The sequence below is a fragment of the Caballeronia sp. INML3B genome (assembly GCF_023631305.1).
Classification (GTDB): Bacteria; Pseudomonadota; Gammaproteobacteria; order Burkholderiales; family Burkholderiaceae; genus Caballeronia; species Caballeronia turbans.
This window is the reverse complement of the sequence record NZ_JALQDI010000025.1, coordinates 1-48,495: the sequence shown is the minus strand read 5'-3', so window position 1 is coordinate 48,495 and position 48,495 is coordinate 1. Positions and strand designations below refer to the sequence as shown.

The 48,495-nt window shown below is 64.0% G+C and carries 44 protein-coding genes and 2 pseudogenes; 27 read left to right on the top strand and 19 right to left on the bottom strand.

All coding sequences use genetic code 11. The features are described 5' to 3' along the window. Positions 1-113: 113 nt before the first annotated feature. Positions 114-677, bottom strand: coding sequence for a CNP1-like family protein (locus NCS58_RS12540; protein WP_061121419.1), 564 nt, complete (start codon positions 675-677; stop codon positions 114-116). A 162-nt stretch (positions 678-839) separates the two neighbouring features. After that, positions 840-1,484, bottom strand: a complete 645-nt coding sequence (locus NCS58_RS12535) for an RNA pyrophosphohydrolase (RefSeq protein ID WP_061121378.1) — start codon at positions 1,482-1,484, stop codon at positions 840-842. 246 nt (positions 1,485-1,730) lie between these two features. On the opposite strand from NCS58_RS12535, the gene NCS58_RS12530 reads away from it, so the two are divergent. Beyond that, positions 1,731-3,467, top strand: coding sequence for a proline--tRNA ligase (locus NCS58_RS12530; RefSeq protein ID WP_250538538.1), 1,737 nt, complete (start codon positions 1,731-1,733; stop codon positions 3,465-3,467). Next, complete coding sequence (locus tag NCS58_RS12525; RefSeq protein ID WP_061121380.1) at positions 3,467-4,066, top strand: MarC family protein; 600 nt, start codon at positions 3,467-3,469, stop codon at positions 4,064-4,066. The genes NCS58_RS12530 and NCS58_RS12525 overlap by 1 nt, the downstream gene beginning before the upstream one ends. Positions 4,067-4,111: 45 nt before the next feature. On the opposite strand, the gene NCS58_RS12520 is transcribed toward NCS58_RS12525, so the two are convergent. Further along, positions 4,112-4,663 (bottom strand): hypoxanthine-guanine phosphoribosyltransferase, encoded by a 552-nt coding sequence (locus tag NCS58_RS12520; RefSeq protein WP_061121381.1) that lies wholly within the window; start codon positions 4,661-4,663, stop codon positions 4,112-4,114. Between the two features lie 119 nt (positions 4,664-4,782). Beyond that, entirely contained in the window at positions 4,783-6,150 is a 1,368-nt protein-coding gene (ffh, locus tag NCS58_RS12515; protein ID WP_250477096.1) for a signal recognition particle protein, read from the bottom strand. Positions 6,151-6,260: 110 nt separating this feature from the next. Between ffh and NCS58_RS12510 the strand changes: the two genes are divergently transcribed. From NCS58_RS12510 to NCS58_RS12495, 4 genes are all read left to right on the top strand, one after another. Then, positions 6,261-7,169 carry an inner membrane protein YpjD gene (locus NCS58_RS12510; RefSeq protein ID WP_061121383.1) on the top strand — a complete coding sequence of 303 codons (909 nt, stop codon included), beginning with the start codon at positions 6,261-6,263 and terminating at the stop codon, positions 7,167-7,169. A 46-nt stretch (positions 7,170-7,215) separates the two neighbouring features. Beyond that, positions 7,216-7,548 carry a PP0621 family protein gene (locus NCS58_RS12505; protein ID WP_250538537.1) on the top strand — a complete coding sequence of 111 codons (333 nt, stop codon included), beginning with the start codon at positions 7,216-7,218 and terminating at the stop codon, positions 7,546-7,548. Beyond that, positions 7,545-8,147, top strand: coding sequence for a 1,6-anhydro-N-acetylmuramyl-L-alanine amidase AmpD (gene ampD / locus NCS58_RS12500; protein WP_061121384.1), 603 nt, complete (start codon positions 7,545-7,547; stop codon positions 8,145-8,147). Before NCS58_RS12505 ends, ampD begins: the two co-directional genes overlap by 4 nt. 572 nt (positions 8,148-8,719) lie before the next feature. Next, positions 8,720-11,719, top strand: coding sequence for a ribonucleoside-diphosphate reductase subunit alpha (locus NCS58_RS12495; RefSeq protein WP_250538536.1), 3,000 nt, complete (start codon positions 8,720-8,722; stop codon positions 11,717-11,719). A gap of 165 nt (positions 11,720-11,884) precedes the next feature. Here NCS58_RS12495 and NCS58_RS12490 read toward each other — a convergent pair whose 3' ends face one another. Then, positions 11,885-13,282 (bottom strand): MFS transporter, encoded by a 1,398-nt coding sequence (locus NCS58_RS12490; protein WP_061121386.1) that lies wholly within the window; start codon positions 13,280-13,282, stop codon positions 11,885-11,887. Positions 13,283-13,405: 123 nt separating this feature from the next. Between NCS58_RS12490 and NCS58_RS12485 the strand changes: the two genes are divergently transcribed. The 4 genes and pseudogenes from NCS58_RS12485 to NCS58_RS12470 all read left to right on the top strand — a co-directional run bounded on the left by NCS58_RS12485 (position 13,406) and on the right by NCS58_RS12470 (position 16,643). Then, positions 13,406-13,618 carry a DUF3820 family protein gene (locus NCS58_RS12485; RefSeq protein ID WP_035507762.1) on the top strand — a complete coding sequence of 71 codons (213 nt, stop codon included), beginning with the start codon at positions 13,406-13,408 and terminating at the stop codon, positions 13,616-13,618. Positions 13,619-14,299: 681 nt separating this feature from the next. Next, positions 14,300-15,532, top strand: coding sequence for a ribonucleotide-diphosphate reductase subunit beta (locus NCS58_RS12480; protein WP_061121388.1), 1,233 nt, complete (start codon positions 14,300-14,302; stop codon positions 15,530-15,532). A gap of 103 nt (positions 15,533-15,635) precedes the next feature. Further along, positions 15,636-15,966, top strand: a pseudogene (locus tag NCS58_RS12475) (hypothetical protein). Positions 15,967-15,998: 32 nt separating this feature from the next. Next, entirely contained in the window at positions 15,999-16,643 is a 645-nt protein-coding gene (locus tag NCS58_RS12470) for a histone H1-like DNA-binding protein (protein ID WP_086961579.1), read from the top strand. Positions 16,644-16,880: 237 nt separating this feature from the next. Here the strand turns inward: NCS58_RS12470 and NCS58_RS12465 are convergent, their stop codons facing one another. The 10 genes from NCS58_RS12465 to NCS58_RS12420 all read right to left on the bottom strand — a co-directional run bounded on the left by NCS58_RS12465 (position 16,881) and on the right by NCS58_RS12420 (position 25,083). Continuing rightward, a complete protein-coding gene (locus NCS58_RS12465) occupies positions 16,881-17,360 on the bottom strand; it encodes a glycine zipper 2TM domain-containing protein (protein ID WP_061121390.1) in 480 nt (159 codons plus the stop codon). A gap of 17 nt (positions 17,361-17,377) precedes the next feature. Further along, entirely contained in the window at positions 17,378-18,316 is a 939-nt protein-coding gene (locus NCS58_RS12460) for a carbohydrate kinase family protein (protein ID WP_250538535.1), read from the bottom strand. A gap of 121 nt (positions 18,317-18,437) precedes the next feature. Then, the gene (tpx, locus tag NCS58_RS12455; RefSeq protein WP_250538534.1) at positions 18,438-18,938 is read right to left on the bottom strand and encodes a thiol peroxidase; all 501 of its coding nucleotides are present in this window, start codon (positions 18,936-18,938) and stop codon (positions 18,438-18,440) included. A 126-nt stretch (positions 18,939-19,064) separates the two neighbouring features. Further along, entirely contained in the window at positions 19,065-20,402 is a 1,338-nt protein-coding gene (locus tag NCS58_RS12450; protein ID WP_250477092.1) for a zinc-ribbon and DUF3426 domain-containing protein, read from the bottom strand. A 50-nt stretch (positions 20,403-20,452) separates the two neighbouring features. After that, entirely contained in the window at positions 20,453-21,355 is a 903-nt protein-coding gene (prmA, locus tag NCS58_RS12445; RefSeq protein ID WP_250490335.1) for a 50S ribosomal protein L11 methyltransferase, read from the bottom strand. A gap of 11 nt (positions 21,356-21,366) precedes the next feature. Next, the gene (gene accC / locus NCS58_RS12440) at positions 21,367-22,734 is read right to left on the bottom strand and encodes an acetyl-CoA carboxylase biotin carboxylase subunit (protein ID WP_061121395.1); all 1,368 of its coding nucleotides are present in this window, start codon (positions 22,732-22,734) and stop codon (positions 21,367-21,369) included. 150 nt (positions 22,735-22,884) lie between these two features. Beyond that, positions 22,885-23,358 carry an acetyl-CoA carboxylase biotin carboxyl carrier protein gene (gene accB / locus NCS58_RS12435; RefSeq protein ID WP_250477090.1) on the bottom strand — a complete coding sequence of 158 codons (474 nt, stop codon included), beginning with the start codon at positions 23,356-23,358 and terminating at the stop codon, positions 22,885-22,887. A gap of 74 nt (positions 23,359-23,432) precedes the next feature. Further along, on the bottom strand, positions 23,433-23,672 hold the full coding sequence (locus NCS58_RS12430) for a hypothetical protein (protein WP_250538533.1): 240 nt from the start codon (positions 23,670-23,672) through the stop codon (positions 23,433-23,435). 205 nt (positions 23,673-23,877) lie between these two features. Next, complete coding sequence (locus tag NCS58_RS12425; protein WP_250538532.1) at positions 23,878-24,417, bottom strand: TlpA disulfide reductase family protein; 540 nt, start codon at positions 24,415-24,417, stop codon at positions 23,878-23,880. Positions 24,418-24,435: 18 nt separating this feature from the next. Beyond that, positions 24,436-25,083 carry a UDP-N-acetylmuramate--alanine ligase gene (locus tag NCS58_RS12420; protein ID WP_250490333.1) on the bottom strand — a complete coding sequence of 216 codons (648 nt, stop codon included), beginning with the start codon at positions 25,081-25,083 and terminating at the stop codon, positions 24,436-24,438. 203 nt (positions 25,084-25,286) lie between these two features. On the opposite strand from NCS58_RS12420, the gene mpl reads away from it, so the two are divergent. The 16 genes from mpl to pyrF all read left to right on the top strand — a co-directional run bounded on the left by mpl (position 25,287) and on the right by pyrF (position 42,416). Next, on the top strand, positions 25,287-26,681 hold the full coding sequence (gene mpl / locus NCS58_RS12415) for a UDP-N-acetylmuramate:L-alanyl-gamma-D-glutamyl-meso-diaminopimelate ligase (RefSeq protein ID WP_250538531.1): 1,395 nt from the start codon (positions 25,287-25,289) through the stop codon (positions 26,679-26,681). Next, positions 26,678-27,277 (top strand): YqiA/YcfP family alpha/beta fold hydrolase, encoded by a 600-nt coding sequence (locus tag NCS58_RS12410; protein ID WP_061121401.1) that lies wholly within the window; start codon positions 26,678-26,680, stop codon positions 27,275-27,277. Before mpl ends, NCS58_RS12410 begins: the two co-directional genes overlap by 4 nt. 72 nt (positions 27,278-27,349) lie before the next feature. Continuing rightward, the gene (locus NCS58_RS12405; RefSeq protein WP_061121402.1) at positions 27,350-29,404 is read left to right on the top strand and encodes a ribonuclease catalytic domain-containing protein; all 2,055 of its coding nucleotides are present in this window, start codon (positions 27,350-27,352) and stop codon (positions 29,402-29,404) included. After that, on the top strand, positions 29,401-30,243 hold the full coding sequence (gene aroE, locus NCS58_RS12400) for a shikimate dehydrogenase (protein ID WP_061121403.1): 843 nt from the start codon (positions 29,401-29,403) through the stop codon (positions 30,241-30,243). The genes NCS58_RS12405 and aroE overlap by 4 nt, the downstream gene beginning before the upstream one ends. Continuing rightward, positions 30,243-30,992: a monofunctional biosynthetic peptidoglycan transglycosylase gene (mtgA, locus tag NCS58_RS12395; RefSeq protein ID WP_061121404.1), complete on the top strand. Its 750-nt coding sequence runs from the start codon at positions 30,243-30,245 to the stop codon at positions 30,990-30,992. The genes aroE and mtgA overlap by 1 nt, the downstream gene beginning before the upstream one ends. A 390-nt stretch (positions 30,993-31,382) precedes the next feature. Beyond that, positions 31,383-32,327 carry an IclR family transcriptional regulator gene (locus NCS58_RS12390; RefSeq protein ID WP_061121405.1) on the top strand — a complete coding sequence of 315 codons (945 nt, stop codon included), beginning with the start codon at positions 31,383-31,385 and terminating at the stop codon, positions 32,325-32,327. Continuing rightward, the gene (locus tag NCS58_RS12385; RefSeq protein ID WP_250538530.1) at positions 32,324-33,313 is read left to right on the top strand and encodes a 2-dehydro-3-deoxygalactonokinase; all 990 of its coding nucleotides are present in this window, start codon (positions 32,324-32,326) and stop codon (positions 33,311-33,313) included. Before NCS58_RS12390 ends, NCS58_RS12385 begins: the two co-directional genes overlap by 4 nt. A gap of 15 nt (positions 33,314-33,328) precedes the next feature. Continuing rightward, entirely contained in the window at positions 33,329-34,006 is a 678-nt protein-coding gene (locus tag NCS58_RS12380; protein WP_250538529.1) for a 2-dehydro-3-deoxy-6-phosphogalactonate aldolase, read from the top strand. Continuing rightward, on the top strand, positions 34,003-34,782 hold the full coding sequence (locus NCS58_RS12375) for an SDR family oxidoreductase (RefSeq protein ID WP_250538528.1): 780 nt from the start codon (positions 34,003-34,005) through the stop codon (positions 34,780-34,782). Before NCS58_RS12380 ends, NCS58_RS12375 begins: the two co-directional genes overlap by 4 nt. Before the next feature lie 131 nt (positions 34,783-34,913). After that, positions 34,914-35,921 carry an arabinose ABC transporter substrate-binding protein gene (locus NCS58_RS12370; RefSeq protein ID WP_061121409.1) on the top strand — a complete coding sequence of 336 codons (1,008 nt, stop codon included), beginning with the start codon at positions 34,914-34,916 and terminating at the stop codon, positions 35,919-35,921. Positions 35,922-35,983: 62 nt separating this feature from the next. Next, on the top strand, positions 35,984-37,498 hold the full coding sequence (gene araG / locus NCS58_RS12365; protein WP_250538527.1) for an L-arabinose ABC transporter ATP-binding protein AraG: 1,515 nt from the start codon (positions 35,984-35,986) through the stop codon (positions 37,496-37,498). An 18-nt stretch (positions 37,499-37,516) separates the two neighbouring features. Then, positions 37,517-38,533: an L-arabinose ABC transporter permease AraH gene (araH, locus tag NCS58_RS12360; RefSeq protein WP_250477084.1), complete on the top strand. Its 1,017-nt coding sequence runs from the start codon at positions 37,517-37,519 to the stop codon at positions 38,531-38,533. A gap of 142 nt (positions 38,534-38,675) precedes the next feature. Beyond that, a complete protein-coding gene (locus NCS58_RS12355; RefSeq protein WP_250490323.1) occupies positions 38,676-39,464 on the top strand; it encodes an SDR family NAD(P)-dependent oxidoreductase in 789 nt (262 codons plus the stop codon). Further along, on the top strand, positions 39,455-40,342 hold the full coding sequence (locus tag NCS58_RS12350; RefSeq protein ID WP_250538526.1) for an SMP-30/gluconolactonase/LRE family protein: 888 nt from the start codon (positions 39,455-39,457) through the stop codon (positions 40,340-40,342). Before NCS58_RS12355 ends, NCS58_RS12350 begins: the two co-directional genes overlap by 10 nt. An 89-nt stretch (positions 40,343-40,431) precedes the next feature. Further along, the gene (locus tag NCS58_RS12345; RefSeq protein ID WP_250538525.1) at positions 40,432-41,535 is read left to right on the top strand and encodes an aldose 1-epimerase; all 1,104 of its coding nucleotides are present in this window, start codon (positions 40,432-40,434) and stop codon (positions 41,533-41,535) included. A 68-nt stretch (positions 41,536-41,603) separates the two neighbouring features. After that, positions 41,604-42,416 (top strand): orotidine-5'-phosphate decarboxylase, encoded by an 813-nt coding sequence (pyrF, locus tag NCS58_RS12340; RefSeq protein ID WP_061121415.1) that lies wholly within the window; start codon positions 41,604-41,606, stop codon positions 42,414-42,416. Between the two features lie 7 nt (positions 42,417-42,423). Here the strand turns inward: pyrF and NCS58_RS12335 are convergent, their stop codons facing one another. Genes NCS58_RS12335 through thiL form a run of 4 tightly spaced genes read right to left on the bottom strand, consistent with a single transcriptional unit; the run spans position 42,424 to position 47,814 of the window. Then, on the bottom strand, positions 42,424-45,738 hold the full coding sequence (locus NCS58_RS12335) for a DEAD/DEAH box helicase (RefSeq protein WP_061121416.1): 3,315 nt from the start codon (positions 45,736-45,738) through the stop codon (positions 42,424-42,426). A 16-nt stretch (positions 45,739-45,754) separates the two neighbouring features. Further along, positions 45,755-46,255 carry a CinA family protein gene (locus NCS58_RS12330; RefSeq protein ID WP_061121417.1) on the bottom strand — a complete coding sequence of 167 codons (501 nt, stop codon included), beginning with the start codon at positions 46,253-46,255 and terminating at the stop codon, positions 45,755-45,757. Between the two features lie 25 nt (positions 46,256-46,280). Continuing rightward, positions 46,281-46,826 (bottom strand): phosphatidylglycerophosphatase A, encoded by a 546-nt coding sequence (locus NCS58_RS12325; RefSeq protein ID WP_250477082.1) that lies wholly within the window; start codon positions 46,824-46,826, stop codon positions 46,281-46,283. Beyond that, a complete protein-coding gene (thiL, locus tag NCS58_RS12320; protein ID WP_061121418.1) occupies positions 46,816-47,814 on the bottom strand; it encodes a thiamine-phosphate kinase in 999 nt (332 codons plus the stop codon). Before thiL ends, NCS58_RS12325 begins: the two co-directional genes overlap by 11 nt. A 253-nt stretch (positions 47,815-48,067) precedes the next feature. On the opposite strand from thiL, the pseudogene NCS58_RS12315 reads away from it, so the two are divergent. Beyond that, a pseudogene (locus NCS58_RS12315) lies at positions 48,068-48,495 on the top strand (NADP-dependent malic enzyme); the annotation flags it as partial.

Sequence of the window (48,495 nt, the reverse complement as noted above, 5' to 3'; positions counted from 1 at the left end):
GGCTGAGTCCTGTAATGTACAGAACTCAGCCCTCACGGCCTTAGCCCAAACCTGTCCAACTTTGCGGGGTCAGTTCATCCAGCGGGCTTTTTGCACTTTGGCGCACCGTGAAATCAGCGCAGATTGATCGAGCTCTGCGTGCGCTTGTACTGCATGTTGTTGACGATCTGCTTCGCCGTACCGACCGGCAGCTTGCTCGCGCAGAAGTAGTCCTGATACAGCGCCGCCTGATACGCGTTCAGCTCGCCGTTCTCGATACGCTTGAAGTCGAACGCGGAACCCTGATCCCAGCCGTTCTGATCGTCGTTGATGCTCGCGTAGCGGCGCCATTCGTAGGTGTCGCAACGAATGCCTTCATAGTTGACGTTTCGCGCGCCCGCCGGGCTCGTCGCGACGATCACGTAACGCACGACGCCATCCTGACCGACCGTGAGCGTCGTCTTGTCGACGGAAAACGTGAGCGGCGTGTTCTGCGATACGGTGAACGCGATCAGATTCGACGCCTGCGGCAGAGGCGGCATGGTGTCGATCTTCTCCTCGGCCCAGGTCGATTTGCGATCGAGCAGATAAGTGAAGACGCCGTCGTCCTGCGTGGACGGGCCTTTGTTGCTGGAGCAGCCGGCGAGCACGGCAAGCACTGCCGCGGATGCCGCGATTACCGCGAGTGAGGCATTCACTTTCAATTGAGTTTTCCCGGAAACATGCGCGCGGGACACGAAGCGCCCGCCCGGCGGAACAAAGCGAAATGGCACGGCGAGAAGTTCGCCGTGCCATCGATCGAAGTCGTGTCGAGTGTCAAAGTGTGCGAGGAACCGCTGCGATCAGTCGCACGCCCGGGTTCACGATGAGCGCTGCACGATCACATGCACTTCTTCGCTGACCGTGCATTCTGCCTGAACCGCCGCGCCGGAGGCAGTAACGGCAGGCGCTTCGATCGTCATTGTCTGGAGCACGCGTGGATAGCGCGGCCCATGATGCGCGGCTCGCTCGCCGCGTTCGCCGCGGGAGTTGGTTCGCCGCAGGAAGCGGGACAGCTCGGTGAGAGCCATTTGATAAACGTCGCGCTTGAACTCGATGACCGCATCCAGCGGTACCCAATACTCGTTCCAGCGCCAGGCATCGAACTCCGGATGGTCCGTCGCACGCAGGCAGATGTCGCAATCACGTCCCACCATGCGCAGCAGAAACCAGATCTGTTTCTGACCGCGATAATGTCCGCGCACCTCGCGCTTGATGAACTTGTCCGGCACCTCGTAACGCAGCCAGTCGCGCGTGCGACCAACAACTTTCACATGCTCCGGTAGCAGGCCGGTTTCTTCGTGTAACTCCCGATACATCGCTTGCACAGGGGTCTCACCGTATTTGATGCCCCCTTGCGGAAACTGCCAGGAATGTTCACGCAGCCGCTTGCCCCAAAACACTTCGTTGCGCGCGTTCAAGAGGATGATGCCGACGTTCGGGCGAAAGCCTTCACGATCCAGCATACAGCCACCTTCAAATCCTTTAAAATTGCTTTGATTATAAACAGTTAACGGACCCCGCGCACCGGCACGAACCCGAATTCGGGGCACGTTTCCCGTGCAGGGTGCAAGGCGCTTTGCCAGGCCACGCGGAAGACGGCAAAATCTTCTTCCTTGCAATGCCGTCGACCGTTTCCGTCGTTCACCCTCGTTTCGCTTGCTCCGGCGCCGCAACGGCTCCGAAGCGCGCGCCGCTTTTGGAAAATTTGAATGAAAGCATCCCGTTTCTTCATCGGCACCCTGAAAGAAGCTCCCGCCGACGCCGAGATCGTCAGCCACAAGCTCATGATGCGCGCCGGCATGATCCGTCGTGTCGCGGGCGGCATCTACGATTACATGCCGATCGGCCTGCGCTCGGTGCGCAAGGTCGAAGCCATCGTGCGTGAAGAGATGAACCGCGCGGGCGCGCTGGAGTTGCTGATGCCCGCCGTGCAGCCCGCCGAACTGTGGCAGGAGTCGGGCCGCTGGGAGCAATACGGTCCCGAACTGCTGCGCTTCAAGGATCGCCACGAGCGGGACTTCGTAATGGGACCGACGCACGAGGAAGTCGTCACGGACATCGCGCGCCGCGAGATCAAGAGCTATCGCCAGTTGCCGGTGAACTTCTACCAGATTCAAACGAAGTTCCGCGACGAGATCCGCCCGCGCTTCGGCGTGATGCGCGGCCGCGAATTCATCATGAAGGACGCCTATTCCTTCGATAAGGATCTCGACGGTCTCGCCGAGTCGTATCGCAAGATGTACGAAGCCTATGTGCGCATCTTCACGCGCATCGGGCTGGAGTTCCGGGCGGTCGCGGCGGACAACGGCTCGATCGGCGGCAGCGGCTCGCATGAATTCCATGTGATCGCGGACACGGGCGAGGACGACATCGCCTATTGCCCGAGCTCGGACTTCGCAGCGAACGTCGAAGCCGCGGATGCCTTGCCGCTCATCGCGCAGCGCGCCGCACCCACGGAAGAACTGAAGAAGACGCCGACGCCGGGCGCAGCGAAGTGCGAAGCGGTCGCGCAGCTTTTGAACATTCCGCTCGAACGCACGATCAAGTCGATCGTTCTCGCGACGGACAACGAAGGCGCCGAGCCCACGATCTGGCTGCTGATGCTGCGCGGCGATCATTCGCTCAACGACATCAAGACTGGCAAGCTGCCTGGCCTGAAGGGTTATCGCTTCGCCACGGAAGCCGAGATCATCGAATGGTTCGGCACGCCGCCGGGCTATCTCGGCCCGATCGGCACGAAGAAGCCGGTGCGCGTGATCGCGGATCGCACGGTCGCGAACATGAGCGACTTCGTTGTCGGCACGAACGAGGTCGATTACCACACGACCGGCGTGAACTGGGGCCGCGATCTGCCCGAGCCGGAAGTGGCGGACATCCGCAATGTCGTCGCGGGCGATCCCTCGCCGGATGGCAAAGGTACGCTCGAAATCTGCCGTGGCATCGAAGTGGGCCACGTGTTCCAGCTCGGCACGAAGTACTCCGATTCGATGGGCGCGACCTTCCTCGACGAAAACGGCAAACCCGCGCCGATGCAGATGGGCTGCTACGGCATCGGCGTGACGCGCGTGCTGGGCGCCGCGATCGAGCAGAACTTCGACGACAAGGGCATCATCTGGCCGGAAGCCATCGCGCCGTTCGAAGTCGTGATCTGCCCGATGGGTTACGACCGCAGCGACGCCGTGCGCGAGCAGTCCGACAAGCTCTACGCGACGCTGCAGCAAGCGGGCATCGACGTGATCCTGGACGATCGCGGCGAGCGTCCGGGCGTGATGTTCGCGGACTGGGAACTGATCGGCGTGCCGCATCGCATCGTGATCGGCGATCGCGGGCTGAAGGAAGGCAAGCTCGAGTATCAGGGCCGTCGCGATACAGAGGCCACGCTGCTGCCGGTCGATGAAGCGGCGGACGTCGTCACGGCAAAGGTGCGAGCCGCGCTCGGGAAGTAATGCAGTACAACTTTCTGTCGGCGACGATCCTGCTGCTGCTGATCACCGATCCGCTCGGCAACATTCCGATCTTCATCAACGCGCTGCGCGGTGTCGCCAAGGAGCGGCGCCGCGTCGTGATCCTGCGGGAAGTCGCGATCGCGTTCGTCATCCTGCTGATTTTCATGCTGGCTGGCGATCGGTTTCTGCGCGCGATGAACCTCACGGATCTGTCGTTGCGCATCGGCGGCGGGATCGTGCTGTTTCTCATCGCGCTGCGGATGATCTTCCCGCATCCGGACGGCCCCATGGGCGGCGATTCGCGCGGCGGCGAGCCGCTGATCGTGCCCCTCGCCATTCCCGCGCTGGCGGGCCCTTCCGCGCTCGCGACGGTGATGCTGCTGACTTCGCAGGCGCCCGGCAAGATGCTCGAATGGATCGGCGCGCTGTCGGTGACGATGATCGTCTGCGCGATCGTGCTGGTCCTCGCGGAAAAGATCCAGCAGTGGCTCGGTGAGCGGGCGGTCACGGCGTTCGAGCGTTTGATGGGGCTCGTGCTCGTGGCGATTTCCGTCGAGATGATGCTTACGGGTATACGCACTTTCGTGCATCAGCTATAAAAAAAGCGGCCTCGGCCGCTTTTTTTACGTCGTTTCGAAGAGCGGTTACGCGCCTTCGGTCAGTGCCCGAATCGTCGGCAAATTCCGCCAGTAGCCCTTCGCATCCATCCCGCATCCGAAGACGTAACGATCCGGCACCTCGAATCCACAAAAATCCGGACGCAGCGGCTTCGCCTTCGGAATGATCTTCTCGCACAACACGGCGGACAGGAACGTCTTCGCGCCCATTGCCATGATGCGGTCGCGGATCGCGGCCATCGTTTCGCCTTCGTCGAGGATGTCATCGAGCACGAGCACGACGCGATCCTTCACCGATTCCGCCGGCGCCACGCGCCATTGCATTTCGCTGCCGCCCTTGATGGCGTTGCGATAGCGCGTCAGGTGGATGTAATCGAATTCGAGCGGGAAGTCGAGATGCGGCAGCAGCATGCCGGTGAACACGGCCGCGCCCCCCATGACCGAGAGCACGAGCGGGAAGTCGTCTTGCGTCGCCGTCTTGATGGCCGCAGCCATCTTGCCGATCGATGCGTTGACTTCGTCAGCCGTCACGATCTCTTCGGAGTGGCTGAAAATATGGAGGGCTTCTTCGCGATTCATAGGGAAAGCGGGGGAGAGGCTGACTTCTTAGTGTGGAAAAAAACGGCGGCGTGCGCCATATGATAAACCCGCGCTCTGCGCCACGTCGGGCGAAAGAGCGCGGGCTCGGTGAGGGCGTTTCAGCGCATGCCGGGCAGCATGCCTTTCATGCCGCGCATCATCTTCTGCAGATTGCCGCCTTTCAGCTTCTTCATCATGCCGCGCATCTGTTCGTACTGATTGAGCATGCGGTTCACTTCCTGAACGTGCACGCCCGCGCCGGCGGCGATGCGGCGCTTGCGCGCGGCCTTGATGAGCTCGGGCTTCGCGCGCTCCTGCAGCGTCATCGAATTGATGATGCCTTCCATGCGGCGCATCTGCTTTTCCGCGTTGTTCATGTCCGCGCCTTGCGCGGCCTGCTGGAACTGCGCGGGTAATTTGTCCATGAGCGACGAGAGGCCACCCATCTTCTTCATCTGCGACAGTTGTGCCTTGAAGTCGTTCAGGTCGAAGTCGCCGCCTTTCTTGACCTTGTCGGCGAGCTTCTGCGCCGCTTGCTGATCGACGCCGCGTTGCGCTTCCTCGACGAGCGCGAGAATGTCGCCCATGCCGAGAATCCGGTTCGCCATGCGATCCGGATGGAAGACTTCGAGCCCGTCGAGTTTTTCCGCGACGCCGACGAACTTGATCGGCTTGCCGGTGACGTGCCGCACGGAGAGCGCCGCGCCGCCGCGCGAATCGCCGTCGAGCTTCGTGAGCACGACGCCGGTGAGCGGCAGCGCGTCGTTGAACGCCTTCGCGGTGTTGACCGCGTCCTGACCTAGCATGGCATCGACGACGAAGAGCGTTTCGGCGGGCTTGAGCAGCGCGTGCAGCTCGCTGATCTCGTTCATCATCGCTTCGTCGATACCGAGGCGACCGGCCGTATCGACGATCACAACGTCGTGATAGTGGCGCTTCGCCCAATCGATCGCCGCGCGCGCGATGTCGGCAGGCTTCTGATTCGCTTCCGACGGGAAAAAGTCCGCGCCGACCTGCTCGGTCACGGTCTGCAACTGGCGGATCGCGGCGGGGCGATACACGTCGACGGACACGGTGAGCACCTTCTTCTTGCTCTTCTCGCGCAGAAGCTTGGCGAGTTTGCCCGTCGTAGTCGTCTTGCCCGCGCCCTGCAAGCCTGCCATCAGGATGACGGCGGGCGGCGCGACGGCGAGATTCAGCTCGGCGGCCTTGCCTTCGTAATCGCCGCCGATCACCGCCGTCAGTTCCTTCTGAACGACGCCGACAAGCGCCTGACCCGGCGAGAGACTCGACACGACTTCTTCGCCGAGCGCCTTTTCCTTCACCTTCGCGATGAACTCCCGCACGACCGGCAGCGCCACGTCCGCTTCGAGCAGCGCGAGCCGCACCTCGCGCAGCATCTCCTGCGTGTTGGCCTCGGTGAGCCGGGCCTCGCCGCGTAGCGTCTTGACGACGCGCGCCATCCGTTGAGTGAGGTTATCGAGCATGGGGAAAAGGTAGAGAATGCGGCCCTTTTTCAGCGCGGGACGACTCGGCGCCCTGCGTTGCCGCAAGGGGGAAAACGTCGCGATTCAAGGGCCTAGTGTAAACTTCGAACATGGATATTGTACTGTATGCCCTCACTGCGCTTCTCTACGGCGGACTTGCCGTAGCGGGCTGGCGCGCGCATCGCCACACGGCCGTCGAGCCGGCGCTGGCCGGCGTGCCTGCGGGCATGGCGCCCACGGCGGCGCCGAAGATGTCGGCGGGCATGGGCGGATTGGGGCGCGCTCTATTATTAATAGCGTTGCTGGTCCACGGCCTCTTGCTGCACACGACCATCTTCCCCCAGAACGCAATGGTCTTCGGCTTCGCGTTCGCGCTCTCCGCGATGTTCTGGCTCGGTGCCGGCATCTACTGGATCGAAAGTTTCTTCTTTCCGCTCGACGGCCTGCGCCTGCTCGTGCTACCGCTTGCGTGCGTCGCGTCGCTGCTGCCGCTCATCTTCGGCGGCGTGCGCGTGCTGCCGTACTCCGCGGCGCCGATGTTCAAGCTGCACTTCCTGATCGCGAACATCGCATACGGACTCTTCGCGATCGCCGCGCTGCACGCCGTCCTCATGCTGATGCTCGAACGCCGTCTGCAGCGCATGCGCGGCATGGCGACGCGTCATACGGGCAACGGCTGGCTCGCGAGCTGGCTCGACACGCTGCCGCCGCTTCTGACGCTCGAAAAGCTGCTGTTCCGTCTGATCGCGGCGGGCTTCGTGCTGCTCACGCTCACGCTCGTGTCGGGTATCGCGTTCAACGAGCAACTGGTCGATCGCGCGCTGCGCTTCGATCACAAAACCGTGTTCGCCTTCGTCTCCTGGCTGATGTTCGGCGCATTGCTCACCGCGCGCCGCGTCTCGGGCTGGCGCGGACGCGCCGCATTGCGCTGGGTGCTGGCCTCGTTCGCCGCGCTGTTGCTCGCGTATGTGGGCAGCCGCTTCGTGTTCGAAGTGCTGCTGCATCGCGCGGTCGTCTGAACGCGTGAAGGCCCGAACGGGCGCACTCCTTACCGGCATTGAATCGATGCGAAATTTCCTCTTTCTGATCCTCCTCTTCTTTGTGAGCCAGTGGCTCCTGAAGAAGCTGCGCCGCGCGAACGAGCGCGCGCAGCAGGGCGAGGCCCAGGCAGGCGGCGCGGCCGCCGGCGGCGCCAACGGTGCGCATCGTGCGCGCAATGGCAGTGGCAACGGCGCCGCGGGTAGCACGCCGCAACTCGCCGATCCGCTGATCCGTTGCGCGCAATGCGGCGTGCACACGCCGCGCAGCGAGTCGGTCGTCGCCGCGGGCGAGCGCTTTTGTTGCGCCGATCACGCACGCCATTACGCGAGCCGCCCGACCGGCCGCGACGCGCGATGACCATGCATGTCGCCAGGCAAGGCGATCCGCACATCGACGCGCAAGGCTGGCTGAGCACCGCGACGCGCCTGCCGTCGCCGAACTTCGAGGCGCGTCCCGGCGACGCCGTGCCGACGCTCATCGTCGTGCACAACATCAGCCTGCCGCCGGACGATTTCACGACGAACTCGATCGCCGACTTTTTCCTCAACAAGCTCGATCACGATGCGCATCCGTACTTCGATCATCTGCGCGGCATGCGCGTGTCGGCGCACTTCGTGATTCGTCGCGACGGCGCGATCGAACAGTTCGTTTCCTGCGATGAACGCGCGTGGCACGCGGGCGTTTCGTCGTTCTGTGGACGCGAGCGCTGCAATGATTTTTCGATCGGCGTCGAACTCGAAGGCAGCGATCGCGTGCCGTTCGAAGACGCGCAGTACCGCGCGCTCGTCGCGCTCGTGCGCGTCGTCGTGAAGCGCTATCCGATCGACGCGGTGGCCGGGCATTCCGACATCGCGCCCGGCCGCAAGACGGATCCCGGCCCGCACTTCGACTGGCCGCGCCTGCGTCACGACAGCGCGCTGCCGCCTTCATTCTTTCCGTTTCAGTCCAACATCTGAGTGCTGCGTAAGGTCTTTCTCGTTGCGGCGCAGCAGGGTCGCGCGCGAGGCCTTGCCGTGCTTCGCGATAGCAAAAGTCAACCCCGCAACGGCGGACTCAGGGCAAATAAAACTTTTTGAGACTCGGCGGATGTCCACTATACTTGGTGCCGAAAGACGTACTTTGCACTAGATCTTGTGTTGTTGAGGCGGCGCCCGCTCCGATGAGCCGGCGCCGCCAGCTTTCCGGCGTAGAGAAGTTGGGCTGGCCCGGGGCGATGCGCGAGACCGCTTCTTCTTGCGAGGAGAGAGGTGTCGGGCGCATCGGGCGCCAGCGAGCAGCACCGTGAAGAAGGCATGCAAGCAAGCGCGAATTGCGTCGACCGACACCGCGCGCCAACGCGGGCACCGCATAGACGCCAAGAACAATGCGGGCCGTGAGCGCCGCGATTCGTGTTTCCAGCCTGCTGTATTCACAGCCTGGCTTTACCGTCAAAACACCGCGCGACTTTCATGACGATCTCATGACGCGCGCGGCATAAGTGATAAATCCGCGGATCATCCGCACCATTCGAACACCAGGAGTTTTGCACATGCAAACCACCGACAACGCCACGACTTCATTCGAAGGCGCATCCGCACAGCCGATGGCAGGTGCGCAGGCCACGGGCGCAGCACAAGCGCTTGCGCCGAACACGACGTTTGCCGACTACAAGGTCATCCGTCGCAACGGAAGCGTGGTGTCGTTCGAGCCGACGAAAATCGCGATCGCCGTGACGAAGGCGTTCATCGCCGTGAACGGCGGCCAGGGCGCGGCTTCGGCGCGCGTGCGCGAACTCGTCGAGCAACTGACGCAAGCCGTCGTGCGCGCGCTCGTGCGCAGCCGTCCGCATGGTGGCACGTTCCATATCGAAGACATTCAGGATCAGGTCGAGCTCGCGCTGATGCGCGGCGGCGAGCACAACGTTGCGCGCGCGTACGTGCTGTATCGCGAGAAGCGCACCCAGCAGCGCTCGCAAGAGCGCGCGCAGACGCAGAACACGCAGTCGCCCGAAGGCGCGATCAACGTGACGGACAACGGCGTCACGCGCCCGCTCGATCTCGACGCGCTGAAGGCGCTGATCGTGTCGGCGTGCGCGAACCTCGGAGACGCGGTGTCCGCCGAGCCGATCGTCGCTGAAACGGTGAAGAACCTGTACGACGGCGTGCCGATGAGCCAGGTCTACGACTCGGCCATCCTCGCCGCGCGCACGATGATCGAAAAGGACCCGGCGTACAGCCAGGTCACCGCACGCATCCTGCTGCACACGATCCGCCGCGAAATTCTCGTAGACGAAGTGACGCAAGCCGAAATGGGCGAGCGTTACGCCGAATACTTCCCGCTGTTCATCAAGCGCGGCGTCGAAGCCGGCCTGCTCGACGACAAGCTCCAGCAATTCGATCTGAAACGCCTCGGCGCCGCACTCGACGCGAACCGCGATCTGCAATTCGGCTATCTCGGCCTGCAGACGCTCTATGACCGCTACTTCCTGCACGTCGAAGGTACGCGCATCGAACTGCCGCAGGCATTCTTCATGCGTGTCGCGATGGGCCTGTCGCTGAACGAAATCGACCGCGAAGCGCGTGCGATCGAGTTTTACAACGTGCTCTCGTCGTTCGATTTCATGTCGTCGACGCCGACGCTCTTCAACTCGGGCACGCATCGCTCGCAATTGTCGTCGTGCTATCTGACGACCGTCGCCGACGATCTGGACGGCATCTACGAAGCGTTGAAGGAAAACGCGCTGCTCTCGAAGTTCGCGGGCGGTCTCGGCAACGACTGGACGCGCGTGCGCGCGCTCGGCTCGCATATCAAGGGCACGAACGGCAAGTCGCAAGGCGTCGTGCCGTTCCTGAAGGTGGTGAACGACACGGCCGTCGCGGTGAATCAGGGCGGCAAGCGCAAGGGCGCGGTGTGCGCGTATCTGGAGTCGTGGCACCTCGACATCGAAGAATTCCTGGAGCTGCGCAAGAACACGGGCGATGACCGTCGCCGCACGCACGACATGAACACGGCGAACTGGATTCCCGATCTGTTCATGAAGCGCGTCGTCGAAGGCGGCGATTGGACGCTGTTCTCGCCGTCGACCTGCCCGGACCTGCACGACCTGTTCGGCGCGGACTTCGAGAAGGCCTACGTCGCTTACGAAGAGAAAGCCGCGCGCGGCGAGATCAAGCTGTTCAAGAAGCTGCCGGCGGCGCAACTGTGGCGCAAGATGCTCGGCATGCTGTTCGAGACGGGCCATCCGTGGATCACGTTCAAGGATCCGTGCAACGTGCGCTCGCCGCAACAGCACGTCGGCGTCGTGCATTCGTCGAACCTGTGCACGGAAATCACGCTGAACACGAGCGAAACGGAAATCGCCGTCTGCAACTTGGGCTCCGTGAACCTCGTCGCGCACATGGTTAAGCAGGCCGACGGCAGCTACGCGCTGGATCACGCGAAGTTGAAGCGCACCATCAGCGTCGCGATGCGCATGCTCGACAACGTCATCGACATCAACTACTACGCGGTGCCGAAGGCGCGCAACTCGAACCTGAAGCATCGTCCGGTCGGCATGGGCATCATGGGCTTCCAGGACTGCCTGCATCTGCTGCGCACGCCGTATGCGTCGGGCGAAGCGGTCGAGTTCGCGGATCGTTCGATGGAAGCCGTGTGCTACTACGCGTACTACGCATCGACGGAACTCGCGGAAGAGCGCGGCCGTTACGCGACGTATCGCGGCTCGCTGTGGGATCGCGGCATTCTTCCGCAGGATTCGCTGAAGCTGCTGGAGCAAGCGCGCGGCGGCTACGTCGAAGTCGATACGTCGGAAACGATGGACTGGGCGCAACTGCGCTCGCGCATCTCGACGCACGGCATGCGCAACTCGAACTGCGTGGCGATTGCGCCGACGGCAACGATCTCGAACATCATCGGCGTGTCGGCGTGCATCGAGCCGACGTTCCAGAACCTGTACGTGAAGTCGAATCTGTCGGGCGAATTCACGGTTGTGAACGACTACCTCGTGCGTGACCTGAAGGCGCGCGGCCTGTGGGACGAAGTGATGGTGTCGGACCTGAAGTATTTCGACGGCACGCTCTCGCGCATCGACCGCATTCCGGCGGATCTCCGCGCGATCTACGCGACCGCGTTCGAAGTCGATCCGAAGTGGCTGGTCGAGGCGGCATCGCGCCGTCAGAAGTGGATCGATCAGGCGCAGTCGCTGAACATCTACATGGCGGGCGCGTCGGGCAAGAAGCTCGACGAGGTCTACAAGCTCGCGTGGATTCGCGGCCTCAAGACCACGTACTACCTCCGCACGATGGCCGCGACGCACGTCGAGAAGTCGACGGTCGCGCACGGCGCGCTGAACGCGGTGCCGTCGGGCGATGGTGGCTCGGGCGCATCAGGTGCGCAAGGCGGGTTCGGTGGCGTGTCGGGTGGTGCGTCGTCGGGCGTGGGCGGTTTCAATGCCGCGGCAGCGAGCGCGCCGGCAGTGGAAGCCGACGGCCCCGTCTGCATGATGCGTCCCGGCGATCCGGGCTTCGACGAGTGCGAGGCTTGCCAGTAAGCGTCGATTGAGCCGGTCGGGCGGGCCGGCATCGGAGCGGTGTAATGCTCCGGTGCTGGTCCGTTTTTTTTTTTGCTTTCGGCGGGTCCGTTTTCTTGTTGGTCTATTGGGGCGGTTGTTGAACAAACAGCGCGGTGACGGAAGAACCAACGCCGTACAAAGAACTCACCCCCGCGTGCCACGCGAAATCTCCGACCCGGCATCGTGCGCGAGCCGCGCGGTGATCGGCATCGAAAGAAAAGAGAACAGTCCAACGACGACGAACGCGGGCCAGAAGTCGGACCATTGCACGCTCGAATGACCGTTCAGATACTGCGATAGCTCGAGCGTAATGCCCGCAACCGTTACACCGAGACCGAGCGACACCTGCTGCACGAAGCTCGCGAGGCTGGTCGCGCGGCCGACGTCGCGCGTTTCGATCTCCGCGTACGCGAGCGAGTTGAGACTCGTGAACTGCAAGGCGGGGAAGAAGCCGCCGAGCAGCACGACTGCCCAGATCACCCAGGTCGGCGTGCCGGGGAAGAACGAGCCGCACGCCGCGATGGCGATGCCCGACAGCGCCGCGTTATAGAAGAGCGTCTGACGGAAGCCGAAGCGATGCAGCACGCGCGACGCAAGCGAGCGCATGAACATGCCGCCGAACGCGGACGCGCAGGTGATCGCGCCGGACTTGAACGCAGTCATGCCGAGCCCTTCCTGCAGCGCGAGCGGCAGAAGAAACGGCACGGCGCCGAGCCCGATGCGAAACATCGAACCGCCGAGGACGCTTGCCTGAAACGTCGGCACGCGGAAGAAGCGCAGATCGAGCAGCGGCTTCTCCGAGCGGCGCGCGTGGATGCAGTACAGCACGACCATCAGCGCGCCCGCTGCGCACATCGCAAAAGCGGTGCGTTGCGGGATCAGTTCGCCGCCGACGAGGGAGAGGCCGAGCAGCAGCAACACGCCAGCGCTCGCGGAGAGGAAGAAGCCGAACCAGTCGAGCCGTCCCGGATGATCTTCGTGCGAATTGGCGATGTAGCGGTTGGTCAGATAGATGCCGGCGATGCCGATCGGAATGTTGATGAAGAAGATCAGACGCCAGTGCAGGTAGGTCGTGATGAAGCCGCCGAGCAACGGACCGACTGCGGGTCCGAGCATTGCGGGCACGGAGAGGTAGTTCATCGCGCGAATGAACTCCGAGCGGCGCACCGAGCGAAAGATGATGATGCGGCCGACGGGCACCATCATCGCGCCGCCGACGCCCTGGATGAAGCGCGCGACGGTGAAGGGGCCGAGCGAAGTGGAGGCCGCGCACAGCAGCGAGCCGGCGACGAACACGCCGATGGCCGCGCGGAACACGGCGCGTGCGCCGAAGCGGTCAGCCACCCAGCCGCAGATCGGTATGAAGACGCCGAGCCCGAGCACGTAGCTCGTGACGGCGACCTTCAACGTGACTGGATCGCGTCCGAAGGCGCGCGCCATTTCGGGAATCGCGGTGACGATGACGTTGGCGTCGACGCTTTCCATGAACATCGCGCACGCGACGATGAGAGGGGCAATGAAAGCTTTGACGGCAAGCGGCATGGCGAATCGCGATCAACTCTCGGCGGCAAGAGCGGCGATTATGGCACCGATATGGAGCAGTCGCTGAGCGATCGAAGCGCGTTGCGTGGTGCGATGAACATTGAAACGAGGAGTGAAGAAACGATGGACCCGCAGGACCTGCAACGTCTCGTGACGCAGACGATGCCCTATGGCAAGTACAAGGATCGGCTCATCGCGGATCTGCCAGGACACTACCTCGCGTGGTTCGCGCGTGAGGGTTTTCCAGAGGGCAAGCTCGGCAAGCTGCTCGCGTTGATGCATGAGATCGACCACAACAACCTGCGCTCGCTGCTCGATCCGTTGAGAGGGCGATGAGTGTTTTTGCTGAGACGGGTTGTCGCGTAAACACGCTATAGGTTGTATTAGCTTGTTTTGCAAGCACAATATATTGTGGAAATACGAGACGTCAAATGCTAAACTTCGGCAACGAATTCGAAGCATGCGGCAGGCAATGACGAGCGGTTCAGCACACCTGCGCGAGTGTCTTCGAGTGGCGTGCGGCGTGTGTTCAATGACGAGCATCGAAGCTCATCGAAGAGGTGAGTGAAGGTAGCAAACCGCTCGCTTCTCGACACATGTTTTGCATCGCATCGAGTGTCGTCGAGAGACATCGATCGATGATCGAAGCGCGTCACGCTTCCATGCGTTCGAGACCGCACTTACGACATTGAGTCGATGCATGAAGCGAAACGCGATGTGCTTCGCTTCATGCATCGCGCCTCGGCCGCAAAGCACCGTGGGGCAAGGCTTTCAAGGCATCGATGAAACCGCTCGCAAGCACGCTGCGATGCCTCCGAAGTCACTCGATCAGGACCGCTTCACACACGATTCAAGAGATGTCGCATCGAGCTTCACACCTACGGCCGCGAGCCAAGTGTTGTATGCAGGTAGCAACGTCGAATCTAAATCGCATGAAAACGAGAATTTTCATGAGCAAACTCTTTTATCGCTCATGAAAAGATGGTACAAACCGATCTAAATTGATGGTGAGAATTTATGCTCAACTGGGATGACGAGACCACTGCCGTAGCTCCCTCGAGCGCTTCGCAACAGAACACGTTGCGCAACGCTCAAGGTACGGCGCAATTCGCGCAAGCTCATCAAGCTACCCATCAGACTGCTCAGGCGAACACGACGAACATCTTCTCCGATGGCTTCGTTCCGCCCGCAGCCGCTACACCGTCCGCCGGCGCAATCGCCGCGCAGAGCGAAGCGCGCGTCAATGTCGCCGACAAGCGCATCATCAACGGCAAGACCGACGTCAATCAGCTCGTGCCGTTCAAGTACAAGTGGGCGTGGGAGAAGTACCTCGCCGGCTGTGCGAACCACTGGATGCCGCAGGAAGTGAACATGTCGCGCGACATCGCCCTGTGGAAAGACCCGAACGGTCTCTCGGACGACGAGCGCCGCATCGTCAAGCGCAACCTCGGCTTCTTCGTCACGGCGGACTCGCTCGCCGCGAACAACATCGTGCTCGGCACGTATCGTCACATCACCGCCCCGGAGTGCCGCCAGTTTCTGCTGCGCCAGGCGTTCGAAGAGGCGATCCACACGCACGCGTACCAGTACATCGTCGAATCGCTGGGTCTTGATGAAAGCGAGATCTTCAACGCGTACCACGAAGTCAAGTCGATTCGCGACAAGGACGAGTTCCTCATTCCGTTCATCCAGACGTTGACCGACCCGGCCTTCACCACGGGCACGCTGGAAGCGGACCAGAAATTGCTGAAGTCGTTGATCGTGTTTGCCTGCATCATGGAAGGCCTGTTCTTCTATGTCGGCTTCACGCAGATTCTGGCGCTGGGTCGCCAGAACAAGATGACGGGCGCGGCGGAGCAGTATCAGTACATCCTCCGCGATGAATCGATGCACTGCAACTTCGGCATCGACCTCATCAACCAGATCAAGCTGGAAGAGCCGCAACTGTGGACCGCCGACTTCAAGGCCGAGATCCGCGAGCTCTTCAAGGAAGCGGTGGAGCTCGAATATCGCTACGCTGAAGACACCATGCCGCGCGGGGTGCTCGGCCTGAACGCGTCGATGTTCAAGAGCTACTTGCGCTTCATCTGCAACCGGCGTTGCCAGCAGATCGGGCTTGACCCGCTCTTCCCGAACGAGGAAAACCCGTTCCCGTGGATGAGCGAAATGATCGACTTGAAGAAGGAACGCAACTTCTTCGAGACACGCGTGATTGAGTATCAAACCGGCGGCGCGCTGACCTGGGAATAATAAAAATCCAGGACGTGTTGCAGACGAAATCGATGGGACGGTCAGGCAGCAGCGTGTCGCTCACGCGCGCCTGATCGACAAGGTTTAGGAGAACGGTCGCCTGATGCAAAGTGCGCCTACTGACTTGGCGAGCCGACTATCGGCACGAATGGAAGACAGGCGTTTTGCGATCCCTTCAATGGGATGGGCAAACTTCCCCCCGGAAAATGCCAGCGGCATGCTCGCTGGCTCGATCAAGCGATGGCCGGCGCCGCGAAGATGCGGTGCTGACTTAATTTGGCGCGCGGTGCCTCGGGGCACGGCGCGCCTTGCCGTATTCATTAGCGTAAGCAGGTGGGATCAGCGTACGCCGATGAATAATCCGCTTCGTAGCGTGCGCTGTGAGAGGCGACGCGTGGGAAGCGGGTTTTGACGAAGGGTGTTGTTTGAACTGACTCTCATCTTTAAAACCTGAAGGAGAAAAACCATGGCAGTTGCCAAGAAAAAACCCGCCGCCAAGAAGGCTGCAGCAAAGAAAGTCACCGCCAAGAAGGCCGCTCCGGCGAAGAAGGTTGCCGCCAAGAAGGTCGCTGTGAAGAAAGTTGCAGCGAAGAAAGTAGCGGCGAAGAAGGTCGCGGCGAAGAAGGTTGCAGCAAAGAAAGTGGCAACCAAGAAAGTCGCAACGAAGAAAGTAGCGGCGAAGAAGGTTGCAGCGAAGAAGGTCGCGGCGAAGAAGGCGCCCGCGAAGAAAGCCGCTGCGAAAAAAGTCGCGACCAAGAAGGTAGCCGCGAAGAAGGTTGCAGCCAAGAAGGCGCCTGCGAAGAAGGCCGCAGCGAAGAAGGCACCTGCGAAGAAGGCCGCAGCGAAGAAGGCTGCTGCGAAAAAGGCTCCTGCGAAAAAGGCTGCTGCGAAGACCGCAGCCGCTGCGCCTGCGCCCGCTCCTGCTGCGAAGAAGGCCCCCGCGAAAAAAGCTCCGGCCAAGAAGGCCGCTGCTGCGAAGAAGACCACGGCTGCTGCTCCCGCAACGACGGCAACGACCGTATCGGCGCCTGCTCCGGCTCCGGCCGCTGCGGTCAAGACGGCGTTGAACCCGGCAGCGGCATGGCCGTTCCCGACGGGAAGCCGTCCGTAAGCTCTCGCAGTACGCGACACCCAGGCACAGTGCGCTGTGCCCCTAGTCCGGGTAAGCCTACCCGGCCTGAACCCGTCGCCGGGAATCGGCGGCGGGTTTTTCGTTTCGGCGAAAGAAGTTCATCGCGCTTGCCGCTCGGTTCGAGCGCACAAAGAAAAAGCGCATGCATCTTTCGATACATGCGCTCGTGCCGGACGAATTGCTCGCCTTGCGGCGTCTATTCCTCCGCCGAATACGTCAGTGCGTGACGCGCGTGACTCCGCCGCTTGACAGCAGACGCACCCGCTCGCCCGCCTGGAAGACTTCGCCGTTCGCCGTCTGCGTGATCGCGCGCAGGTCGCCGTTGTCGAGGCGCACGGTGATCTCCAGACCGTTCTTCATTGCAACGCTATTCTCGACCGCGTTACCCGCGACGGCGCCAGCCAGGCCGCCGATAATGCCCGCGATGATCGATCCATTGCCGCCACCGATCGCGCTTGCCGCCGCGACGCCGCCGAGCGCGCCGCCGCCGATCGTGCCGAGGCCGGTCGGCTGCCCGTTGTTCGAACTGATCTTCACGCCGCGCACGCTTTCGATGGTTGCCATGCGTACTGTTTCCTCGCGCTGCGCCTGCGACGCGGTGTAAACGTCGGAAGAACTGCTGTTGTAGGCGCAGCCCGTCAGTGCGACCGAGCCGACGAGCGCCATTGCCAGCGCGATACGACTTACCGTTTTCATTCCTTCACTCCAATCACTCAGAACAGGCTGCTTCCAAAGGCCTGTTTGAAACGCTCTTCGATTTCGGCACGCGTCGGCGCGTAGGTTTGCGGCCCCTGATGTTCGATTTTCAGCGAACCCATCAGACTCGCAAGACGACCCGTTTTCTCCCAGCCAAGCTTGTTCTCGATACCGTACAGGAGGCCGCCGCGGAATGCGTCTCCGCAACCGGTTGGATCGACCACCTGATGCGCCTTCACGGAGGGAACGTCGAGCACGCCATCGTCATGGTAGATCTGAGCGCCGTGTTCGCCACGTGTGACCACGAGGGCGTCGACGCGGCGCTTGATGTCTTCGATCGACCAGCCGGTCTTGTTGCTCAGTAACTTGGCTTCGTAATCGTTGACCGCCACGTAGGTGGCGAGTTCAATCATGCGACAAAGTTCAACACCTTCGAGAATAGGCAATCCCTGGCCCGGATCGAACACGAACGGCACCCCGGCCCGCGCCAATCCTTCGGTGTGTTCGCGCATGCCTCGCGCGCCGTCGGGCGCGACGATGCCGAGCGAGATGCCTCGCGCTTCATCGGCGCGGTTCAGGTGCGACTCCATCATCGCGCCGGGGTGGAAGGCGGTGATCTGATTGTTCGCGAGATCGGTGGTGATGAAGCACTGCGCCGAATGCTGATCGGGCAGCACGCGCACATATTCCGTCGACAAGCCGAGCGCGTCGAGCCGGTCGACGTAGAGCTGCGAGTCCGCCGCGCCGAGCGTCGCCATGATCTTCGGATCGCCGCCCAGCAGCTTCAGCGCATAGGCGATGTTGCCCGCGCAGCCGCCGAAGTTGCGCCGCATCGTCGGCACCAGGAAGCTGATGTTCAGCATGTGAACCTGGTCCGGCAGGATATGGTCGCCGAAGCGGCCCTGGAAGGTCATGATGTTGTCGTAGGCGAGCGAGCCGCAGATGAGCGTAGCCAAGGCGAACGTCCTTTTTATGAATAGGGGCCGAGGAGAAAGATGCGCATACGACGCGCGGCGAGCGTTTCACCGCGCCTCGTATGCGCGGACCGCTTTCGTCAAAAGCGGTCCGCCAGAAAAATTACTTCAGTGCGGCAAGCGCTGCGTCGTAGTTCGGCTCCTGCTTGATTTCAGGCACGAGCTCCGAGTGCAGCACCTTGTTGTTCTCGTCCAGAACGACCACCGCGCGGGCCGTCAGGCCCTTGAGCGGGCCGCTCGTTACATCGACACCGTAGGCTTGCGCGAACTCGTGGCCACGGAACGTCGAAGCCGTCACGACATTGGCGATGCCTTCGGTCGTGCAGAAACGCTTCGCCGCGAACGGCAGGTCGCCCGAAACGACGACGACCACCGTGTTGTTCAGGCCTGCGGCCGCTTCGTTGAACTTGCGTGTCGAGGTGGCGCAGGTCGGCGTGTCGAGACTCGGGACGATGTTCAGCACCTTGCGCTTGCCCGCGAAGTTCGCGAGCTTGACGTCGCCGAGATCCGCGCCGACGAGCGTGAATTCGGGCGCCTGCTGGCCCGCGCTCGGAAACGTGCCGCTGACGTCGATGGGATTGCCGCCGAGGGTAACTTGACTCATGTTGCGCTCCAGAGAATTGTCAGATGCTGACAGGAAAATCGCGCGTACCGGGCCGTGAGGGCAGGGACGCGCGTCGTGTGCACTGGTCTGGCCGCCTTGCGCGTGACGAACGGCGCAAGGCCGCGATCACGGATAGAAGACCTGAACCCGGTAGTTCGCGGCGACCGCGTCGCCCGTATCCAGCCGGACGACGACGGGCTGCGCGCTTTGCGGCGGAAGGCCGATGGCGAATATCGTACCCGGTCGCGCGTAATCCTGCGGCCAGAGCACGCGACGGATCGCGACGTTGTTCTTGTCGTCGAGGAGTGTCAGTTCGAGCGCCGGATACGCCAGTGCGACATCCAGCCGATTGCGCAGCGACAGCTTCAGTTCGAGCTTGTGCGGGCCGTCGACCTGACGAAGGCCCGAGCTCTCGATCTGCAATCCGTCGATGTTGCGCGGCGGCGAGATCGTGCAGCCGAGCTGATCGCACACGTCCGAATAGATTACGTGGGAGCCGGGCACGAGGACCATCACGGATTCGCGTTGCCACCACGCGAGCTGCACGAGCAGCAGCAGCGCCAGCAGCACGGCGACGATGATGCCCACGATGCGCATGCCTTTCCTCGGGGCGACGCGCGCCGGCCCCCGCGACTCTCGCGATTCGCGGATAACGGGAAACGCTTCGTTCGCGCTGAGACGGCGCGCGGGGGCCGGCGGCTTCTTGCCGCCGAAGCCGGGCTCCGCATCGTCGCGCCATGCCGGTGCGACGGGTGGCTCCGGCACAGGTTGCACGGGCTGCACGTCCGGCTCATGAACCGGCCCGATGAACGGCTCCGCGCGATCGTCGACCGGATCGAACGGCGCAACGGGCGGCTCGCCGAGCGGCGCATCGGCGCCGGCTTGGGCGGAGTTCGCGGCGTCGGCATGCGGCGCGCCCACGCGGATGAACTGCTTCGGGCGCCCCGCTTCCCCGGGCAGCGCCGACGGCTCGTTCGCGGCATCGGCTGGCGCCGGCTCGGTGCGCGGCGGCGGAGGGCGATTCTGTCCCGCGGCCCCCGCGAACGCGGGAGCATCGCCGTAGACCGTGCGTTCGCTATCCGCGCCGGATCTGGAACCTGCCGGCAGAGACGGTGCATCGGCGTGGTTTGCCGGCGCGGCTGCTCCGAGTTCGAGGTTGCGCGGTGCGAATGGCCGCGGCTTCAGGGGGGCGTCGGGCAGGGCGGTAACGTGCACCGGCACATCGGGAGCAGGGCCGCCGCCGGAACTGGTCGTCGGGCCGACGGCGACATCGTCGTCGATGATCGCGGCATGCTGGGCGACAGCTGCCGCAGCCGGCTCATCGGGAAGCTCGAAGCGATGATGCGCGGCATCGAAAACTTCCTGGCAGTGTCCGCAGCGCACGCGGCCGTCGTGCGGCGCGAGCAGGTGCGGGTCCAGCTTGAACACGGTTTCGCAGTGAGGGCAGCGGGTTGCCAGCGCCATATAGAAAGTGCCGTTGGCCTGACGGCCTGATCGTGGAGGATGGCGCTATTCTAAAGGCTTTCGCGCCGCGTTCCCGCGAGGCATACCCAGCCTTCGTGCTCACGCCAGACGCCAATGTCGATCCATTTGGCATAGACCGCCGCCACTTCGTCGGCCTGTCGCGCGAGCACGCCCGACAGCGCGATTCTGCCGCCCGGCTTCACCTTCGCGGCGAGCATCGACGCCATCAGTTTGAGCGGATTCGAGAGGATGTTCGCGACGACGATATCGAAATCGCCGGCGGGGCACGCGTCGGGCAAACCGTAGGTCACGTCCGCGCGATTGCGCTCGCTGTTCTGACGCGCCGACTCGACCGCCTGAGGATCGATGTCGATGCCGACGACCGGGTCGGCACCACACTTCTTCGCGAGGATCGCGAGGATGCCGGAGCCGCAGCCGTAATCGAGCAGCGATTGCCCCGGCTGCACGGACTGCTCCAGCCATTCCATGCACAGCCGCGTGGTCGGATGGCTGCCGGTGCCGAACGCGAGGCCCGGATCGAGTTCGAGCACGAGCGCGTTCGGATCGGGCGCGTCGTGCCACGAGGGCACGACCCAGATGCGTTCGCCGATGGAAATCGGATCGAATTGCGCCTGCGTGAGACGCACCCAATCCTGCTCCTCGACGTCGCGCACAGTGAAAGACGGCGCCGCCGCGAGGCCGATCTCGTTCGCCGCCGCGGCGAGCAGCACGTCGGGATCGGCGTCCTCGGCGAGCAGCGCGACGACGCGCGAGCGGTTCCACGCACTCTTCTCGGGCACGAGTCCCGGCTCGCCGAAGAGCGGCTGCTCGTCGGGCGTGTCGGCGTCGGCATCCTCGACGGACACCGACAGCGCGCCGACTTCAAGCAGCGCGTCGGACAGCGCTTCCGCGTGCTCGCGATCCAGCTCGGCGATCAATTCCCGGTAACTCATGCTCGTGTCTCTCAGGACTCTTCGGCGACTGCCGCCTGACGCGCGGCCAGCTTGTTCTCGAGATAGTGGATGCTCGTGCCGCCTTCGACGAACTTGGCGTCGATCATCAGCTCGCGATGCAGCGGGATGTTGGTCGAGATGCCCTCCACGACCATTTCCGACAGCGCGATGCGCATGCGGTTGATCGCCTGCTCGCGCGTCGCGCCGTACGCGATCAGCTTGCCGATCATCGAATCGTAGTTCGGCGGAACGAAGTAGTTGGCGTACGCGTGCGAATCGACGCGGATGCCCGGGCCGCCCGGCGTATGCCACGACGTGATGCGTCCCGGCGACGGCGTGAACTTGAACGGATCTTCCGCGTTGATGCGGCATTCGATCGCGTGGCCGCGGAACTGAATGTCCTTCTGGCGGATCGACAGCTTTTCGCCCGCGGCGATGCGGATCTGTTCCTGCACGATATCGACGCCCGTGATGAGTTCCGTCACCGGGTGCTCGACCTGAACGCGCGTGTTCATCTCGATGAAGTAGAACTCGTTGTTCTCGTAAAGGAACTCGAAGGTGCCAGCGCCGAGATAGCCCATCTTCTTGCAGGCGTCGGAGCAGCGGTCGCCGATGCGCTCGATCAGACGCCGCGCGATGCCCGGCGCCGGCGCCTCCTCGATCACCTTCTGGTGACGGCGCTGCATCGAGCAATCACGCTCGCCGAGCCAGATCGAGTTACGGAAGGAATCCGACAGCACCTGAATCTCGATGTGCCGCGGGTTCTCGAGGAACTTCTCCATGTAGACCTGCGGGTTGCCGAAGGCGCGGCCCGCTTCCTCGCGCGTCATGTTGACCGCGTTGACGAGCGCCGCTTCCGTGTGCACCACGCGCATCCCGCGCCCGCCGCCGCCGCCCGCCGCCTTGATGATGACAGGGTAGCCGATCGTGCGCGCAATCTTCACGATCTCGCGCGGATCGTCCGGCAACGCGCCCTCGGAACCCGGCACGCACGGCACGCCGGTCTTGATCATCGTTTGCTTCGCGGTGACCTTGTCACCCATCAGGCGGATGGTCTCGGGACGCGGACCGATGAATGTGAAGCCCGATTGCTCGACGCGCTCGGCGAAATCGGCGTTTTCGGAGAGGAAGCCATAGCCGGGGTGGATGGCTTCGGCGTCGGTGACTTCAGCCGCGCTGATGAGCGCCGGCATATTCAGATAGGAGAGATTGGAAGGCGCTGGCCCGATGCACACGGCTTCGTCGGCCAGCTTGACGTACTTCGCTTCCTTGTCGGCCTCCGAGTAGACGACGACTGTCTTGACGCCCAGCTCGCGGCACGCGCGCTGGATGCGAAGCGCGATTTCGCCGCGGTTCGCAATGAGAATTTTTTCAAACATAGTGGGTCGGCTCATCAACGGGCTCGCGCGAGCGGCCCTCGGGGATCCAATCGGCGAAGCGCTTCTCGACGGATCGATGTCGCTTAAGCGCCGGCGCGGTAAGCCGGGGGGCCGATGCAATTCGCATCCGCCGCCTGGCCCGATGCGCCTTTAGTCGCCGATCACGAAGAGCGGCTGGCCGTATTCGACCGCCTGTCCGTTTTCGACGAGGATTTCCTTCACGACGCCGGCCTTATCCGATTCGATTTCGTTCAAGAGCTTCATCGCTTCGATGATGCAGAGCGTCTGGCCTTCCTTCACCGTATCGCCGACCTGAATGAACGGGTCCGCGCCCGGCGACGGCGCGCGGTAGAACGAGCCGACCATCGGCGAGGTCACGATATGACCTTGCGGCGCGGCTGCGGCTGGCGCTGCTGCTGCCGGCGCGCCTGCTTCGCCCGCGCCGGCGAATTGCGGCGCGGCCGGCGCCTGCACCTGCGGCGCGTACTGTTGCGGCGCCTGCATGTAAACGGGCGCGGCGTTCTTGACGATGCGAACCTTGCCTTCGCCTTCCGTCACTTCCAGTTCCGAGATGCCGGATTCCGAGACGAGGTCGATCAGCGTTTTCAGTTTACGAAGGTCCATCGAAAAATCCCCTTTCAATACTTGGAGACCGGGGTTGCCCGGTGCTTGACTTGATTTGTGGGTGTTCTGACTGCTCAGCCGCGCGTTGGCGCGGCCGGCAGGCCGACGCGCACGCGCACGTTGCGCACGCCGGCGGCGGAATCGGTCGGCACACCGACGGCGTGCGTGTCGAACGCGCCGGCGTGGTCGCTTTGAAGCGCGCGCCCGAACCGGCTGCGCATGAGGACTGCGGATGCGCCGCCGAAGCCGTCATCGTTTTCAAAGATGTCGGACACGGCAGCGAGGTGGCCACGTGGCACCGGCAGAGTTGTCATAGTCGCTTCGGGTTGTGCGGAATTCGGCGCACTTTAGCGCCGTTTAGAGAATTTTGTCTAGTTTTACCGTGCAGACCACTTCGAAACTATGGGACAAATTACCGCTCCGCGCTGCGCGATATGCCGAATTTCATGCAATATCGCCGTACTGTACCTTAACTCGCAGCTTACTTAGCGCAAGCCGCTGCTTACGAACGGCGAATTTTTACAGGCTGTCGAGCGTGTGCTTCAATTCTGCAACGTCGATTTCGCCCAATTTTGTCGAGCGGACCTGTCCCTTGGCGTCGATCACGACGGTGAACGGCAAGCCACCCGCGCTGTTGCCGAAGCTACGCGCAAGATCCGCGCCGCCGAAGCCGGTGACATACACAGGGTAGCCAACGGGAACCTTCTGAAGGAAATCATTGACATTCTTTTCGCTATCGACGCCAAGTCCGATGAACGTGACGCCTTTCTTCGCATAGTCGCGCTGCATGGCGGAGAGCGTCGGCATTTCCTTCACGCAGGGTCCGCACCAGGACGCCCAGAAATTGACGACGACCGGCTTGCCCTTGAACGAGGCGAGCGGCGCGGCGGTGCCCGACGCACCCGGCGGCGTCGCCTTCCATAGCTGGTCGACGGCGTTGCCGTTCGGCTGGGGCGCGGCGACGGTATCGCCGCCGGTGAACATGTGACCCGCGTAAAAGCCGCCGACGGTCGCGGCGACCGCGACCACGAGGGCCGCCAGAATGCGTGTGCTTTTCATGAGTGTCCAGAAGAAAGATCAGCCGCCGATTTCCAGCGGCGGGACATCGGGGTGATCGAGCAGTGTGCGCACGGCCGCCGAGTTCGCGCGGGCGAGGCGACCGCGACCGTCCGCGCGCACGGCGCCGCGGAGATCGTCGGCGCCGTAAAGCGCGATGTGAACGCCGATCGGCTCCTCATTGCGCACCCGATGCAGAAAACTCAGCGTCTCGACATAGCCGCGCCCGGCGAAGTGCCGCGTCTCCGAGACGTCGTATTGCACGTTCGCATTCAGCAGATAGATCGCGACTTCTTTCGGATTGTCGCAAAAGCATTGCAGATGGACATCCGAATGCTCGCCCGCCGTGCCGTTGAGCACCGCGCCCGTCAGATACGGATCGAAGGGCTTCAGGCGTTCCATCCATTCGAGCGCGACTTCGCGCATGCGCCGCAGCACGAGCGGTTGACTGTCGCTTTGGAAAATCGCCTGATATTCGCGGATTTCCTCTTCGATCTGATCGTTATCGGGCAGAAATTCCCCGCCGATCTTCGCCTCGCCGACGACCTGCCGCGCGGCCTTGCGCTTGGCGGTGGAGTAGTCGAGGCCGTCTTCGGCGATCATTCTCGCGGCGGCAATCGCGATTTCCTCGCGTACCCGCTGCGGATCGAAATGTGATTTGCGAATCATGCCGGAATGATACTAGATAAGCTAAAACAGCCCTTTTGCGGACACCCTGCGAGACACGTGCGCCAGCGAAAGAGCGCCTGGCGTGCTCGGTTACAATATGCGCCTTCAGGCGCCTTTCTGCACGGGTTTGCCCCCGGATTCACACGTACGGCGCCGTTCCTGTTTTTTTGCATCTCAATCGCCCGCGCGGCGCGACACGGTTTATGCACATCCACATCCTCGGCATCTGCGGTACCTTCATGGGCGGGCTCGCGGTTCTGGCGCGTGAGGCGGGCCACAAGGTCACCGGCTGCGACGCGGGCGTCTACCCGCCGATGAGCACGCAGCTCGAAGCGCAGGGCATCGAGTTGATCGAAGGTTACGGCGTCGAGCAACTCGCGCTCGAACCGGATCTGTTCGTCATCGGTAACGTAGTGACGCGCGGCAATCCGCTGATGGAGGCCATTCTCGATCGCGGCCTGCCGTACACGTCCGGCCCGCAGTGGCTCGGCGAGCACGTGCTGAACGGCAAATGGGTGCTCGCCGTCGCGGGCACGCACGGCAAGACCACGACGAGCTCCATGCTCGCGTGGCTGCTCGAAGACGCGGGCATGAACCCCGGCTTTCTCATCGGCGGCGTGCCGCTCAACTTCGGCATCTCGGCGCGTCTGACCGATTCGAGCTTCTTCGTCATCGAAGCCGACGAATACGACACCGCGTTTTTCGACAAGCGCTCGAAGTTCGTCCACTATCGCCCGCGCACGGCGGTGCTCAACAACCTCGAATTCGATCACGCCGATATCTTTCCCGATCTCGCCGCCATCGAAACGCAATTCCATCATCTCGTTCGCACGGTGCCCGGCGTCGGCCGCATCGTCACGAACGGGCGTGAGGCCGCGCTCGAGCGCGTGCTCACGCGCGGCTGCTGGTCCGGCGTGGAGCGCTTCGGCGTCGAAGGCGGCTGGCAGGCGCTGCCCGCCGAAAAGGGCGCACCCGTCGACGAGCGGTTCGCCGTGTACTGGGAGGGCGAGCGTCAGGGCATCGTCGACTGGCAGGTGCAGGGCGAGCACAACCGCATGAACGCGCTCGCGGCGATCGCGGCAGCGCGCTCGGTCGGCGTGCCGGCGGCGCACTCGGTCAAGTCGCTTGCGAGCTTCCGCAACGTCAAGCGGCGCATGGAAGTGAAGGGCAGCGTGGACGGCGTCACCGTCTACGACGACTTCGCGCATCATCCGACCGCGATCGAAACCACGGTCGCGGGATTGAGGACACGAATCGGCGATGCGCGCATCCTCGCCGTGCTGGAGCCGCGCTCCAACACAATGAAGCTCGGCACCATGAAAGCGCAATTGCCCGCGAGCCTCGCGAGCGCGGATCTGGTGTTCGGCTACGGCGCGCGCGAAGGCCGCGACAAGCTCGGCTGGGATCTCGCCGAGGCGCTGTCTCCGCTCGGCGACAAGGCGCGGGCGTTCAACGAGATCGAACCTTTGGTGAAGGCGGTCACGGCCGCCGCGCGCCCCGGCGACCACGTGCTCGTGATGAGCAACGGCGGCTTCGGCGGCGTCCATCAGAAACTGCTCGACGCGCTCTCGGCGCGCGGCGCGGGAGGACACGCGTGATTCTCTATCTGCACGGCTTTCGCTCGTCTCCCCAATCGTTCAAGGCGCGCGTGATGCAGGCGCGTCTCGCGGAACTCGGGCGGCTCGGCGAATGGCGGTGCCCGACGCTGCCGGTGTCGCCGTTCGACGCCGTCGCGCTGGCGGAATCGCTCGCCGTGGGCGAGAAGATGGCCGACGTGACCGTCGTCGGCAGTTCGCTCGGCGGCTATTACGCGACGTATCTTGCGCAAAAGCACGGCTGGCGTGCCGTGCTGCTCAATCCCGCCGTGATGCCCGATCGCGATCTGAGCCGCTATCTCGGCGAACAGCCGTTGTGGCACGGCGACGGCAGCATCACCGTATTGCCGCGCCATCTCGACGAATTGCGCGCGCTCGCGATCGATTCGATCACGCGGCCCGAGCGCTACTATCTGATCGCGGCGACGGGCGACGAAGTGCTCGACTACCGCACGATGCTTGACCACTATCCCGGCGTGCGAACCACGCTGATTCAGGGCGGCGATCACGCGATCAGCGACTTTCCGGCCTATCTCGCCGATGTCATCGCGTTTTGCGATCAGGCGCCGCCACCGCTCGTCGCGCCGGCGGCGGCGTGACAGCGGCGTCACAATAATTCACCTACCGGCGCAAACGACGCGGCCCGGTCCACCGTTTTACGAGAGTATTGAGTGAACGTTTTCTTCGAGGAATCGGGTAGTTTCAAGGCCGGATCGGTGTTGTCCAAACAGGGCGACGCGTTCCAGGTCGAGCTGCCGGGCGGGCGGCGCGCCAAGGTGCGCGCGAAAGACGTGCTGATCGAGTTCGACAAACCCGCGGCCGGCGACCTGATGCAGGAAGCCGACGCCATCGCGCAGGAGATCGATCTCGACTTCCTTTGGGAATGTGCGCCCGACGAAGAATTTCCGTTCGCCGCACTCGGCGCGGATTACTTCGGCGACAAATTCGGTCCCACGGAACGCGCGGCGCTCGTCCTGCGCATGCACGGCGCGCCGGTCTATTTCCGGCGCAAGGGGCGCGGCCAGTATCAGCGCGCGCCGCAGGAACAACTGCAGATGGCGCTCGCGTCGCTCGAGCGCAAGCGTCAGCAGGCGCTCGTGCAGCAAGGTTACGAAGACGACCTGAAGGCGGGCAAGCTGCCCGACGCACTGAAAGACAAGGCGCTCGGCCTGCTCACCAAGCCCGACAAGAATTCCATCGAGTACAAGGCGCTCGAAGCGGCGGCGGCTGCGCGCGGCATTTCTCAGGCGCGGCTGATGCTCGAATGCGGCGGCATCGCGTCGCCGCGCGCGTTGCATGAAGCGCGCTTTCTGTCGGAATACTTCCCGCATGGCACAGGCTTTCCGTCGGTGCAGCCGGGCCCGTTGCCCGAGGACTTGCCCGAAGCGGATGTCGAGGCCTTCTCCATCGACGACGTCACCACGACCGAAATCGACGACGCCTTCTCCGTCCAGCATCTCTCCGATGGACGCGTACGCGTGGGCATTCACATCGCGGCGCCGGCGCTCGGCATCGCGCGCGGCGACACGATCGATGCGATCGCGCGCGGACGTCTGTCCACGGTCTACATGCCCGGCGACAAGATCACGATGCTGCCGGACAACGTCGTCGACGTGTTCACGCTCGGCGAAGGCGGGCTGCGCCCGGCGCTGTCGCTGTACATCATCGTGAACCGCGAGACGCAGGACATCGTCGCGACGGAAACCCGCGCCGAGCGCGTGTTCGTGAAGAGCAACCTGCGCCACAACCATCTCGACGCGTTCGTCACCGAGGAAAGCCTCGCCGCAGGCACGGGCGATTACGCGCACAAAGACGACATCGCCGTGTTGTGGCCGCTCGCGCAGGCGCTCTTCGAAAAGCGTCAGCAGGCGCGCGCGAGCTACGGTCTCAAGCGCGAAGTGCAGCGCAACAACGACTTCAACTTTTATGTCGATGGCGAGCACATCACGATCACACCTCGCCGTCGTGGTTCGCCGCTCGATCTGATCGTCGCGGAACTCGCGATTCTCGCGAATTCGTCGTGGGGCGCATTCCTCGACGATCACGGCGTGCCGGGCATCTACCGCTCGCAGCGCGGTTTCGGCGGTCCGGGCCCGAAGCGCACGCGTATGCAGACGACGCCCGCGCCGCACGAAGGGCTGGGCGTTGCGCAATATGCGTGGAGCACGTCGCCGCTGCGCCGCTACGTCGATCTCGTCAATCAATGGCAACTGCTCGCGTGCGTGCAGCATGGCGTGACGGCCAAGCTCGCCGCGCCGTTCAAGCCGAAGGACGCGGATCTCTTCGCCGTCGTGCAGGGATTCGACGACACGTACACCGCATATGCCGATCATCAGCGCCGCATGGAGTACTTCTGGTGCCTGCGCTGGCTGAAGCAGGAGAACAGGAAGCAGGTTCCGGCGTCGGTCATCAAGGACGATCTCGTCCGGCTCGAAGAAATTCCGCTGATCCTGCACGTGCCGGGCCTCGGCGTGCATGCGCGCGGCACGCGCGTGATGCTGGAAGTTGTGTCGATCGATGAACTGACCGTCGAAGCGTCCTGCCGTCTGCTGCACGTCATCGATGCGCCGTCCGCAAGCGCGCCGGTCGAGGAAGACGAAGCCGACGAGGACATCATCGAGACCGAAGATCTCTCGGCGGAAAGCGAGGCGGAAGCGCAGGCGGAAGCCTCGGCGGAGCAGCCCCAACCGGAAGCGCCGGACAACGCGCAGGAGCCGACGCCATGAAAGACCGATACGCGGTGATCGGCAATCCGATCGAGCACAGCAAATCGCCGTGGATTCACGCGAAGTTCGCCGAGCAGACCGGCGAGCCCATCGAGTACGGGCGCATTCTCGGGCCGCTCAATGGCTTCGAGCATGAAGTGAAGAAGTTCGTCGCGTCGGGCGGGCGCGGCATGAACGTCACGGTGCCGTTCAAGCTCGAAGCGCACGCGCTCGCGGATGCGCTGTCCCCGCGCGCGGCGGCGGCGGGCGCGGTGAACACGCTGTCCTTCGGGTCAGATGGCGTGCGGGGCGACAACACCGACGGCATCGGCCTCGTGCGTGACATCGAGGTGAATCTCGGCGTAAGTCTCAGAGGCGCGCGCATTTTGCTGCTCGGCGCGGGCGGCGCGGCGCGCGGCGTCGTGCTGCCGATCTTCGATCGCGCGCCGGCGGCGCTCACCATCGTCAATCGCACGGCGGCGAAGGCGCATCGGCTCGTCGACCAGTTCGCGCCGAACGCCGCCGAATGCGGCGTGCGCTTCTCGGGCGGCGGCGCAGACAGCGCGGAAGCGGGCCGCTACGACGTCATCGTCAACGCGACGGCGGGCAGCCTCGACGCCGCGTTACCCGATTGCGACGACAGCGCATTCGGCGCGGGCACGCTTGCCTACGACATGATGTACGGCGCGCAACCGACCGTTTTCATGCGGCACGCGTCGAAGCTCGGCGCGCGCGCATCGGATGGTCTCGGCATGCTGGTCGAGCAGGCGGCTGAATCGTTCTTCATCTGGCGTGGCATGCGCCCGGACGGCGGCGCCGTGCTGCGCGAATTGCGCCAGATGCTGGCCGCCAAAGCCTGATGACCACCGCGCCGATCGGGACGCGCGCGCCACGTGCGCACAAAGCGGTGCGGCTCGGCCCGGCACGCTGGATCATGTACGGCGTGTCGGTACTCGGCATCGCATTCATCGCGACGCAGCTCTACTTTTTCGCGCAGATCGGCATCTGGACGGTCGTGAATCCGGGCCCAACGGCCTTCATGCGTGCCGATGCGTGGACGCTCGCGAAGACGCATCCCGGCGTGTCGCTGCAGCGCGCATGGGTGCCGTACGACCAGATTTCGCGCAACCTGAAGCGCGCGATCATCGCGTCGGAAGACGCCAACTTCGTCAACAACAACGGCTACGAAACCGACGCCATTCTTCAGGCCTGGGAGAAGAACAAGGCGCGCGGGAAGATCGTCGCGGGCGGTTCGACCATTTCGCAGCAGCTCGCGCGCAATCTCTTTCTGTCGCGCGAGAAGAGCTACGTTCGCAAGGCGCAGGAGCTCGTGATCACGTGGATGCTCGAGTTCTGGATGGACAAGGAACGCATCTTCGAGATCTATCTGAATTCGGTCGAGTGGGGCAACGGTGTCTACGGTGCGCAAGCGGCAGCGCAGTATTACTACAAGACATCGGCGGCGAATCTGACCGCCTGGCAAAGCGCGCGGCTCGCCGTGATGCTGCCGCGGCCCAAGTATTTCGACGATCATCGCAACGCGCCGTATCTGTCGCAGCGTTCACGCGTCATCGCGCGGCGGATGGGTGCGGCGGAGCTGCCGCAGTGAAATTTAGTTTGCGAAACTAAACAATGCAAAGCCCTGATTTATCAGGGCTTTTTTGTTTTCGGGTCGCTGTCGGCTGTCAGTTATGATCCCATTATGTGAGCATGACGATCACATATTGAATAGTTCGAAGCGGCAGAACTACAATCCGACCACAGCCTGAACGGCATATGCGTGCGACGACCGAAAAAACGTAGCGGCGCGCACGACCAGAACAACGGAGACACGTCATGCACCCGATCGCTCGCCTGCGCTCGCTGGCCTCTTCACACGATTTACACGATTCGCACGCTTCGCACGCTTCGCACCATTCGCACGCTCGTGCGGCAACGCTCGCCGCGGCGCCTGCGAGCGACGCACGACACGCATCGTGATCGACGAGAGACCTGCGCCATGACCAAATTCCAGAACCCGGAAACCGACGCCGCCCAAGCGCAATCCGCGCACGCGAGCGGCCCGAGCGTGAAGCGCAACGGCGCGAGCGGGGCGAAGCACATGCCCGATCCCGACGCGATCGCGTTGCCGAGCGCGCTCGTGGACGTCACGCCGCAGCAGGCCGGCACCCAGACGCTTCTGCGCGGCCTCGCGATTCTCGAAGCCGCCGCGAATGGCGCGCGCGATCTGCGCGCGTTCGGCGCGGCGCTCGGCACGACGCGCAGCACGACCCATCGGCTCGTCAGCTCGCTCGTGCAGGCGCGCTATCTGCGCCAGGTGCAGGGCGGTTATCTGCTCGGGCCGAAGCTCATCGAACTGGGCACGATCGCGCTCGAACAGATGCCGCTCACGGCGGTCGCGCGCCCGCATCTGCAGGCGCTCGCGGAACACACGCACGACACGATTCACCTCGGCGTGCGCGATGGCGACGACGTCCTCTACATCGACAAGATTCCGGGCACGCGCGGCCTGGAGATGCGCTCGCGCGTCGGGCATCGCATGCCGCTCGCGTCGACGGGCATCGGCAAGGCAATGATGCTCGACCTCGAAGCGAACGCGTGGAAGAAGCTGCTCGAAGCGTCGCATCGCGTGCTCGCGAAAACGAGTTTCAAGCCCGACAACCGGCCCGATTTCGACACCTTCCAGCAGCGCATGACGCGCTATTCGCAAGGCGGCTTCACGTTCGATCTGGAAGAGAACGAGGCTTCGATACGCTGCGTTGCCGCGCCGGTGCGCGATGCGTCCGGCGCGATCGTCGCGGCGTTGTCGGTGGCGAGCACGATTCCCTATATGCCGCATGAGCGCATGGAAGAACTGATTCCGGTCGTGCAGCGCGAAGCGCGCGCGATTTCCGAGGAACTCGGCTGGCGTGCCCCGCAGGCAGCGCGCAGGATCAAGCGATGAACGCACCTGTTCGCACGCCCACGCTCATCGCGCTCGACTGGGGCACGACGTCGCTGCGCGCCTATCTGGTAGGCGCCGACGGCACCGCGCTTGACACGCGCGCGTCGTCGGCCGGCATCATGAATCTGCCCGCGGGCGGCTTCGATCAGGCGTTCGAGGAAACCTGCGGCGCGTGGCTCGATGCGCATGGGCCGCTCGATGCGCCGTTGCCCGTCATTGCGGCGGGCATGGTCGGCAGCGCGCAGGGCTGGGTGGAAGCGCCGTACGTCGAAACGCCCGCCGGGGCCGATGCGCTCGTCGCGGGCATCGTCACGGTGAAGACGTCGCGCGGCGTCGTGGTGCATGTCGTGCCCGGCGTGCTGGAGCGCGGCGTGTTGCCCAACGTGATGCGCGGCGAGGAAACGCAGATTTTCGGCGCGCTGGCGAGCGAGCCGTCGCTCGGAACATCGGGCGGCGCGCTGATCGGACTGCCGGGCACGCATGCGAAATGGGCGTTCGTGAGCGATGAGCGCATCGAGCGCTTCTACACGTTCATGACGGGCGAGACCTTCAGCGTGCTGCGTGATCACACGATTCTCGGCCGCACGATGCATCCGAGCGCGACGCACGACGAACAGGCGTTCGTGCGCGGCGTCGATACGGCGCGCGATGCCGGCGATGCAGGCATGCTCGCGACGATCTTCACCACGCGCACGCTTGGCCTCACCGGTCAGCTGACGGGCGAGCAGCAGCCGGATTATCTGTCGGGGCTGTTGATCGGCCACGAACTGCGCGGCCTGAGCGAAGTGCTCACGCGCGAAGGTTCCTCGCTCGCGGGAAAAACGTTGCGCCTGATCGGCAGCGACGCGCTCTGCGACCGCTATCGCGTCGCGCTTTCGCGCTTAGGTTGCCATGACGCGCCAATCGTCGCGCAGGCCACCGAGCACGGCCTTTATCGAATTGCAGTGCTTGCCGGCCTCGTCGCCGCGCCTGTGCGCACGGCCTGAAAAGGAGTCAACACGATGCAGCCATCCATCAATTTGCCCGCGCCCTATGGCATGCACGCCGGTCTCGCGAAGGCGTTCGCCTCGTGCCCGCTGATCGCGATCCTGCGCGGCGTGACGCCGGCCGATGCCGCCGAACACGCCCGCGCGCTGTACGAAGCCGGCTTTCGCATCGTCGAAGTACCGCTCAATTCGCCCCAGCCGTTCGACAGCATCGCGGCGATCCGCCAGGCGCTGCCCGCCGATGCGATCGTCGGTGCGGGAACGGTGCTGCATCCGAGTTATGTCGACAGCGTGAAGGCCGCGGGCGGCGAACTCGTCGTGATGCCGCACAGCGACGCCGATGTCGTTCGCGCCGCGAAGGCGCAAGGTCTCGCGTGCGCGCCGGGCGTCGCGACGCCGAACGAGGCGTTTCTCGCGCTGAAGAACGGCGCCGACGTGCTGAAGATGTTCCCCGCCGAGCAGCTCGGCCCGGCCGTCGCGAAGGCATGGCGCGCGGTGATCGCGCAGGAAGTGCCGCTCGTGCCGGTCGGCGGCATAACGCCCGACAACATGGGCCCGTTCCTGAGCGCGGGCGCGAACGGCTTCGGCCTAGGCTCTGCGCTGTACAAGCCGGGCCAGAGCACGGAGGCGACGGCATCGCACGCAAAGGCATTCATCGACGGACTCGCGAAAGCGCGGGGCGACATCAAATGAACCGGCTCGCCGGCAAAGTGACGATGGTCACGGGCGCGGGACGCGGCATCGGTGCGGCGATCGCGCTGGCGTTCGCGCGCGAGGGCGCGTCGGTGGCGCTGGCGGAACTGGATATCGACACGGCGCGCGCGACGGCCGAGCGCATTGCGTCGGAAGTGAGCGGCGCGCGCGTGCTCGCGGTGCAGACGGACGTGACGCAGAGCGCGCAGGTGAAAGAGGCCGTCGCGCACATCGAGGCTTCCCTGGGTCCGCTCGACGTGCTCGTGAACAACGCCGGCATCAACGTGTTTTGCGATCCGCTCACGATGACCGACGACGACTGGCGCCGCTGCTTCGCCGTCGATCTCGACGGCGTGTGGAACGGGTGCCGGGCCGTGTTGCCGGGCATGGTCGGGCGCGGGCGGGGCAGCATCGTGAATATCGCGTCGACGCACGCTTTCAAGATCATTCCCGGCTGCTTTCCGTATCCGGTGGCAAAGCACGGCGTGATCGGACTGACGCGCGCGCTCGGCATCGAATACGCGCCGAACAACGTGCGCGTGAATGCGATCGCGCCGGGATACATCGAAACGCAATTGACGCTGGATTGGTGGGATTCGCAAGCCGATCCGAAGGCCGCGCGCCAGGCGACGCTCGATCTTCAGCCGATGAAGCGCATCGGCCAGCCGCACGAAGTCGCGATGACGGCGGTGTTTCTCGCATCGGACGAGGCGCCGTTCATCAACGCGAGCTGCATCACCGTGGATGGCGGCCGTTCCGCGCTGTACCACGACTGAACAACGAACCACCGAAGAATGACGCACTGGCCGCGGTGCGGCATCACGACAGAAAACAACGCGGCCACACACCTTCGTTAGCGCCCGTGCGCGGGCATTGTTCGACATCGGAAGAAGTCGGGAGACAAAAAATGAAACGCAGACTGTTCCTCACGCTGATCGCCGCCGCCACGGCAACGAGCGCGTCCATGATCGCGGCGCCCGTCGCCCAGGCCGCCGACGACGTCAAGATCGGCTTCCTCGTGAAGCAGCCGGAAGAACCGTGGTTCCAGGACGAGTGGAAATTCGCGGAAATCGCCGCGAAGGAGAAGGGCTTCACGCTCGTGAAGATCGGCGCGCCGTCGGGTGAAAAGGTGATGAGCGCGATCGACAACCTCGCGGCGCAGAAGGCGCAGGGCTTCATCATCTGCACGCCGGACGTGAAGCTCGGGCCGGGCATCGTCGCGAAGGCGAAGGCAGACAAGCTCAAGATGATGACGGTCGATGACCGCCTCGTCGACGGCTCGGGCAAGCCGATCGAATCCGTGCCGCACATGGGCATTTCGGCCTACAACATCGGCAAGCAGGTGGGCGACGGCATCGCCGCGGAAATCAAGAAGCGCGGCTGGGACATGAAGGACGTCGGCGCGATCGACGTGACCTACGAGCAGTTGCCGACCGCGCATGACCGCACGAGCGGCGCAACCGACGCGCTCGTCGCCGCCGGCTTCCCGAAGGCGAACATCGTCGCCGCGCCGCAAGCGAAGACCGACACCGAGAACGCGTTCAATGCCGCGAACATCGCGCTCACGAAGAACCCGCAGTTCAAGCACTGGGTCGCCTACGGCCTGAACGACGAAGCCGTGCTCGGCGCCGTGCGCGCCGCGGAAGGCCGCGGCTTCAAGGCGGACAACATGATCGGCATCGGCATCGGCGGTTCGGACTCGGCGTTGAACGAGTTCAAGAAGCCGAATCCGACGGGCTTCTACGGCACCGTCATCATCAGCCCGAAGCGCCACGGCGAAGAAACGTCCGAGCTGATGTACGCGTGGATCAAGGACGGCAAGGCGCCGCCGCCGCTCACGCTCACGACCGGCATGCTGGCGACGCGTGAAAACGTGGCGTCGGTGCGTCAGCAGATGGGCCTGGCATCGAACTAAGTCATTGGATGAGGGCGGGCCGCGTGCTTTTGCGCGGCCCGCTCGAAGCATAAGGAGGCGATGTGTCAGCGACGCTGCGTTTTGACAATATCGGCAAGGTGTTTCCAGGCGTGCGCGCGCTCGATGGCGTGTCGTTCGACGTCAACGCCGGCGAAGTTCACGGCTTGATGGGCGAGAACGGCGCGGGCAAGTCGACCTTGCTCAAGATTCTCGGCGGCGAGTATCAGCCCGATTCGGGGCGCGTGCTCATCGACGACAAGGAAGTGCATTTCGCGAGCGCGGCGGCTTCGATCGCGTCGGGCATCGCGGTGATTCATCAGGAATTGCAGTACGTGCCGGACCTGACCGTGGCCGAGAACCTGCTGCTCGGCGCGCTGCCGAACCGGCTTGGCTGGGTCGACAAGCGTGCGGCGAAAGCGCACGTGCGCGAGCGGCTCACGGCGATGGGCGTCGATCTCGACCCGAACGCGAAGCTGCGCAAGCTCTCGATCGCGCAGCGGCAGATGGTCGAAATCTGCAAGGCGCTGTTGCGCAACGCGCGCGTGATCGCGCTGGACGAACCGACGAGTTCGCTGTCGCATCGCGAGACGGAAGTGCTCTTCAAGCTCGTGCGCGATCTCAAGGCCGACAATCGCGCGTTGATTTACATCTCGCATCGCATGGACGAGATCTACGAGCTGTGCGATGCGTGCACGATTTTCCGCGACGGCCGCAAGATCGCGTCGCATCTGTCGCTGGCGGAAGCGCCGCGCGAGACGCTCGTGCAGGAAATGGTCGGCCGCGAAATCAGCGATATCTATAACTATCGCGCGCGGCCGCTGGGCGAGGTGCGCTTCTCAGTGAAGGACGTGCAGGGCGACGCGTTGAGCGCGCCCGCGAACTTCGAGGTGAAGCGCGGTGAGATCGTCGGTTTCTTCGGCCTGGTCGGTGCGGGCCGCAGCGAACTGATGCATCTCGTCTACGGCGCGGACAAGAAGAAAGGCGGCACGATCACGCTCGACGGCGAGGCAATCCGCGTGCGAAGCACCGGCGAGGCGATCCGCCACGGCATCGTGCTGTGTCCGGAAGATCGGAAGGAAGAAGGCATCGTCGCGATGGCGACGGTCGCGGAGAACATCAACATCTCGTGCCGCCGTCACTATCTGCGTGGCGGGCTGTTTCTCGATCGCAAGAAGGAAGCGCAGACGGCCGAACGCTTCATTCAGCTTCTGAAGATCAAGACGCCGAGCCGCAAGCAGCGCATCCGCTTCCTGTCGGGCGGCAATCAGCAGAAGGCGATTCTTTCGCGCTGGCTCGCGGAGCCGGATCTGAAGGTCGTGATTCTCGACGAACCGACGCGCGGCATCGACGTCGGCGCGAAGCATGAAATCTATAACGTGATCTATCAGCTCGCCGAGCGCGGCTGCGCGATCGTGATGATTTCGTCGGAGTTGCCGGAAGTGCTCGGCGTGTCCGACCGGATCGTCGTGATGCGGCAGGGGCGGATCGCGGGCGAATTGCCGCGCGGTGAGGCAAGCGAACAGGCGGTGCTGGGTCTCGCGCTGCCGCAGTCGGACACCGTCGCGCAGGCTGCGTAAGGACAAGAGGAGCGAATCATGGAAGCAAGAGAAAACATCGTGGGGCAGGCGACGGAAACCGTCGCGAATGCGCTGATCCCGCAAAAGAACGACAAACAGAAGTGGTGGCAGCAGATCACCGAGTACAGCCTGATCGTGATCTTCATCGTCATGTTCCTGACGATGTCGCTGACCGTCGATCACTTCTTCTCGATCGAGAACATGCTCGGTCTGGCGTTGTCGATCTCGCAGATCGGCATGGTCGCGTGCACGATGATGTTCTGTCTCGCGTCGCGCGACTTCGACTTGTCGGTCGGTTCGACGATCGCGTTTGCCGGCGTGCTTTGCGCGATGGTGCTCAACGCGACCGACAACACCGCGATCGCGATCGTCGCGGCGGTGGCGGCGGGCGCGGTGATCGGCTTCGTGAACGGCGCGGTGATCGCCTATCTGCGCATCAATGCGCTGATCACCACGCTCGCAACGATGGAAATCGTGCGCGGGCTCGGGTTCATCGTGTCGCATGGGCAGGCGGTCGGCGTATCGTCGGACACGTTTATCGCGCTCGGCAGCTTGTCGATGATCGGGATTTCCCTGCCTATCTGGGTGACGCTTGCGTGTTTCATCGTTTTTGGCGTATTGCTCAATCAGACTGTGTATGGACGTAATACATTGGCGATTGGCGGCAATCCGGAAGCGTCGCGGCTTGCGGGTATCAATGTCGAGCGCACGCGCGTGTGGATCTTTTTGATTCAGGGCGCGGTGACGGCGCTGGCGGGCGTCATTCTCGCTTCGCGCATCACGTCGGGGCAGCCGAATGCGGCACAGGGGTTCGAGCTGAACGTGATTTCGGCTTGCGTGCTGGGAGGAGTTTCACTGCTCGGCGGGCGGGCGACGATTTCTGGCGTCGTAATCGGGGTGCTCATCATGGGCACTGTTGAAAACGTCATGAATCTCCTGAATATCGATGCGTTTTATCAGTACCTCGTGCGAGGGGCGATTTTGCTTGCTGCCGTGTTGCTCGATCAGTTGAAGAATCGCGGCTCGCGGGATTGATGTTGGATAACGTTGGGCTTTCGCGGATCCCGTATTCGCGTTGGTTTATCAGCACTGCCCCGCACAAGGGCCGTGCAAACAGACCGACACGAAAACAGGATTCCACCGAAGCAGGCGCAAAAAAAGCGAAGGGACAACCAACATGGCACCGATCAACAAGTCACTAGCAAGATACCCAAGCCTGGAAGGCAAAACGGTCCTGATCACCGGCGGAGCGACCGGCATCGGCGAGGGTTTCGTCGAACACTTCTTCGATCAGGGCGCGAAGGTCGCCTTCTTCGACATCGACACCGACGCGGGCGAAGCGCTCGCCGACCGCCTGGGCGCAGCCCTGACAGCAACGCAGACCCGCCCGATGTTCCTGCGCGTCGACCTGACCGACATCGACGCATTGCGAAAAGGCATCGACGACGTCCGCGCCGCATTCGGCCCGATCAGCGTGCTCGTCAACAATGCCGCCAACGACAAGCGCCACGCAATCGAGGACGTCACGCCGGAGTCATACGATGCGGGCATCGCGGTCAACATCCGCCATCAGTTCTTCGCGGCTCAGGCCGTGATCGACGACATGAAGCGCCTGGGCGGCGGCTCGATCATCAATCTCGGCTCGATCAGCTGGATGCTCAAGCAAGGCAACTTCCCGGTCTACACGACGTCGAAGTCGGCGGTGCAGGGCATGACGCGCGGCCTCGCGCGCGATCTCGGCAAGTTCGGCATTCGGGTGAATACGCTCGTGCCGGGCTGGGTGATGACCGAGAAGCAAAAGCGCCTGTGGCTCGACGAGGCCGGCAAGGAAGCGATCAAGCAGGGCCAGTGCATCGGCGGGGAATTGCTGCCCGCGCATCTCGCGCGCGCGGCGCTCTTTCTCGCTTCGGACGACAGCAGCATGATTACGGCGCAAGACATCATCGTCGACGGAGGATGGGCCTGATGAACTCGATGCGCGCGCAGCTTCTGGTCGACAGCCAATGCTCGCTCGGCGAGGGCGCCACGTGGTGCGCCAAAAGCGGCTGCTTCTGGTGGACCGATATCGAAGGCAAGACGCTGTGGCGCCACGATCCGCGCGACGGCGCGAGCCAATCGTTCGCGATGCCCGAGCGGCTCGCCTGCTTCACGCCCTGCGCCGATGCGCGTTTCCTGCTGCTGGGCCTCGCGTCGCGGCTCGCCTTCTATGAGATCGCGACGGGTCACATCGACACGATCATGGACGTCGAAGCCGATCTGCTGACGCGTCTCAACGATGGCCGCTGCGACCGCGAAGGGCGCTTCGTGTTCGGCACGAAGCACGACGTGGAAGATGCGCAGGCGATCGGCGGCTTTTATCGGCTGAACCCGGATCTATCTCTGGAGCGCCTCCCGCTCGGCAATTGCGCGATTTCGAACAGCATCGGCTTTTCCCCCGACGGCGCGACGATGTACTACTGTGACTCGCCGACGCGCGAGATCCGCGTCTGCGACTATCCGACGTTCGCCAACGACCGCGTGTTCGTCGCGCTGACGGATGCGACCGGCGTGCCCGACGGCTCGATCGTCGATGCCGAAGGCGCCTTGTGGAATGCGCAGTGGGGCGGCGGGCGCGTCGTTCGCTATGGACGCGACGGCCGCGAGACGGCGCGCATCGACGTGCCGACCGCGCAGCCGAGTTGCGCCGCGTTCGGCGGCGCGGACTTCGGCACGCTGTATGTCACGAGCGCGCGCATCGGCCTCTCTGAAGAGGCGCTGAAAAGCGATGCGCACGCAGGCGGCGTGTTCGTCGCGACGCCCGGCGCGCGCGGCATGGCCGAAGCGGTATTCGCGGGCAAGGCGTAACCGAAAATAGCGAGGCGGCGCGCGATCGACGCACCGCCCGACACACCCCGGCGACGCCGGGTTTTTCGCCTCTCGATGGAGCACGAGTCATGGCTGGTGCGCGCACAGAGCAAAGACCGAATCCTGCATCGACGTCCAAGGCACAGGCGAACGCCCGCCGTTCGAGGCTGGCCGCTGCAACCGAACCACCGGTCCGGCCCGGCCCGGGCACCGCGATGGTCGCGATGGGCGGCCGCGATGCCGATGGCTGCATCACACTCGCCAACGCGCATCTGCGGCTCGAACTCGCGCCGTCGCTCGGCGGCGGGATCACGCGCTTCGACTGGCGGCACCAGGGCACCTTGGTGCCGATCTTCCGGCCGTGCGTCGATCCCGGTCCGGACACGGATCCGAATCAGCTCGCGTGCTATCCGCTTCTGCCGTACTCGAACCGTATCGGCAACGGGCACTTTCAGTTTTCAGGACGCTCGATCGACGTGCCGTGCAACCGCGCCGGCGAACCGCTGCCGCTGCATGGCGATGGCTGGCTCGGCGCGTGGGAAGTCGCTGAGGAAGCGTCCACGCGCGTGCGTCTGACGCTGGATCGCAGCGACGGCAAGCCTTATGCCTTTCGCGCCGCGCAGACCTACGCGCTCGACGACGCCACGCTCGCCGTGGCGCTCGATGTGGAAAATACCGGCGATGAAGCGCTGCCGTTCGGCCTCGGGCTGCATCCGTTCCTGATGCGCGAGGCGGACACGGAGTTGTCCGCGGCGGCGGGCGGCGTGTGGCTCTGCGGCGACGACTGGCTGCCGGTGCGGCACGTGCCGACGCCGCCCGCGTGGCAATTCGGCGTCGCGTATCCGATGCCGTCGGAGATGGTGAACAACGCGTTCACCGGCTGGAGCGGCCGCACGAGCGTGCTATGGCCGAAGCGCCGCCTGTCGCTCACGATCGCCGCCGATACCGATTACTACGTGCTGTATGCGCCGCCCGGCGAGAGCTTTTTCTGCTTCGAGCCCGTCGATCATCCGATCAACGCGGTGAATCTGCCCGGCGGCGGGGAAGCCCACGGGATGACCGTGCTCGAACCGGGCGAGCGGCTTTCGCGTGAGTTTCGCTTTACCGTCGAGCGCACCGGGGAGGCGGCGCGGCGGGGAAGGCCGCGCACGCGAGCCGGAGCGAAGGCGCGGGCGCGGGACGCTGCGCGCTGATGCCAGCCAATGGACGCGATGCCTCGCACGTTAAAATGCGTGGCATCGACGTTCAACGAAATCCCGCCATGTCATTCATCCAGTCTCTCAACGCCGCGTGGTCGCGGACGCAATCGCTTCTGTGCGTCGGCCTCGACCCGGAACCCGCCAAATTCCCCGGCGCCCTGAACGGCCGCGCCGATGCGATCTTCGAGTTCTGCAAAACCATCGTCGATGCGACCGCGCCGTATGCGTCGTCGTTCAAGCCGCAGATCGCGTATTTCGCGGCGCATCGCGCGGAAGATCAACTCGAAGCGCTGATCGCGCATATCCACGAGAAACACGCCGGCATTCCGGTGATTCTGGATGCGAAGCGCGGCGATATCGGCAGTACGGCCGAGCAGTACGCGAAGGAAGCGTTCGAGCGCTATAACGCGGATGCCGTGACGGTGAATCCGTACATGGGCTTCGACTCGATCGAGCCGTATCTCGCGCATGAAGGCCGGGGCGTGATCGTGCTGTGCCGCACGTCGAATGCGGGCGGTTCGGATCTGCAATTCCTGACGACCGACGGCAAGCCGCTGTATCAGGTCGTCGCGACGCTCGCAGCGGAAAAGTGGAACGCGAGCGGCCAGCTCGGGCTGGTCGTCGGCGCGACGTTTCCGAAAGAAATCGAAACGGTGCGCGGGATCGTCGGCGATATGCCGTTGCTGATTCCGGGAATCGGCGCGCAAGGCGGCGATGTCGAAGCGACCGTGCGCGCGGGCCGCACCGCGAACGGCACGGGCATGCTGATCAACTCGTCGCGCGCGATCATCTACGCGGGCAAGGGCGATGATTACGCGCAAGCCGCGGCCGACGCGGCAAAGAAGACGCGGGATACGATCAACGCATACCGCTAAACGCGCGTCAGGCATCGGGAATCGGCGCGAGCAGCGCGTCGATATCCTCGACGGAGAACTTCTCCACGGCGCGCGCGTCATCGGACAGAATGCCCGCTGCGAGTGCTGCCTTGTGCTCCTGCATCGACACTATCTTTTCTTCGATGCTGCCGGTCGCGACGAGCTTGTACACGAACACCGGCTTGTCCTGCCCGATGCGATGCGCGCGATCCGTCGCCTGATTCTCGGCGGCGGGATTCCACCACGGGTCGTAGTGGATGACGGTATCGGCGGCGGTGAGGTTCAGGCCGACGCCGCCTGCCTTCAGGCTGATCAGGAAAACGGGCACCTCGCCCGCCTGAAAGCGCCGCACGGGCGTCGTGCGATCCGCAGTCTCGCCGGTCAGCGTGACGTACGTCAGACCGGCTTCATCGAGCGCGCCGGCAATGACCGCAAGCATGCCCGTGAACTGCGAGAACACGAGCACGCGCCGGCCTTCTTCGATGAGATTCGGCAGCATCTCGAGCAACAGCGCGAGCTTGGCCGATTCCGGGGTCTTCCTCGCGCCCGGCAGCTTGACCAGCGACGGATCGCAGCACACTTGTCGCAGCTTCAGCAGCGCGTCGAGCATTAGGATATGGCTGCGTGCGAAACCTTGCTTCTCGATGGCGTCCCGCACTTTCTTCTGCATCGCGGTGCGCACGGTCTCGTAGAGATCGCGCTGCGCGCCCTCCAGTTCGACGCTGCGCACGATCGTCGTCTTCAGCGGCAGTTCGGTCGCGACATCATCCTTGCGGCGGCGAAGCATGAAGGGGCGGATCCGTCGCGCGAGAAGGCTGCGGCGCGTCTGGTCGTTGTGCTTCTCGATCGGCTTGCGCCAGCGAGCGGCGAAGTCTTTTTGCGTGCCGAGAAAGCCGGGCAGCAGGAAATCGAATTGCGACCACAGTTCGCCCAGATGGTTTTCGAGCGGCGTGCCGGTGAGGCACAGGCGGTGCCGCGCGCGCAACGTGCGGATGACGCCCGCCGCCTTGCTCGATGCGTTCTTCACGTACTGCGCCTCGTCGAGTATCAACAGATGATAGTCGTGCGCTGACAGAGCTTCGTGGTCGCGCCAGACGAGCGGATAAGTCGTGATGATGAGCTCGTGCTCCGCGATCCGCGCGAAGCGTTCGTGACGCAGCGGCCCGTGAAGATCCAGCACTTTGAGGCCGGGCGCAAAGCGCCGCGCTTCTTCCTGCCAGTTGTTGACGAGCGTGGTCGGGACGACGATCAGCGCCGGCTGCGTGAGGCGGCCGGCTTCCTTTTCGACGAGGATGTGCGCGAGCGTCTGCACGGTCTTGCCGAGGCCCATGTCGTCGGCGAGCACGCCCGCGAGCTCCTGCTCGCGGAGGAACTGCATCCAGTCGACACCCTCGCGCTGATAATCGCGCAGCGTCGCTTTCAGGCCGCTCGGCGCGTCGATCCGGCGCGGCCCCGCGGCTTTGCGCAGCCGTTGCGCGAGTTCGACCATCGACGCGTCGCCGCCGAATTGCCAACGCAGCGTTTCATCGGCTCCGGTGAGGCGGCCGGCTTCGAGCGCCGAAAGCCGCAACGGCGAATCCGCGCGAAGGTCGGCGCGGTCGAACAGATCGATCAGCGCGCGCACGAGCGGCTTGATGCGGGCGGCGCACACTTTGAAGCGCCTGCCCGCCTGCGTGCGGAATTCGACCGCGTGCGCGTCGTCGATCAGATCGATCGCGCCGTTGAGCCAGCGGCGGTCGCGGGCGAACAGCTCCGCGAGGAGCGGTTCGAGGCGCACGCGCTCAGCCTCGACCATGATGCCCAGTTCGAGATCGAACCAGCCGTGCTCAGCGGCGCGCGCGGCCGCCTCTATTTCGTCGATCTCGACGACGTCGAAACGCGAATTGGGCACGATGACGACGCGCCAGCCGGCATTGCGCAGCGCGGGCAACTCGTCGGCGACGAACGCGGGCCATGCTTCGCGCGCGGGCATGATGAAGCCGCCGGCATACGGCGATTCGTCGCGACTGCCCTGCGCATCGGAGATTGGCTTGAGTCCCGCTTTGCCCAGGCGCTGGATGCCCGCGTTCTCGAGGTCGTCCCGGCGCGCGATGCGAGCGAGTTCGCCGTTCGCGAGCCTTATGAGTGTCTCGGGGCTGTTCGCCGCGATCACGAAGCCGTCGTAGTCGAATTCGAGCAGGGCGATGTCGAGTTCTGTCGCGGGCATGTTCAGCTTGCGAGGCGCATCGAGCAGAAGCGTGTCGAGCGTGAGCACGGGGACGGGCGGGGCGTCGATTGTCCGCATGTTCGTGTCGCCTCGCATGGGCGGCGCCGGGAGCGCGGGCGCGAATTCGGCGAGCGCCGCGCGCACGACGGCCGCATCCTCGAGTGTGAGCACCGGCATCTCCAGATAGTCGGCGAGGAACTCATCGGGAATCGATGTATCGACGGTTCCGGTTTCGTTCGTGAAGGCGTCGAAATACCAGGGCGGTTCGGTCGGAAGCACGATGCCGCCTTCCGGATCGGTTTCGAGCGACGCGAAAATCATGTCGTCATGGTGCGGAATCCATTCGATGTTGCCGCGGCGACGCGCGCCCTCGCTCAATGGCTTTTCGAGCCGCAGATCGCGGCCATGCGGTTCGAAATAGAGACGGTCGGTCGCGAGCATCATGCTCCAGATCGCCGCGCCCCGCTTGCCGCTCAACGCGTAGCTGTTGCCTGAATAGCCGCGCTCGGACCGGAGCGCGCGAATGATGGCCTCGTCTTCCGGGGTCACGAATTTCGGCGGACTGCTCCAGGCCGTGTAGTTTGGGTACCAGCTTTCGGTCGCGCGAATCGTGCCATCGGCGCCGAGTCGCGCCTTGTACGTCACCAGTTCGAAAGCGGATTGGCCTAGCGCGGACGGCGCGAGCACGTACAGAATCCGGAACACCGCGCCGGTCGCGGGCCTGGCCGCTTTCGCGCGCGCGTGCCGCGTCGCCTCGACCTTTGCGCGAAAGTCAGACAGCCATTGCTCGACCTCCACGCTCACGCCGGTTCGGGCAGCGCCTTCCTTTCTTTCCAGATAGGCGAGCAGCGTCGCGGCGACGTGCTTGCATTCAAAGCCGACCGGACACGAGCAATAGCCGAACGGCCGCTTGTTCCTGAACGAGATCTCGACCGTGTACGGCGCCGGTTGCGTACCCGCCACCCGCGCGCGCAGGGTGTTGTCCGTCCAGACGATACCGCTGACGGCACGGACGTAGCCGCGCGCCTTGTCGATTGTTACGGGGCCTACCCAGCGGGCGACCTGTTCTTTGGTGTATATCGGCGAGTCCGCCGACTGGCCGGTCTGTTTTCGCATGCGATGGTCTCACCTCTCACCGCTCGCGCTGCTCCAGAAACTCCAGCAGTTTGCGCAGCGCGTGCGCGGCGGCCTGCGTGCGCACCTGCTCGCGGTCGCCCTTGAACAGTTGCGTCTCGACCCCGGTATGAAGCCGGTTGCTCCACGCGAACGACACCGTGCCCACCGGCTTCGCTTCGCTTCCTCCCGCGGGCCCGGCGACACCGGTGATCGCGATCGACACCTGCGCGCGACTGTTGCGCAGCGCGCCTTCGGCCATTGCTTTCGCGACGGGCTCGCTCACCGCGCCATGCTGCTCGATCAATGTAGCCGGAACGCCGATCATCTCGATCTTCGCGAGATTCGAATAGGTGACGAACCCGCGCTCGAACCACGCGCTGCTGCCGGAAATATCGGTGATGGCGCTCGCGACCATGCCGCCCGTGCATGACTCGGCGGTCGCGAGCATCAGCCGTTCGTCGCGCAGCTTGTTGCCGACGCGAATCGCAAGTTGGTGAACGACGGTGTCGGTTGGCATGGTGATGTTCTCGAAGAGTTGGAAATCAGACGGTCATGCGCCAGAGCGCGATCACGAGCAGCGTGAAGAATGCCGCGACGAGGTCATCGAACATGATGCCGAAGCCGCCTTTCAAATGGCGGTCGAAATAGCGGATGGGCGGCGGCTTCACCATGTCGAAGAAACGGAACACGATGAACGCCCACAACTGGCCGGTAAAAGTCGCGGGGGTGACGAGCAGCAGCACGAGCCAGAACGCGACGATCTCATCCCACACGACCGGCGACGGGTCCGCGATGCCCATCTTCTTCGCGGTGAAGCCGGTGAACCAGCATCCGGCGACGAAGCCGGCGACGATCAGCGCGCCCCATTCGGCGACCGTCAGATGGCGATTGAACGCGACGAACGACGCCCACGCGAACAGCGTGCCGACCGTGCCCGGCGCGATGGGAGAAAGCCCGCTGCCGAAGCCTAGCGAAAGAATATGAAGCGGATGGGTGAGCATGAAGCGCGCGCTCGCCTTGCGCGGCGCGGCGCGCGGCGGATTGCGCGAATCGTTCGGTTCGCCCGCGAGAGTCGGGTCAGTCTGCATGAAAATGATCGAAGCCTTGCAACGTCAGAGAGAGCGGGGCGCCCGAGGCATCGCGCCAGGCAATTCCCGGCGCACCGGATGATTCGATTGTACCGATCCGAGTCAGCGGCACTTTTACGGTCGTCGCGATATTCGCGAGCGTGTCGCGCGCATCGACGGGCGCGGTGAAGCACAGTTCGTAGTCGTCGCCACCCGCGAGCGTGCATGCGCGGCGCGCGACGTCGGGCAGCGCGCGCACTGCTTCCGAGCACGGCACGGCATCGGCATCGATGACGGCGCGCATGCCCGAGCGCTTCAGAATATGCATGAGATCGCCAGCGAGGCCATCGGAAATATCGAGCGCTGCGTGCGCCACGCCGCGCAAGGCGAGGCCTAGCGCGACGCGCGGCTCGGGCCGCGTAAGCGCGCGCTGCCAGCCTGCGGCGATGGCGTCATCGGGCGCGCGCCATTCGCCGCGAATCGCGCCGAGTCCTGCGCGCGCATCGCCCAATGTGCCCGACACCCAGATGTCGTCGCCGGTCCGCGCGGCGTCACGGCGCAATGCCGCGCCATGCGGCACGTCGCCGAACACGGTGATGCAGAGGTTGAGCGGACCGCTCGTCGTATCGCCGCCGATCAGCGCGCAGTCGTGACGCTGCGCGAGCGCGAAGAGGCCGTCGCTGAACGCTTCGAGCCACGCTTCATCGGCGCGCGGCAACGCGAGCGCGAGCGTAAATGCATGCGGCTTCGCGCCCATCGCGGCGAGGTCCGACAGGTTCACGGCAAGCGCCTTGTGGCCGAGCGCGTGCGGATCGACATCGGGAAAGAAGTGGCGGCCTTCGACCAGCATGTCCGTCGATATGGCGAGCTGATGGCCGGCGGGCGGCGCGATGAGCGCGCAGTCGTCCCCGATGCCGAGCGGCGTCGCAGCCTCGTCTTCGTGACGTGGCGAGGGCGCCGTCGCGCGGCGTGCGAAGAATCGGTCGATCAGAGAAAACTCGGAGAGCATCGTCGGCGAGAAGTGTCTTTTTGTGCGCTGCAAGAGGAAAGCGCGGGACCCGCGATGGCGCGCGAATGTGTCCGTCCCGCATCTCGAAAAAATCGAACGGTGTGCCGCGAGCCTTGCTCCGCGAGGCGATCAGACCTTTTCCGGTCATGGCACTTGTAGCCGAAATGCATGGAGCGCGGTCCGAAACCGCCCCTGATTGGCGCTACAATGCGTTCGAACTTCTATTCTAATTCCCGCACTGCTAGCCCGCCTTATGACGACCGACGCCAATACCAAGTTGCGCGAAGCTGCACTCGACTATCACGAATTTCCGGTCCCCGGAAAGATCGCGATCGCGCCGACCAAACAGATGATCAACCAGCGCGATCTCGCGCTGGCCTATTCGCCGGGCGTCGCGTTCGCGTGTGAAGCGATCGTAGAAGACCCGCTGAACGCCGCGCGTTTCACCGCGCGCAGCAACCTCGTGGGCGTCGTATCGAACGGCACGGCCGTGCTCGGTCTCGGCAACATCGGGCCGCTCGCGTCGAAGCCGGTGATGGAAGGTAAAGCCGTGCTCTTCAAGAAGTTCGCCGGTATCGACGTGTTCGATATCGAGCTGAACGAGAGCGATCCGCACAAGCTCGTCGATGTGATCGCCGCGCTCGAACCGACCTTCGGCGGCATCAATCTGGAAGACATCAA

What these genes read in the sequence shown, in the direction of transcription:
- NCS58_RS12535 (WP_061121378.1), bottom strand. Translation starts at nt 1,484, where the DNA reads ATGCTGGATCGTGAAGGCTTTCGCCCGAACGTCGGCATCATCCTCTTG.
- NCS58_RS12530 (WP_250538538.1), top strand. Translation starts at nt 1,731, where the DNA reads ATGAAAGCATCCCGTTTCTTCATCGGCACCCTGAAAGAAGCTCCCGCC.
- NCS58_RS12525 (WP_061121380.1), top strand. Translation starts at nt 3,467, where the DNA reads ATGCAGTACAACTTTCTGTCGGCGACGATCCTGCTGCTGCTGATCACC.
- NCS58_RS12520 (WP_061121381.1), bottom strand. Translation starts at nt 4,663, where the DNA reads ATGAATCGCGAAGAAGCCCTCCATATTTTCAGCCACTCCGAAGAGATC.
- ffh (WP_250477096.1), bottom strand. Translation starts at nt 6,150, where the DNA reads ATGCTCGATAACCTCACTCAACGGATGGCGCGCGTCGTCAAGACGCTA.
- NCS58_RS12510 (WP_061121383.1), top strand. Translation starts at nt 6,261, where the DNA reads ATGGATATTGTACTGTATGCCCTCACTGCGCTTCTCTACGGCGGACTT.
- NCS58_RS12505 (WP_250538537.1), top strand. Translation starts at nt 7,216, where the DNA reads ATGCGAAATTTCCTCTTTCTGATCCTCCTCTTCTTTGTGAGCCAGTGG.
- ampD (WP_061121384.1), top strand. Translation starts at nt 7,545, where the DNA reads ATGACCATGCATGTCGCCAGGCAAGGCGATCCGCACATCGACGCGCAA.
- NCS58_RS12495 (WP_250538536.1), top strand. Translation starts at nt 8,720, where the DNA reads ATGCAAACCACCGACAACGCCACGACTTCATTCGAAGGCGCATCCGCA.
- NCS58_RS12490 (WP_061121386.1), bottom strand. Translation starts at nt 13,282, where the DNA reads ATGCCGCTTGCCGTCAAAGCTTTCATTGCCCCTCTCATCGTCGCGTGC.
- NCS58_RS12485 (WP_035507762.1), top strand. Translation starts at nt 13,406, where the DNA reads ATGGACCCGCAGGACCTGCAACGTCTCGTGACGCAGACGATGCCCTAT.
- NCS58_RS12480 (WP_061121388.1), top strand. Translation starts at nt 14,300, where the DNA reads ATGCTCAACTGGGATGACGAGACCACTGCCGTAGCTCCCTCGAGCGCT.
- NCS58_RS12470 (WP_086961579.1), top strand. Translation starts at nt 15,999, where the DNA reads ATGGCAGTTGCCAAGAAAAAACCCGCCGCCAAGAAGGCTGCAGCAAAG.
- NCS58_RS12465 (WP_061121390.1), bottom strand. Translation starts at nt 17,360, where the DNA reads ATGAAAACGGTAAGTCGTATCGCGCTGGCAATGGCGCTCGTCGGCTCG.
- tpx (WP_250538534.1), bottom strand. Translation starts at nt 18,938, where the DNA reads ATGAGTCAAGTTACCCTCGGCGGCAATCCCATCGACGTCAGCGGCACG.
- NCS58_RS12450 (WP_250477092.1), bottom strand. Translation starts at nt 20,402, where the DNA reads ATGGCGCTGGCAACCCGCTGCCCTCACTGCGAAACCGTGTTCAAGCTG.
- prmA (WP_250490335.1), bottom strand. Translation starts at nt 21,355, where the DNA reads ATGAGTTACCGGGAATTGATCGCCGAGCTGGATCGCGAGCACGCGGAA.
- accC (WP_061121395.1), bottom strand. Translation starts at nt 22,734, where the DNA reads ATGTTTGAAAAAATTCTCATTGCGAACCGCGGCGAAATCGCGCTTCGC.
- accB (WP_250477090.1), bottom strand. Translation starts at nt 23,358, where the DNA reads ATGGACCTTCGTAAACTGAAAACGCTGATCGACCTCGTCTCGGAATCC.
- NCS58_RS12430 (WP_250538533.1), bottom strand. Translation starts at nt 23,672, where the DNA reads ATGACAACTCTGCCGGTGCCACGTGGCCACCTCGCTGCCGTGTCCGAC.
- NCS58_RS12425 (WP_250538532.1), bottom strand. Translation starts at nt 24,417, where the DNA reads ATGAAAAGCACACGCATTCTGGCGGCCCTCGTGGTCGCGGTCGCCGCG.
- NCS58_RS12420 (WP_250490333.1), bottom strand. Translation starts at nt 25,083, where the DNA reads ATGATTCGCAAATCACATTTCGATCCGCAGCGGGTACGCGAGGAAATC.
- mpl (WP_250538531.1), top strand. Translation starts at nt 25,287, where the DNA reads ATGCACATCCACATCCTCGGCATCTGCGGTACCTTCATGGGCGGGCTC.
- aroE (WP_061121403.1), top strand. Translation starts at nt 29,401, where the DNA reads ATGAAAGACCGATACGCGGTGATCGGCAATCCGATCGAGCACAGCAAA.
- mtgA (WP_061121404.1), top strand. Translation starts at nt 30,243, where the DNA reads ATGACCACCGCGCCGATCGGGACGCGCGCGCCACGTGCGCACAAAGCG.
- NCS58_RS12390 (WP_061121405.1), top strand. Translation starts at nt 31,383, where the DNA reads ATGACCAAATTCCAGAACCCGGAAACCGACGCCGCCCAAGCGCAATCC.
- NCS58_RS12385 (WP_250538530.1), top strand. Translation starts at nt 32,324, where the DNA reads ATGAACGCACCTGTTCGCACGCCCACGCTCATCGCGCTCGACTGGGGC.
- NCS58_RS12380 (WP_250538529.1), top strand. Translation starts at nt 33,329, where the DNA reads ATGCAGCCATCCATCAATTTGCCCGCGCCCTATGGCATGCACGCCGGT.
- NCS58_RS12375 (WP_250538528.1), top strand. Translation starts at nt 34,003, where the DNA reads ATGAACCGGCTCGCCGGCAAAGTGACGATGGTCACGGGCGCGGGACGC.
- NCS58_RS12370 (WP_061121409.1), top strand. Translation starts at nt 34,914, where the DNA reads ATGAAACGCAGACTGTTCCTCACGCTGATCGCCGCCGCCACGGCAACG.
- araH (WP_250477084.1), top strand. Translation starts at nt 37,517, where the DNA reads ATGGAAGCAAGAGAAAACATCGTGGGGCAGGCGACGGAAACCGTCGCG.
- NCS58_RS12355 (WP_250490323.1), top strand. Translation starts at nt 38,676, where the DNA reads ATGGCACCGATCAACAAGTCACTAGCAAGATACCCAAGCCTGGAAGGC.
- NCS58_RS12350 (WP_250538526.1), top strand. Translation starts at nt 39,455, where the DNA reads ATGGGCCTGATGAACTCGATGCGCGCGCAGCTTCTGGTCGACAGCCAA.
- NCS58_RS12345 (WP_250538525.1), top strand. Translation starts at nt 40,432, where the DNA reads ATGGCTGGTGCGCGCACAGAGCAAAGACCGAATCCTGCATCGACGTCC.
- pyrF (WP_061121415.1), top strand. Translation starts at nt 41,604, where the DNA reads ATGTCATTCATCCAGTCTCTCAACGCCGCGTGGTCGCGGACGCAATCG.
- NCS58_RS12335 (WP_061121416.1), bottom strand. Translation starts at nt 45,738, where the DNA reads ATGCGAAAACAGACCGGCCAGTCGGCGGACTCGCCGATATACACCAAA.
- NCS58_RS12330 (WP_061121417.1), bottom strand. Translation starts at nt 46,255, where the DNA reads ATGCCAACCGACACCGTCGTTCACCAACTTGCGATTCGCGTCGGCAAC.
- NCS58_RS12325 (WP_250477082.1), bottom strand. Translation starts at nt 46,826, where the DNA reads ATGCAGACTGACCCGACTCTCGCGGGCGAACCGAACGATTCGCGCAAT.
- thiL (WP_061121418.1), bottom strand. Translation starts at nt 47,814, where the DNA reads ATGCTCTCCGAGTTTTCTCTGATCGACCGATTCTTCGCACGCCGCGCG.